The 55935-nt window shown below is 72.0% G+C and carries 52 protein-coding genes (1 of these 52 only partly in view); 24 read left to right on the top strand and 28 right to left on the bottom strand.

The features are described 5' to 3' along the window. Together G3I78_RS17160 and G3I78_RS17165 are read right to left on the bottom strand one after the other, a co-directional pair. Positions 1 to 1039: serine/threonine-protein kinase (locus G3I78_RS17160; protein WP_164425359.1), on the bottom strand; the 1039-nt coding region annotated here is incomplete at its 3' end. A gap of 95 nt (positions 1040 to 1134) precedes the next feature. After that, on the bottom strand, positions 1135 to 2445 hold the full coding sequence (locus tag G3I78_RS17165; protein ID WP_164425361.1) for an aldolase/citrate lyase family protein: 1311 nt from the start codon (positions 2443 to 2445) through the stop codon (positions 1135 to 1137). A gap of 189 nt (positions 2446 to 2634) precedes the next feature. On the opposite strand from G3I78_RS17165, the gene G3I78_RS17170 reads away from it, so the two are divergent. Further along, positions 2635 to 3528 carry an endonuclease/exonuclease/phosphatase family protein gene (locus G3I78_RS17170; protein WP_164425363.1) on the top strand — a complete coding sequence of 298 codons (894 nt, stop codon included), beginning with the start codon at positions 2635 to 2637 and terminating at the stop codon, positions 3526 to 3528. A gap of 54 nt (positions 3529 to 3582) precedes the next feature. Here G3I78_RS17170 and G3I78_RS17175 read toward each other — a convergent pair whose 3' ends face one another. The 4 genes from G3I78_RS17175 to G3I78_RS17190 all read right to left on the bottom strand — a co-directional run bounded on the left by G3I78_RS17175 (position 3583) and on the right by G3I78_RS17190 (position 6764). Then, entirely contained in the window at positions 3583 to 4545 is a 963-nt protein-coding gene (locus tag G3I78_RS17175) for an electron transfer flavoprotein subunit alpha/FixB family protein (protein WP_164425365.1), read from the bottom strand. 71 nt (positions 4546 to 4616) lie between these two features. Further along, positions 4617 to 5405, bottom strand: coding sequence for an electron transfer flavoprotein subunit beta/FixA family protein (locus G3I78_RS17180; protein WP_164425367.1), 789 nt, complete (start codon positions 5403 to 5405; stop codon positions 4617 to 4619). 227 nt (positions 5406 to 5632) lie between these two features. Further along, on the bottom strand, positions 5633 to 6142 hold the full coding sequence (locus tag G3I78_RS17185) for a flavin reductase family protein (protein WP_164425369.1): 510 nt from the start codon (positions 6140 to 6142) through the stop codon (positions 5633 to 5635). A 208-nt stretch (positions 6143 to 6350) separates the two neighbouring features. Beyond that, on the bottom strand, positions 6351 to 6764 hold the full coding sequence (locus G3I78_RS17190; RefSeq protein WP_164425371.1) for a thioredoxin family protein: 414 nt from the start codon (positions 6762 to 6764) through the stop codon (positions 6351 to 6353). Positions 6765 to 6839: 75 nt separating this feature from the next. Here G3I78_RS17190 and G3I78_RS17195 point away from each other — a divergent pair, with 75 nt between their 5' ends. Both G3I78_RS17195 and G3I78_RS17200 read left to right on the top strand, forming a co-directional pair. Beyond that, positions 6840 to 7256, top strand: coding sequence for a DUF4395 domain-containing protein (locus G3I78_RS17195; protein WP_164425373.1), 417 nt, complete (start codon positions 6840 to 6842; stop codon positions 7254 to 7256). A 187-nt stretch (positions 7257 to 7443) separates the two neighbouring features. Further along, a complete protein-coding gene (locus G3I78_RS17200) occupies positions 7444 to 8172 on the top strand; it encodes a lysophospholipid acyltransferase family protein (protein WP_164425375.1) in 729 nt (242 codons plus the stop codon). A 275-nt stretch (positions 8173 to 8447) separates the two neighbouring features. Here G3I78_RS17200 and G3I78_RS17205 read toward each other — a convergent pair whose 3' ends face one another. The 5 genes from G3I78_RS17205 to G3I78_RS17225 form a co-directional block, all read right to left on the bottom strand. Beyond that, a complete protein-coding gene (locus G3I78_RS17205) occupies positions 8448 to 9143 on the bottom strand; it encodes a phenylalanine--tRNA ligase beta subunit-related protein (protein WP_164425377.1) in 696 nt (231 codons plus the stop codon). A gap of 8 nt (positions 9144 to 9151) precedes the next feature. Continuing rightward, positions 9152 to 9724, bottom strand: a complete 573-nt coding sequence (locus G3I78_RS17210) for a transglutaminase domain-containing protein (RefSeq protein WP_164425379.1) — start codon at positions 9722 to 9724, stop codon at positions 9152 to 9154. Between the two features lie 72 nt (positions 9725 to 9796). Next, the gene (locus G3I78_RS17215; RefSeq protein ID WP_164425381.1) at positions 9797 to 10867 is read right to left on the bottom strand and encodes a low specificity L-threonine aldolase; all 1071 of its coding nucleotides are present in this window, start codon (positions 10865 to 10867) and stop codon (positions 9797 to 9799) included. Next, positions 10864 to 11613 (bottom strand): SDR family oxidoreductase, encoded by a 750-nt coding sequence (locus G3I78_RS17220; protein ID WP_164425383.1) that lies wholly within the window; start codon positions 11611 to 11613, stop codon positions 10864 to 10866. The genes G3I78_RS17215 and G3I78_RS17220 overlap by 4 nt, the downstream gene beginning before the upstream one ends. A gap of 83 nt (positions 11614 to 11696) precedes the next feature. Next, positions 11697 to 13094 carry a DUF6421 family protein gene (locus tag G3I78_RS17225; protein WP_164425385.1) on the bottom strand — a complete coding sequence of 466 codons (1398 nt, stop codon included), beginning with the start codon at positions 13092 to 13094 and terminating at the stop codon, positions 11697 to 11699. A gap of 272 nt (positions 13095 to 13366) precedes the next feature. Here G3I78_RS17225 and G3I78_RS17230 point away from each other — a divergent pair, with 272 nt between their 5' ends. Continuing rightward, complete coding sequence (locus G3I78_RS17230; RefSeq protein ID WP_164425387.1) at positions 13367 to 14050, top strand: glycerophosphodiester phosphodiesterase family protein; 684 nt, start codon at positions 13367 to 13369, stop codon at positions 14048 to 14050. Positions 14051 to 14065: 15 nt separating this feature from the next. On the opposite strand, the gene G3I78_RS17235 is transcribed toward G3I78_RS17230, so the two are convergent. Continuing rightward, positions 14066 to 14602 carry a GNAT family N-acetyltransferase gene (locus G3I78_RS17235; protein WP_164425389.1) on the bottom strand — a complete coding sequence of 179 codons (537 nt, stop codon included), beginning with the start codon at positions 14600 to 14602 and terminating at the stop codon, positions 14066 to 14068. Positions 14603 to 14673: 71 nt separating this feature from the next. Here G3I78_RS17235 and G3I78_RS17240 point away from each other — a divergent pair, with 71 nt between their 5' ends. After that, the gene (locus G3I78_RS17240; protein WP_164425391.1) at positions 14674 to 15066 is read left to right on the top strand and encodes a VOC family protein; all 393 of its coding nucleotides are present in this window, start codon (positions 14674 to 14676) and stop codon (positions 15064 to 15066) included. 84 nt (positions 15067 to 15150) lie between these two features. Here the strand turns inward: G3I78_RS17240 and G3I78_RS17245 are convergent, their stop codons facing one another. The 5 genes from G3I78_RS17245 to G3I78_RS52840 all read right to left on the bottom strand — a co-directional run bounded on the left by G3I78_RS17245 (position 15151) and on the right by G3I78_RS52840 (position 21991). Further along, complete coding sequence (locus G3I78_RS17245; RefSeq protein ID WP_203615114.1) at positions 15151 to 16593, bottom strand: condensation domain-containing protein; 1443 nt, start codon at positions 16591 to 16593, stop codon at positions 15151 to 15153. Between the two features lie 36 nt (positions 16594 to 16629). Further along, the gene (locus G3I78_RS17250; protein WP_203615115.1) at positions 16630 to 17928 is read right to left on the bottom strand and encodes an MFS transporter; all 1299 of its coding nucleotides are present in this window, start codon (positions 17926 to 17928) and stop codon (positions 16630 to 16632) included. Beyond that, positions 17925 to 18857 (bottom strand): sulfotransferase, encoded by a 933-nt coding sequence (locus G3I78_RS17255; protein WP_164425393.1) that lies wholly within the window; start codon positions 18855 to 18857, stop codon positions 17925 to 17927. Before G3I78_RS17255 ends, G3I78_RS17250 begins: the two co-directional genes overlap by 4 nt. Positions 18858 to 18887: 30 nt before the next feature. Next, positions 18888 to 20204: an aminotransferase class III-fold pyridoxal phosphate-dependent enzyme gene (locus G3I78_RS17260; protein ID WP_164425395.1), complete on the bottom strand. Its 1317-nt coding sequence runs from the start codon at positions 20202 to 20204 to the stop codon at positions 18888 to 18890. Between the two features lie 80 nt (positions 20205 to 20284). Further along, positions 20285 to 21991: a GMC family oxidoreductase gene (locus G3I78_RS52840; RefSeq protein WP_164425397.1), complete on the bottom strand. Its 1707-nt coding sequence runs from the start codon at positions 21989 to 21991 to the stop codon at positions 20285 to 20287. A 331-nt stretch (positions 21992 to 22322) separates the two neighbouring features. Here G3I78_RS52840 and G3I78_RS17270 point away from each other — a divergent pair, with 331 nt between their 5' ends. Then, complete coding sequence (locus G3I78_RS17270) at positions 22323 to 23717, top strand: condensation domain-containing protein (protein WP_164425399.1); 1395 nt, start codon at positions 22323 to 22325, stop codon at positions 23715 to 23717. Here G3I78_RS17270 and G3I78_RS17275 read toward each other — a convergent pair. From G3I78_RS17275 to G3I78_RS17285, 3 genes are all read right to left on the bottom strand, one after another. Beyond that, positions 23714 to 26308, bottom strand: a complete 2595-nt coding sequence (locus G3I78_RS17275) for a cellulosome protein (protein ID WP_164425401.1) — start codon at positions 26306 to 26308, stop codon at positions 23714 to 23716. The genes G3I78_RS17270 and G3I78_RS17275 overlap by 4 nt on opposite strands. A gap of 133 nt (positions 26309 to 26441) precedes the next feature. Next, positions 26442 to 26981, bottom strand: a complete 540-nt coding sequence (locus G3I78_RS17280) for a MarR family transcriptional regulator (protein ID WP_164425403.1) — start codon at positions 26979 to 26981, stop codon at positions 26442 to 26444. Beyond that, positions 26978 to 28591, bottom strand: a complete 1614-nt coding sequence (locus G3I78_RS17285; RefSeq protein WP_164425405.1) for an FUSC family protein — start codon at positions 28589 to 28591, stop codon at positions 26978 to 26980. The genes G3I78_RS17280 and G3I78_RS17285 overlap by 4 nt, the downstream gene beginning before the upstream one ends. A gap of 173 nt (positions 28592 to 28764) precedes the next feature. Here G3I78_RS17285 and G3I78_RS17290 point away from each other — a divergent pair, with 173 nt between their 5' ends. The 6 genes from G3I78_RS17290 (at position 28765) to G3I78_RS17315 (ending at position 33442) form a co-directional block, all read left to right on the top strand. Next, a complete protein-coding gene (locus tag G3I78_RS17290) occupies positions 28765 to 29295 on the top strand; it encodes a DUF5134 domain-containing protein (RefSeq protein WP_164425407.1) in 531 nt (176 codons plus the stop codon). Between the two features lie 112 nt (positions 29296 to 29407). Continuing rightward, entirely contained in the window at positions 29408 to 30340 is a 933-nt protein-coding gene (locus G3I78_RS17295; protein WP_164425409.1) for a M56 family metallopeptidase, read from the top strand. A gap of 277 nt (positions 30341 to 30617) precedes the next feature. After that, positions 30618 to 31289 (top strand): phosphatase PAP2 family protein, encoded by a 672-nt coding sequence (locus tag G3I78_RS17300; protein WP_164425411.1) that lies wholly within the window; start codon positions 30618 to 30620, stop codon positions 31287 to 31289. A gap of 14 nt (positions 31290 to 31303) precedes the next feature. Further along, positions 31304 to 31822 (top strand): hypothetical protein, encoded by a 519-nt coding sequence (locus G3I78_RS17305; protein ID WP_164425413.1) that lies wholly within the window; start codon positions 31304 to 31306, stop codon positions 31820 to 31822. A gap of 9 nt (positions 31823 to 31831) precedes the next feature. After that, positions 31832 to 32524, top strand: a complete 693-nt coding sequence (locus tag G3I78_RS17310) for an HAD-IA family hydrolase (RefSeq protein ID WP_164425415.1) — start codon at positions 31832 to 31834, stop codon at positions 32522 to 32524. 243 nt (positions 32525 to 32767) lie between these two features. Beyond that, positions 32768 to 33442: a TetR/AcrR family transcriptional regulator gene (locus G3I78_RS17315; protein ID WP_164425417.1), complete on the top strand. Its 675-nt coding sequence runs from the start codon at positions 32768 to 32770 to the stop codon at positions 33440 to 33442. On the opposite strand, the gene G3I78_RS17320 is transcribed toward G3I78_RS17315, so the two are convergent. Continuing rightward, positions 33430 to 34932: a hypothetical protein gene (locus G3I78_RS17320; RefSeq protein WP_164425419.1), complete on the bottom strand. Its 1503-nt coding sequence runs from the start codon at positions 34930 to 34932 to the stop codon at positions 33430 to 33432. The two genes, G3I78_RS17315 and G3I78_RS17320, sit on opposite strands and share 13 nt — an antisense overlap. Before the next feature lie 96 nt (positions 34933 to 35028). Between G3I78_RS17320 and G3I78_RS17325 the strand changes: the two genes are divergently transcribed. Then, positions 35029 to 35697 (top strand): DUF305 domain-containing protein, encoded by a 669-nt coding sequence (locus G3I78_RS17325; RefSeq protein ID WP_239157913.1) that lies wholly within the window; start codon positions 35029 to 35031, stop codon positions 35695 to 35697. Positions 35698 to 35734: 37 nt separating this feature from the next. On the opposite strand, the gene G3I78_RS17330 is transcribed toward G3I78_RS17325, so the two are convergent. Continuing rightward, positions 35735 to 36190 carry a DUF6214 family protein gene (locus G3I78_RS17330; protein ID WP_164425423.1) on the bottom strand — a complete coding sequence of 152 codons (456 nt, stop codon included), beginning with the start codon at positions 36188 to 36190 and terminating at the stop codon, positions 35735 to 35737. Between the two features lie 157 nt (positions 36191 to 36347). Here G3I78_RS17330 and G3I78_RS17335 point away from each other — a divergent pair, with 157 nt between their 5' ends. Next, positions 36348 to 37700: an FAD-dependent oxidoreductase gene (locus G3I78_RS17335; RefSeq protein ID WP_164425425.1), complete on the top strand. Its 1353-nt coding sequence runs from the start codon at positions 36348 to 36350 to the stop codon at positions 37698 to 37700. Between the two features lie 37 nt (positions 37701 to 37737). Further along, positions 37738 to 39126: a nucleobase:cation symporter-2 family protein gene (locus G3I78_RS17340; RefSeq protein WP_164425427.1), complete on the top strand. Its 1389-nt coding sequence runs from the start codon at positions 37738 to 37740 to the stop codon at positions 39124 to 39126. On the opposite strand, the gene G3I78_RS17345 is transcribed toward G3I78_RS17340, so the two are convergent. After that, positions 39049 to 39399 (bottom strand): helix-turn-helix domain-containing protein, encoded by a 351-nt coding sequence (locus G3I78_RS17345; RefSeq protein ID WP_164425429.1) that lies wholly within the window; start codon positions 39397 to 39399, stop codon positions 39049 to 39051. The two genes, G3I78_RS17340 and G3I78_RS17345, sit on opposite strands and share 78 nt — an antisense overlap. 137 nt (positions 39400 to 39536) lie before the next feature. On the opposite strand from G3I78_RS17345, the gene G3I78_RS17350 reads away from it, so the two are divergent. Beyond that, complete coding sequence (locus G3I78_RS17350; RefSeq protein WP_164425431.1) at positions 39537 to 40616, top strand: NADH:flavin oxidoreductase/NADH oxidase; 1080 nt, start codon at positions 39537 to 39539, stop codon at positions 40614 to 40616. A 119-nt stretch (positions 40617 to 40735) separates the two neighbouring features. Here the strand turns inward: G3I78_RS17350 and G3I78_RS17355 are convergent, their stop codons facing one another. Further along, positions 40736 to 42049, bottom strand: a complete 1314-nt coding sequence (locus G3I78_RS17355) for a PHB depolymerase family esterase (RefSeq protein WP_343243781.1) — start codon at positions 42047 to 42049, stop codon at positions 40736 to 40738. A 373-nt stretch (positions 42050 to 42422) separates the two neighbouring features. Between G3I78_RS17355 and G3I78_RS17360 the strand changes: the two genes are divergently transcribed. Further along, positions 42423 to 43400 carry a polysaccharide lyase family 1 protein gene (locus tag G3I78_RS17360; RefSeq protein WP_164425433.1) on the top strand — a complete coding sequence of 326 codons (978 nt, stop codon included), beginning with the start codon at positions 42423 to 42425 and terminating at the stop codon, positions 43398 to 43400. A gap of 32 nt (positions 43401 to 43432) precedes the next feature. After that, entirely contained in the window at positions 43433 to 44236 is an 804-nt protein-coding gene (locus G3I78_RS17365; protein WP_164425435.1) for a pectate lyase, read from the top strand. A 64-nt stretch (positions 44237 to 44300) separates the two neighbouring features. On the opposite strand, the gene G3I78_RS17370 is transcribed toward G3I78_RS17365, so the two are convergent. Further along, entirely contained in the window at positions 44301 to 45059 is a 759-nt protein-coding gene (locus tag G3I78_RS17370; RefSeq protein WP_164425437.1) for a PaaX family transcriptional regulator C-terminal domain-containing protein, read from the bottom strand. 72 nt (positions 45060 to 45131) lie between these two features. On the opposite strand from G3I78_RS17370, the gene G3I78_RS17375 reads away from it, so the two are divergent. Then, positions 45132 to 46784 (top strand): DNA alkylation response protein, encoded by a 1653-nt coding sequence (locus G3I78_RS17375; RefSeq protein WP_164425439.1) that lies wholly within the window; start codon positions 45132 to 45134, stop codon positions 46782 to 46784. Between the two features lie 137 nt (positions 46785 to 46921). Next, positions 46922 to 48940: a HEAT repeat domain-containing protein gene (locus G3I78_RS17380; protein ID WP_164425441.1), complete on the top strand. Its 2019-nt coding sequence runs from the start codon at positions 46922 to 46924 to the stop codon at positions 48938 to 48940. 93 nt (positions 48941 to 49033) lie between these two features. Here G3I78_RS17380 and G3I78_RS17385 read toward each other — a convergent pair whose 3' ends face one another. Next, a complete protein-coding gene (locus G3I78_RS17385; protein ID WP_164425443.1) occupies positions 49034 to 49621 on the bottom strand; it encodes a hypothetical protein in 588 nt (195 codons plus the stop codon). A 285-nt stretch (positions 49622 to 49906) separates the two neighbouring features. Here G3I78_RS17385 and G3I78_RS17390 point away from each other — a divergent pair, with 285 nt between their 5' ends. The 4 genes from G3I78_RS17390 (at position 49907) to G3I78_RS17405 (ending at position 53774) form a co-directional block, all read left to right on the top strand. Beyond that, positions 49907 to 50992: an exo-alpha-sialidase gene (locus G3I78_RS17390; protein ID WP_164425445.1), complete on the top strand. Its 1086-nt coding sequence runs from the start codon at positions 49907 to 49909 to the stop codon at positions 50990 to 50992. 93 nt (positions 50993 to 51085) lie between these two features. After that, a complete protein-coding gene (locus tag G3I78_RS17395) occupies positions 51086 to 51763 on the top strand; it encodes a uracil-DNA glycosylase (RefSeq protein ID WP_164425447.1) in 678 nt (225 codons plus the stop codon). Positions 51764 to 51804: 41 nt separating this feature from the next. Then, the gene (locus G3I78_RS17400) at positions 51805 to 52755 is read left to right on the top strand and encodes a BadF/BadG/BcrA/BcrD ATPase family protein (protein WP_343243782.1); all 951 of its coding nucleotides are present in this window, start codon (positions 51805 to 51807) and stop codon (positions 52753 to 52755) included. 95 nt (positions 52756 to 52850) lie between these two features. Then, positions 52851 to 53774, top strand: a complete 924-nt coding sequence (locus G3I78_RS17405) for a hypothetical protein (protein ID WP_203615119.1) — start codon at positions 52851 to 52853, stop codon at positions 53772 to 53774. A gap of 98 nt (positions 53775 to 53872) precedes the next feature. Here G3I78_RS17405 and G3I78_RS17410 read toward each other — a convergent pair whose 3' ends face one another. Together G3I78_RS17410 and G3I78_RS17415 are read right to left on the bottom strand one after the other, a co-directional pair. After that, positions 53873 to 54907, bottom strand: a complete 1035-nt coding sequence (locus G3I78_RS17410) for a lactonase family protein (protein ID WP_164425453.1) — start codon at positions 54905 to 54907, stop codon at positions 53873 to 53875. A gap of 191 nt (positions 54908 to 55098) precedes the next feature. Then, positions 55099 to 55935 carry the 3' portion of an FUSC family protein gene (locus G3I78_RS17415; RefSeq protein WP_164425455.1) on the bottom strand. The gene runs 651 nt beyond the window's last position, so only the last 837 of its 1488 coding nucleotides appear in the window; its start codon lies off the right edge, out of view; the stop codon is at positions 55099 to 55101.

Genomic DNA, 55935 nt, shown 5'->3' on the forward strand with positions numbered 1-55935 from the left:
CCTCGCTGCCCGGGGCCGCGCCCGCCGGGGCCGCGCCTCCCGAGGCCGCACCCGCACCTGCCGCGCTCGCCAGCCGGAACCCCGGCGGCAGGGCCGGGCCGTCCGGCTCGGTGGCCACTCGTGTCGGTGCCGGGGGTGCCGCAGCGCCCAGGGCGGTCGTGGCGTTGTCGGAACCGCCCGCGTCCGCCACGGCCCGGAGCAGTTCGCGGGCCTCGTCGGCCTCCGGGCGGGACCCGGGACGCTTGTCGAGCAGACGGGCGAGAACCGGGGCGAGGGCTCCGGCGCGGCGGGGTTCGGGGAGGGGTTCGCCGACGATCGCGGTGAGGGTGGAGAACGTCGACGTACGACGGAACGGCGAGGCGCCCTCGACGGCCGCGTACAGCGTGGCGCCCAGGGCCCACACGTCGGAGGCCGGGCCCGGATCGGCGCCCTGGGCCCGCTCGGGGGCCATGTAGTCCAGGGAGCCGACGAGGTGGCCGGTGCGGGTGAGGCTGGTGGCCGAGCCGTCGCCCGGGTCGTCCATGGTGGCGATGCCGAAGTCGGTCAGCAGGACCCGGCCGGAGCGGTCGAGCAGGATGTTGCCGGGCTTGACGTCCCGGTGCAGCACGCCGGCCTGGTGGGCGGCGGCCAGCGCGTCCATGATCTCGGCGCCGATCGCGGCCGCCTCGTGCGGGTCGAGCGGGCCGCGCTTGCGCAGCACGTGGTCGAGGGAGGGGCCGTCGACCAGCTCCATGACGATCAGCGGACGTCCGTCGGCCTCGGCGACGTCGTGCACCGCGACGACTCCGGGGTGGCGCACCCGGGCCGCGGCCCGGGCCTCGCGCTGCATCCGCAGCCGCAAATCGGCGAGTTCGGGGCCGTCCGCGTCGGTGTAGGTGCGCAGTTCCTTGACCGCGACCTCGCGGCCGAGCACCTCGTCGACGGCGCGCCAGACCACGCCCATGCCGCCACGCCCGAGCTGGGACACGACGCGGTAACGCCCGGCCAGCAGGCGACCGGTCTCGTCCTGGCCCTTTTCGTTGGTCTCCCCCGAAGACACCGCTGCCCCGTTCCTGTGACACGTCAATGCGTGCGGTACAGACTACGGGGCAGGAGTGACAACTCCAGCCGGAGGTTGCGACTGTGACAGGTCCGCTACTTCTCCGGCCGGTTCGTGGAGACCGTGAGGTCGCCGCGCCGGGGTGCCGCGTAGCCCTCCAGGTCGGCCCGGGTCAGTCCGGTCAGCCGGGCCACCTCGCCGATGTCGAGGGCGCCGCAGTCGAGACCGCGCAGCAGATAGCCGCTGAGGGCCTTGGCGGTGGCGGGCTCGTCCATGACGTCCCCGCCGACCCTTCCCGCGTACCGGGCGAGGCGTCCGGCGGCCTGCTCGAAGCCCTCGCGGTAGAAGGCGAACACGGCCGCGTACCGGGTGGGGATGTGGCCGGGGTGCATGTCCCAGCCCTGGTAGTAGGCGCGGGCCAGCGCCCGGCGGGTCAGGCCGTAGTGCAGCCGCCAGGCGTCGTGGACCTTGGCCGTGGGGCCGACGGGCAGGACGTTGGTGGAGCCGTCCGAGACCCGTACGCCGGTGCTCGCGGCGGCGACCTGCATGACCGCCTTGGCATGGTCGGCGGCGGGGTGGTCGCTTGCCTGGTAGGCGGCGGAGACGCCGAGGCAGGCGCTGTAGTCGAAGGTGCCGTAGTGCAGCCCGGTGGCGCGGCCCTCGGCGGCCTGGATCATGCGGGCGACGGTGGCGGTGCCGTCGGTGGCGAGGATGGACTGGCTGGTCTCGATCTGGATCTCGAAGCCGAGGCGGCCGGCGTCGAGGCCGTGCGCCTTCTCGAAGGCCTCCAGGAGCCGTACGAACGCGCTGACCTGCTCGGCGTACGTCACCTTCGGCAGGGTCAGCACCAGCCCCTCGGGCAGGCCGCCGGCCGCCATCAGGCCGGTGAGGAAGACGTCGAGGGTACGGATGCCCCGGTCGCGTACGGCCGCCTCCATGCACTTCATGCGGATGCCCATGTACGGCGCCGCGGTGCCGTTCTCGTACGCCTCGGCGATGAGCCGGGCCGCGCGGGCCGCCGCCTCGTCCTCCTCGGCGTCCGGGCGCGGGCCGTAGCCGTCCTCGAAGTCGACGCGCAGGTCCTCGATCGGCTCCTGCTCCAGTTTGGCGCGCACGCGCGTGTGCACGGGCTCGGCGAGTTCGTCGGACAGGCCGAGGACCGCGGCGAAGGAGGCGGCGTCCGGGGCGTGCTCGTCGAGGGCAGTGAGGGCCCGGTCGCCCCAGGAGCGGACGGTGTCGGCGGCGAAGACGTCACCGGGGACGTAGACGGTGTGCACGGGCTGGCGGGTGCCGGGGTCTCCGGGGTAGCGGCGCTCCAGTTCGGCGTCGACCGGTGCGAGGGAGGCGCTGATCTCCTCGCTGACGGCACCCGCGAGGCTCGTCGCCACCTGCTCCTGCTGCCCCATCCCGCATCCTCCTGTTTTCCGCTCTGCGGAATCAACAATCCGTAGAGCGAAGTTATCTGCGAAGCTTCCCGACGGTCAACACCCCGTCCACAGCGTGAGCCGCCCCGTTCATCCGGGATGTCGAGAACCCCTACGCCGTCTACCGCACTCGGGCTCTGACAATCATCCTGGCTCGTCGGGAGGGAACACATGACGGACACCAACAGAATGACGCGCCGTATGGGACTCAGAACCGCGGTGGCCGCCGCGATCACCGTGCCACTCATGGGCACGCTGCCGGCCTCCGCCGCCAAGCCGTCCGACCGCCGACTCGATGTCATGACGTTCAACCTGCGCTTCGCGAGCACCACCGAACCCAACAGCTGGGCCGTCCGCCGCCCGGTGATGCGCCGGCTGCTGCGGCAGCAGGCCCCCACCCTGATGGGCACCCAGGAAGGCCTCTACCAGCAACTGCGCGACATCCACGCCGACCTCGGACCGCACTACGACTGGATCGGCACCGGCCGCGAGGGCGGCAGCCACGACGAGTCCACGGCGGTCTTCTACGACACCCGGCGCCTGGCCCCCGTCGAGCACGACACCCTGTGGCTCTCCGACACGCCCAGGGTGATCGGCTCCAACACCTGGGGCGCCGCGCTCCCCCGGATCGTCACCTGGATCCGCTTCCGCGACCGGGCCGTGGCCGGCCGGGAGTTCTACGTCCTCAACACCCACTTCGACCATGTGAGCCAGTACGCGCGCGAGCGGGCCGCCGAGTACCTCACCGGGCTGATCGCCGGCTTCGACCCCGACCTGCCCGTCATCGTAGCCGGCGACTTCAACGCGGACGCCCACAAGAACCAGGCCTACGACATCCTGCTGGCCACGGGACTCGTCGACACCTGGGACACGGCCGCCGAGCGCAGCAGGCTGTACGGCACGTTCCACGGCTACGAACCGCTCACCCCGGACGGGGACCGCATCGACTGGATCCTCGCCACGCCCGGGATCACCGTCCACCGGGCGTCGATCGACACCTTCGCGGTGAACGGGCAGTTCCCGAGCGACCACCTGCCGGTGCAGGCCACGCTGACCCTGGGATGAGCGAGGCCCCCGCGACCGTGGTGCGGGGTCGCGGGGGCCTCGTGGCTCAGGGGATCAGCCCTTGCGGGTGTTGATCTCCTCGGTGAGGGCGGGGACGACGTCGAAGAGGTCGCCGACGACGCCGTAGTCGACGAGGTCGAAGATCGGGGCCTCGGCGTCCTTGTTGATCGCCACGATCGTCTTCGAGGTCTGCATGCCCGCGCGGTGCTGGATCGCGCCGGAGATACCGGAGGCGATGTACAGCTGCGGCGAGACGGACTTGCCGGTCTGGCCGACCTGGTTGGTGTGCGGGTACCAGCCCGCGTCCACCGCGGCACGCGAGGCGCCGACGGCGGCACCGAGCGAGTCGGCGAGCGCCTCGATGATCGCGAAGTTCTCCGCGCCGTTGACACCGCGGCCGCCGGAGACCACGATCGCGGCCTCGGTCAGCTCCGGACGCCCGGTCGACTCACGCGGGGTGCGGCCGGTCACCTTGGTGCCGGTGGCCTGCGCGGAGAACGACACCGACAGGGCCTCGACCGCGCCCGCGGCCGGGGCGGCCTCGACGGCGGCCGAGTTGGGCTTCACGGTGATGACCGGAACGCCCTTGGAGACACGGGACTTGGTGGTGAAGGAGGCGGCGAACACCGACTGGGTGGCCACCGGGCCCTCGGCGCCGGCCTCGATGTCGACGGCGTCGGTGATGATGCCGGAGCCGATGCGCAGCGCGAGGCGGGCGGCGATCTCCTTGCCCTCGGCGGAGGAGGGGACCAGGACGGCGGCCGGGGAGGCGGCCTCGACGGCGGCCTGGAGGGCGTCGACCTTCGGTACGACCAGGTAGTCGGCGTACTCGGAGGCGTCGTGGGTGAGGACCTTGACCGCGCCGTGCTCGGCGAGCGCGGCGGCGGTGTCGGCGGCGCCGCCTCCCAGCGCGAGGGCGACGGGCTCGCCGACGCGGCGGGCCAGGGTCAGCAGCTCCAGGGTGGGCTTGCGGACGGCACCGTCCACGTGATCGACGTAGACGAGAACTTCAGCCATGGGAATGCTCTCCTGCGGATTGCGAAGTCTGAGGGGCGGAAGGGGGGTTGAGCCTCAGCGGGCCAGGACCCTTAGATGAACTTCTGGCTCGCGAGGTACTCGGCGAGCTGCTTGCCGCCCTCGCCCTCGTCCTTGACGATCGTGCCCGCGGTACGGGCGGGACGCTCCGCGGCGGAGTCGACCTTGGTCCAGGAGCCCTCCAGGCCGACCTGCTCGGCCTCCAGGTCCAGGTCGGACAGGTCCCAGGACTGAACCGGCTTCTTCTTCGCCGCCATGATGCCCTTGAAGGACGGGTAACGCGCCTCGCCCGACTGGTCGGTGACAGAGACGACGGCCGGAAGCGAGGCCTCCAGCTGCTCGGAAGCGGCGTCGCCGTCGCGGCGGCCCTTCACGGTGCCGTCCTCGACGGAGACCTCGGACAGCAGCGTGACCTGCGGGACGCCCAGACGCTCGGCCAGCAGCGCGGGGACGACGCCCATGGTGCCGTCGGTGGAGGCCATGCCGGAGATCACCAGGTCGTAGCCGGCCTTCTCGACGGCCTTGGCCAGCACCAGGGAGGTGCCGAGGGCGTCGGTGCCGTGCAGGTCGTCGTCCTCGACGTGGATCGCCTTGTCGGCGCCCATCGACAGGGCCTTGCGCAGCGCGTCCTTGGCGTCCTCGGGGCCGACGGTCAGGACGGTGACCTCGACATCGTCGTCGGAGTTCTCGGAGATCTGCAGCGCCTGCTCGACCGCGTACTCGTCGAGCTCGGAGAGCAGACCGTCCACGTCGTCCCGGTCGACGGTCAGGTCATCGGCGAAGTGCCGGTCGCCAGTGGCGTCGGGCACGTACTTCACAGTGACAACGATCCTCAAGCTCACGCCGGCTCTCCTACTGCATCGTCATTTCTTCGGCTGCCTCTTGCAGGCAGCATAGGCGCCCCAAGCGGCCGATCCCGGTCGGGGCGGGCTGCGCTCCGACCGCAATATTACTCGCCAGTACATACAGTTCGTGCCCGCTAAGCAAGCGCTTTGAACTGTGACCTTCGCAACGCAGCGTAATCGGAACTCGACGTGCGCGCACACCACCGGAAGAGCCGACGATCCGATCAGTCGCGCAGGCCGTTGAACCGGCCCTGGTGGTAGAGGAGCGGCCGGCCGGGGCCCGCGGGATCGCCGAGCCGCACCTCGGCCAGCACGATCCGGTGGTCCCCCGCAGGCACGCGCGCGTGCACCCGGCACACCAGCCAGGCGAGGACGTCGTCGAGGACGGGTACGCCTTCGGGGCCCTCGCGCCACGCGGTGGGGGCACCGAAGCGGTCGGCGCCGCTGCGGGCGAAGGTGGCGGCCAGCTCCTCCTGGTGCTCGCCGAGTATGTGCACGCCGACATGGTCGGCCCGGGAGATCGCGGGCCAGCTGGAGGCGCCCGTGCCGATCCCGAAGGAGAGCATCGGGGGCTCGGCGGAGACCGAGGCGAGGGAGGTGGCGGTGAAGCCGACCGGTCCGGTGTCACCGGCGGCGGTGATCACGGCGACACCGGCGGCATGGCGCCGGAACACGGAGCGCAGCAGGTCGGGAGAGGCGAGCCGGGGAGTGCCGAGGTCGGGCGTGGCCGTCATGCGGAAGTCCTTCTGCGAGAGGTGGCGTGCTGAACCGTGGCTGCTCAACAGCTCGGACAGCGCGCGCTCGCGGTACGGGCCAGGTCGACGTGGACCCGCCCGAACAGAAGGAGTTCCGTAGGCATACGGTCAGGCTGACGATAGGTGCGGTGCACAGTCAAGTACGTTCCGGCATATGGGAGATGCCTCACCGTGGGCGCACCCGGTGTCAAACCGCCTCCCCCAGGGCCGCGATGACGTCCGCCTTCCGGGGCTGCCCCGCGGCCCGCCGTACGACCCGGCCGTCGGCGTCGAGGACCAGCACGGTCGGCGTCTTGAGGATGTCGAGCGCGCGGACCAGGTCGAGGTTCTTCTCGGCGTCGATCTCGATGTGGGTCACGCCCGGAACCATGCCGGCGACCTCGTCGAGCACGCGCCGGGTCGCCCGGCAGGGGGAGCAGAACGCGCTGGAGAACTGCACGAGCGTGGCCCGCTCCCCCAACTCCTCGCCCAACTCGGCCGCGCCGAGCCGCTTTCCGTCGTCACGCCCGCGCACCCGCACCCTCCCGTCGCGCCGCTGGTGCACCACTCCGTAGGCGCTCGCCAGCGCGAGCACCGCCACGCACACCACAAGACCGGTCATGACCTGCACAAGCGTTCACGAGACTGCAAAGATTCCCGGCTCCCGGAATCTTTTCCCATGCGGAATGCTCGGTTCATGGACATTGACGTGAGGGGGCCCCGCTTCGGGGCCGCCGTGACAGCCGTCGTGCTGGCGGCCGTTCTGATCTCGGGCAGCGCCTGGCTGCTGGCCTGGCAGACGCTGGCGTTCGCGCTCGGCGCGGCGGGCGGGGTGGGCCGGTCGCCGTACGGCTGGCTGTTCAGGAAGGCCGTACGGCCGCGGATCGGACCGCCGACCCGGTTCGAGGCGCCGGAGCCGCCGCGGTTCGCGCAGGCCGTGGGGCTCGCCTTCGCGAGCCTCGGGCTCGTCGGATACGGGATCGGACCGGAGTGGCTGGGTCTCGCCGCCACCGGGGCGGCGCTCGCGGCCGCCTTCCTCAACGCCACGTTCGGGTACTGCCTGGGATGCGAGATGTACCTGCTCGTGCGCCGGGTGACGGTACGCGCGGAGTAAAGGCGGCTTAAAAGCCCAAGGTGGATCACAGGGTGGACGTGACGAGAATCTCGCTTGCGTCGGGCACCAGGGCTGGCTCCCCGCCCGTTCTTCGGGCACGATCTGCGAGATGCCGTAAACCTACGGCTGCGTAACTTAATGCCGGGAACTCCCCTCCCCGGCAGAGCAGGAAGGGCTCACCCCGCCCATGGCAGAGCTTGTCTACCGTCCCGTCGTCGGATTCGCCCAGGCGCTGTTCAAGGCCTGGGACCTCAAGATCGACTGCAAGGGTTCGGAGAACATCCCGCGCTCGGGCGGCGCCGTGCTGGTGAGCAACCACATCAGCTACCTGGACTTCGTCTTCAACGGCCTGGCGGCGCTCCCGCAGAAACGTCTCGTGCGTTTCATGGCGAAGGAGTCCGTCTTCCGGCACAAGGTCTCCGGTCCGCTGATGCGCGGGATGAAGCACATCCCGGTCGACCGCAAGCAGGGCGAGGCGGCCTACGCGCACGCCCTGGAGTCGCTGCGCTCGGGCGAGATCGTCGGGGTGTTCCCGGAGGCGACGATCTCGCAGTCGTTCACGCTGAAGAGCTTCAAGTCGGGTGCGGCGCGCATGGCGCAGGAGGCGGGCGTTCCGCTGATCCCGATGGCCGTGTGGGGCACGCAGCGGCTGTGGACCAAGGGCCACCCGCGCAACTTCAAGCGCAGCCACACCCCGATCACCATCCGGGTCGGCGAGGCCATTGAGGCGTCCCGCGACAAGTACGCCGGGGCCATCACCCGGCAGGTCCGGGAGCGGGTCAACGAGCTGCTGGAAGCGGCTCAGCGGGCGTATCCGGTACGGCCGAAGGGTCCGGACGACACCTGGTGGATGCCGGCGCACCTCGGAGGCACCGCACCGACCCCGGAAGCGGTACGCGAGGCCGAGGCCCGCTAGGGGTGTCGTTCGGATCAAAGTTCGGCGTCGCGGGCCCTGGCACGCACTCCCCCACAGCCTCAAGGGCGCCGGGGGGACCCAGCCGCGTTGTCGTCGGTCGCCGACTCCCCCACGCTCGAAGCAACCTCGCGCGGGAGGGGCCCCCATCGCGCCGCCCGCCGCGGCAGCGGCTGATCAACACGGCTCCTCCGCCTCGCAGCCGCACGCACCAGACCCCGCTCGGCCTGCCCGATCTGCGCTGTCTCTCACAGCCGGCCTGATCCAGACAACACCCCCTAGCCGATCACCCGGGCCCGCTCGATCCGTACTCCTGGGCTGAACTTCTCCAGCAGCTCGGTGAGTTCGGTGGCCGCGCGCTCGGCGTCGGCCGCCGGCATCGGGGCCAGGTTCTCCAACAGGAAGACTCCCGAGACGGTCTCCTCCGTGAGCCTTGTCCGGGGGCCCTGGCGCCAGTTCCAGCGGCGGCAGGTCACGCCCTCGTCGTCGCGGCAGATCACCTCGCCCGCGTCGGGGTGCTCGACAGCCTCCTCCCCCGCGGCCACCGTCACGAACTCCTCGTCACCGGTGGCCCGTTCGAGGCGCATGCCGCCGCGGACGCGGTCGAGGTCCTCGCCCCCGACGGGCATCAGGTACGCGACGCTGACGGCGTTGTAGAGGTCGACCAGGAGGTTGATGCGGGGCAGCCCCCCATCCGACAGCGCCCTCTTGGCCAGCGCCTCCGCCGAATTGCGGGTGCGTGACGGCTTCGCGCCGAACGCCGTGTAGACCTCCCGCCAGGCCGTCATGTGCGGGTCCTGGTGCGGGGCGCGTCCGTCCAGCCGTACGGCGAGACGGCGGGCCGCGTCGTCGAGGAGCGCTGAACTGGCCTCGCTGCTGGGCCCGTTGACGAGTCCGTGGGCCTCGATGACGACGGGCGTGAAGCCGGGCGCGAGGGCGCGCACCTCGTCGGACACGGTCAGGGAGAAGGTCATCGGGCGCCTCAGAGTGCGGTGGGGAGCGTCTTCCAGAGGTACGGCCGGTCGGGCGCGGCTTTCAGCGCCTCAAGGACGGCCGGATGCGGTTCAGCGTACAGGTCCGGATAGTCCACCTCGTTGGACTCCGGGTCGGGCACGAAGGCGAGTTGCTCCCCGTCAAGGGAGAACCGCGCGTGCACTCCGGGCTTGTTGCCCCGCGGGTCCTGGCGGTGCCAGGCGCCGTTGAACCGTACGGCGACCAGGCCGTGGACCACGTCGAGCTTCTGGTAGCAGAGCGCGGTCGGGATGTCCTCGGCGCGCAGCAGGGCGGCCAGCGCGTGGGCCTTGGCGTAGCAGATGCCGGTGCCCTGCTCCAGGACGTCGGAGGCCCGCCAGGTGACGCGCGGGTCACCGGAGTCCTGGGAGTGCGGGATCATGTCGCGCACGAACTCGAACGCCAGCCGTGCATAGGCATACGAGTCCTCCGCCTCCCTGGCGAGCCGTGCGGCAGCCTCCAGGACAACGGGATGATGATGGTCGATGACCTCGTCAGCGGCCAGATAGGCAGAGAGGTCAGGGGTGTTCTGGATCAGCTCCATACCCGCAGAGCATAGAAAAGCGATCACCCGAGAGTCAATGACTTTTCAGGTGATCGCATATCTATGCAGACGTCAGCGGGCCATCTCCTCCTTGAGCGCCGCCAGGAACGCGTCCACGTCGTCCTCGGTCGTGTCGAAGCCGCACATCCAGCGGACGTCACCGGCGGCCTCGTCCCAGAAGTAGAAGCGGAACCGTTTCTGGAGCCGCTCGCTCACGTCGTGCGGGAGGCGGGCGAAGACACCGTTGGCCTGGACCGGGTAGAGGATCTCCACGCCGTGAACGGCACGGACGCCCTCGGCCAGGCGCTGCGCCATCTCGTTGGCGTGGCGGGCGTTGCGCAGCCACAGGTCCTTGGCGAGCAGGGCCTCCAACTGCACCGACACGAAGCGCATCTTGGAGGCGAGCTGCATGGACAGCTTACGCAGGTGCTTCATGTGGGAGACCGCGTCCTGGTTGATCACCACGACCGCCTCGCCGAACAGCGCGCCGTTCTTCGTCCCGCCCAGGGAGAGGATGTCGACGCCGACCGCGTTGGTGAACGTCCGCATCGGGACGTCCAGCGAGGCGGCCGCATTGGCTATCCGGGAGCCGTCCAGGTGGACCTTCATGCCGTGCCCGTGGGCGTGCTCGCAGATCGCGCGGATCTCGTCCGGCGTGTACAGGGTGCCCAGTTCGGTGCTCTGGGTGATCGAGACGACCTGCGGCATCGCACGGTGCTCGTCGTCCCAGCCGTACGCCTGCCGGTCGATCAGCTCCGGGGTGAGCTTGCCGTCCGGGGTCGGCACGGTGAGCAGCTTCAGGCCGCCCATCCGCTCCGGGGCGCCGCCCTCGTCGACGTTGATGTGCGCGCTCTCGGCGCAGATCACCGCGCCCCAGCGGTCGGTGACCGCCTGGAGCGCGACGACGTTGGCGCCGGTGCCGTTGAAGACCGGGAACGCCTCCGCCGTGGCACCGAAGTGGCTGCGGACGATCCCCTGGAGGTGCTCGGTGTAGTCGTCCTCGCCGTACGCGACCTGGTGCCCGCCGTTGGCCACGGCCAGGGCGGCGAGCACCTCCGGGTGGGCCCCGGCGTAGTTGTCGCTGGCGAAGCCGCGGACCTGCGGGTCGTGATGGCGACGAGCGTCGGTCTTCGGGGGGTTCACGGCTTCTCGGTCAGCCACAGACGGTTTCCGTTCACTTCTCCGGCGGGCTTGTCCCAGACCTCGGCGATGGCTCCGGCCAGATCCCTGACATCCGTGAAGCCCGCGAACTTGGCGTTGGGCCGCTCGGCGCGCATGGCGTCGTGCACCAGGGCCTTGACCACCAGGATCGTGGCGGCGGAGCTGAGGTCCGCGCCGGCCCCGGCCTTGTGGAAGAAGTCTGCCATGGCGAGGGTCCAGGCCTCGGCGGCGGCCTTGGCGGCGGCGTAGGCGGCGTTGCCCGCGGTGGGGTTGCTCGCGCCCGCCGCGCTGATCAGGACGTACCGGCCGCGGTCGCTGCGCTGGAGCGCCTCGGAGAAGGCCAGGGAGGTGTGCTGCACGGTGCGGATGAGCAGCAGCTCAAGGAAGTCCCAGTCGTCGAGGCTGGTCTTGATGAAGGTCTCGCTGCCGCGCCAGCCTCCGACGAGGTGGACCACGCCGTCGACCCGGCCGAACTCCTTCTCGATGCCGGCCGCCCAGTCCCGGGTGGAGTCCAGGTCGAGCAGGTCGACGGGCTCCCCGATGACGGTGGCGCCGCCGCCCGCGTCCCGGGCCGCGCCGACCGCCTCCGCGAGCCGCTCGGGGTCGTTGTCCGCGGCGACGACGGTCGCCCCGGCCTCGGCTAGCCGCACGAGTGTCGCGCGTCCGGCGGGTCCGCCCGCGCCGGCCACCGCGATCACCGCACCGCTGAGAGCTCCGTTCCCCACCATGTTCTTCGCCTCCTGTGCTGCCGCCGGAGCGGCCTGTGCAGCCGCTCGCGCGGCCTGTGCAGTGTTCCCGGTGCCGCGCTCGCTCACGCGGCGGCCCGCTCGGCGCTCCGCGCCGTGATGCCACGGGTCGAGGCGATCACATTGCGCAGCTTCTTGGAGAGGGCTTCATAGAACATGCTCAGCGGAAACTCGTCCGGAAGCACGTCATCGACGAGTTTCCGGGGCGGCTGGGACAGGTCGAGGGCGTCGGGGCCCTTGGCCCACTTGGAGCCGGGGTGCGGCGCGAGGTAGGTGGCGACGAGCTCGTACCCGGCGAACCAGTGCACGAGCTTGGGGCGGTCGATGCCGTCCCGGTAGAGCTGCTCGATGTCGGCGCACAGCTGGTTGGTGACCTGCGGGGCGCGCTGCCAGTCGATGAACAGCTTGTTGTCGGTCCAGCGCACCACGTCGTGCTTGTGCAGGTAGGCGAAGAGGAGCTGGCCGCCGAGGCCGTCGTAGTTGCGCACCCGCTCGCCGGTGACCGGGAAGCGGAACATGCGGTCGAAGAGGACCGCGTACTGCACGTCACGGGCCTGCGGGACACCGTCGTCCGCCAGCTTCACGGCCTCCTTGAAGGCGGTGAGGTCGCAGCGCAGCTCTTCGAGGCCGTACATCCAGAACGGCTGGCGCTGCTTGATCATGAACGGGTCGAAGGGCAGGTCGCCGTGGCTGTGGGTGCGGTCGTGGACCATGTCCCACAGGACGAAGGCCTCCTCGCAGCGCGTCTGGTCGTGGACCATCGCGGCGACGTCCTCGGGCAGCTCGACGCCCAGGATGCCCACGGCGGCCTCGGTGACCCGGCGGAAGCGGGCTGCCTCGCGGTCGCAGAAGATGCCGCCCCAGGAGAAGCGTTCCGGCGCCTCGCGCACCGCGATGGTCTCCGGGAAGAGCACGGCGGAGTTGGTGTCGTAACCGGCCGTGAAGTCCTCGAACTTGATGCCGCAGAACAGCGGGTTGTCGTAGCGGGTGCGCTCCAGCTCGGCCAGCCAGTCCGGCCACACCATGCGCAGCACGACCGCCTCGAGATTGCGGTCGGGGTTGCCGTTCTGCGTGTACATCGGGAAGACGACCAGGTGCTGGAGGCCGTCCGCGCGGTTGGCCGCGGGCTGGAAGGCCAGCAGGGAGTCGAGGAAGTCCGGCACCTCGAAGCCGCCCTCGGCCCAGCGCCGCAGGTCCTTCACGAGGGCCACGTGGTAGTCGGCGTCGTGCGGCAGCAGCGGGGAGAGCTCCTCGACGGTGTCGACGACCCGCCGTACGACCGCCTCGGCGTCCGCGCGCTCAGGGGCGCCCTCGGCGCCGAAGTCGATCGACCCGTCCTTGGACTGCCATGGCCGGATCCGCTCCACGGCATCCTTGAGCACAGGCCATGCCGGGTGCTCCACCACCCTGGTCACGGGAGGAACCTGGTCCCCCGAAGTCGCCTGCACAAGAATTTCCGTCATGTCCCATCCTCCACGGGAGAACCTCGCGTATGAAGACCGTATACATACGAGCTTCCTCCCAGCAAGAGCGGACACGGGAAGTTATCCTGCCGCACCCAATGGTCACCGAACTTTTTCCTGCCGCGTGCCATGAACACCGCGATTCCGGGTAGATGAGGACTCCGGCCCCGCGCGTCACCGCGATCCCTCGTGTACGCAAGGGTCCATCACACGGTGTAGCCGTTAGGCTGCGGCTCTGCACCGAGCCGCCGTCGACGGAAGCGAGTTGAACCTTGAACTTCCTTACCATCGGTCACCGCGGGATCATGGGTGTCGAACCCGAGAACACCCTTCGTTCCTTCACCGCCGCCCAGCAGGCCGGCCTCGACGTCATCGAACTCGATCTGCATCTGAGCAAGGACGGCGCCCTCGTCGTCATGCACGACACCGACGTGGACCGCACGACCGACGGCACCGGACCGATCGCCGAGAAGACCCTCGCCGAGCTGCGCGCCCTGGACGCGGGCCGCGGTGAGCGGGTGCCGGAGTTCGAGGAGGTCCTGGACGCCGTACGGTCGCCGCTCCAGGCCGAGATCAAGGACGTCGCCGCGGCCCGGGCGCTGGCCGAGGTCATGCACCGGCGGGATCTGGCCGCGCGCGTCGAGGTGTCCTCGTTCCACGACGAGGCCGTCGCCGAGATCGCCCGGCTGGTGCCCGGGGTGCGGACCGCGCTGATCGGCAGCCGGTTCGGCCCCGACATCGTGGACCGCGCCGTGGCGGCCGGTGCCGGGACCGTCTGCCTCAACATCCGCCGCGTCACCCTGGAGGTGGTGGAGGCGGCCCGCAAGGCGGATCTGCGGATCATCGGCTGGGTCGTCAACACCCAGGACCAGCTGCGGCTGGTCCGCGCCCTGGAGCTGGACGGCGCCACGACCGACTACCCGGAGATCAAGCGCACCGGCCGCTTCACCGCCTGATCCGGGGCAGGAACGTCACACCAGCGGCTTGACCAGCAGCTCGAACCGCAGGTCGGCGCGGAGCGGAACTCCGGCGCGCTCGTCGCCGTACGGGAAGGGGATCATCTTTCCCGTACGGCGGTAGCCACGCCGCTCGTACCAGGCGATGAGGTCGTCGCGTACGGAGATCACGGTCATGTGCATCTCGTCGACGCCCCAGGTCTCGACCGCGAGCCGCTCCGCCTCGGCGATGATCACCTTGCCGAGGCCGCCGCCCTGGAGCGTGGGGCTGACCGCGAACATCCCGAAGTAGGCGTGCGTGCCCCGGTGTTCGAGCTGGCAGCAGGCGACGACCCGCCCCTCGCGCTCCACCGTCAGCAGCCGGCTGTCGGGCGCCTTGATGACCGCGAGCACACCCTCCGGGTCGGTCCGCTGCCCCTCCAGGATGTCCGCCTCGGTGGTCCACCCGGCTCGGCTGTCGTCCCCGCGGTACGCCGACTCGATCAGCGCGACGAGCGCGTCCACATCGGCGTCGGTGGCATCACGGAAGGTGAGTCCGGCGGTGGTCTCCATGGGGCGCGTCTCCACTTCTCGATCACGGAACGGGCACGGACGAGCGTAACGCCCCCGATAGGCTCGCCCGCATGGTGCACGTACTGAGCGGCCGCGTCCTGCTGCGGCCCGGCGATCCGGAACGCTCCCGAGTCTTCTACGGCGAACAGCTGGGCCTCGCCGTCTACCGCGAGTTCGGCACCGGACCGGACCGGGGCACCGTCTACTTCCTCGGCGGCGGATTCCTGGAGCTGTCCGGCCGCTCGGACACCCCGCGCCCCGCCGACGTACGCCTGTGGCTCCAGGTCGCGGACGTCACCGCGGCCCACGAGGAGCTGCTGGCCAAGGGCGTCGAGATCGTACGGCCGCCGGTCCAGGAGCCGTGGGGGCTGGTCGAGATGTGGGTGGCGGACCCGGACGGTACGCCGATCGTGCTGGTGGAGGTACCGGCGGACCACCCGATCCGCTACCGGCCCGGCATCTGACCGGCCCCGGCACCGGCACCGGAGGGCCCCGGCATCCGACCGGCTCCGGCCCCAGAAGGCCCCGGCATCCGACCGGCCCAGGCCCTAAAGGGCACGCACGACCCGCTCCTCGTCCCCCTCTCCCCCGGCCGTGCTGTCGTCGGCGTCGGGCCACCTGCCCGTCGCGGCGACGGCCGCCAGGAGTTCCCGTACGCGGTCCACGTAGTGGGGTACGGCGATGCCGGCCGGGCCCGTGGCCGGGTGGCGGTAGCTGACGGAGAGGCCGTCGTGGGTGCGCATGATCCACAGGCAGACCTCGTCCGGGTCGGCGCTCCGGCCGCGGAGGGTGACGGTGCGCCGGTCGTTCCAGGCGCGGGCGCCGGGGGTGAGGCGCAGGTCCATGTACGAGATCATGAACGGGTCGCGCAGGGACTCACCGAGCAGTTCCATGGCCCGGGAGAAGGGCACCCGCGCGAGTTCCTTCACCCCTTCCAGACCGGCCGTCGCCGCGCGGACCGTGTCCTCGAAGTCATCGGGGTCGGACATCGCGAACCCGATCGGGGCCATGCCCACGTACCAGCCGAGGGCGGAGCGGTAGGCGTCGGTGCGGGTGTGGAAGGGGGCCATCGTGCGGAACTCCCGCTCGCCGGTGATCTCGTGGCCGACCCTGGCCAGACAGGCGAGGATCCCCGCGAAGACGTCCCCCTGCGCGGCGCGGCACACCTTGGTGAGGGCCTGGGTGGCGGAGGCGTCCAGAAGCACGGCGTAGCCGCCGGGCTGGTCGCCGGGGGTGCCGCTCACGTCGTTGACCACGACCGGGAACTCCGGCAGCCGGCCGCCGGTCCCGGTCAGGAACCCGCGCCAGGTGACGATCGCGTCGTCGTCGGCGGTGAGCGCGTCCCCGAAGGCCCGCTCCTCGGCGGCGAAGTCGAGATAGCTGGCCGTGGGCGGCAGCGGCGGTCCTTCCGGCTCCGGTGCGCGCAGGGCCGCTTCGTAGAGGGTGTGGAGTTCGTGCGCGACCATGAAGACGGAGTAGCCGTCCATCAGCGAGTGGTCGGCGGCGAGGAGGACGGTGGTGGCGTCGGGGCGGGACACGGTGGCGCACACGTATCCCGGCCAGCCCAGCGGCCCCGCCTCGACGTCGAACAACTCCTCGGTACGACGGGCGAGTTGCCCGCCGTCCGCGAAGTCCCCGTACTCGGAGGCGACGGCCTCCACGGCACCCGGCGGAAGGGTCTCGCGGCGCAACTCCCCGTCCGGCGTGGTGAGCAGGCGGCTGCGCAGGCTCTCGTGGCGGTCGGTCCATCCGCGCAGCGCGGCGGCGAAGGCGTCCCGGTCCAGGCCGGCGGGCAGGTCGAAGGCGATGCCGAGCCAGGAGGGGGCGAGCGGGCCCTCGCCGGCCGACTCCAGCGCGTACGTGAGGTGGGCCTCCTGGACGTGCGAGGCGGGCCGGGGGTCGGCCGCCCAGCCGGTGCCGGACGTGGTCACGCGCCAGACGGTCAGCCGGCCCGGTGCCATGTCGAGGGACGGGATGTCGGTGAACTTCACTGTGAGACCAGCCTTGTTCGAGGAGCGGGGGGAGATTCAGCGGGTCGTCAGCTGCGGGGTGCGGACCGCCCACAGCGGTGAGCGCACGATCCACACCGCGGCCAGGGCGATGACGGCTCCGCTCAGCAGCAGCGTGGTGCGGGTGCCGAACGCCGTGCCGCAGGCCCCGCCGAGGAGGGCGCCGAGCGGGGCGAGCCCCCAGACCACGGTGCGGATACTGGCGTTGACCCGGCCGTGCAGGGCGGGCGGGGTGAGGACGTAACGGATCGGCACCTGGTGGACGTTGTAGATCTGCTGGCCGGCCCAGAGCAGGAAGTGGGACAGCGCGACGCCGAGCAGGGCCGCCCAGCCGGTGACCGCGACCATCGGGGTGAGCACCGCACCGGCCGCGCTCAGCAGCAGGGCGGCGGCCAACACCCGTCCCAGGCCCAGGAGTCGGGCGAGCGGCCGGGCGACCAGGGCACCCGCGACACCGCCCGCGGCGGCGATGCCCACGGCCGCGCCGGTCGCGCCCGCGGAGAGGCCCAGTCGCTGGGTCAGATAGAGGAGGAACACGGCGGAGTAGGCGTTGTAGCAGAACACGAGGGTGGCGGTGGCGAGGGTGACGGCCCGCAGCCGCGCGGAACCCAGGACGAACCGCGCGCCCTCCGCCGCCTCCGCGAGGATGCCCGCACCGGCCCGACGGCCCCCGCTGCCATGGCCGTTGGGCTGCTTCTGGCCCCCGTCGTCGGTCTCCGGGTCGCGCATCGCCACGTACGGCAGCAGGGCCGTGGCCACGACGAAGGACGCGGAGTCCGCGAGCAGTGCGGTGGGTGCGGAGAAGGCGCCGATCAGCCAGCCCGCGAGGGGCGGCCCGAATGCCACCGCGAGGGACTGGCCCAGTTCCAACCTGCTCTGGGCCCGCACCAGTTGACCGGCCGGCACCACGCGCGGCACACAGGCGAGGTAGGCCACGTCGGCCAGCACGGTCGCCGTGCCCACCACGGTCGCGGCCGTGTACAGGTGAGCCAGGGCCAGGTGCCCGGTCAGGGCGGCGACCGGCACGGTGGCCAGCGCCGCCGCCATGACCAGGTTGGCGCCCATCAGCAGGGCCCGCTGCGACAGCCGGTCGACGAGGACCCCGGCGACCGGCCCGCACACCAGATAGGGGGCCCGGCCGCAGGCCAGCAGCACCCCGGTCTCGAACGGGCCCGCCCCGAGCAGGTCGATCGCGGTCAGGGGCAGCGCGAGCAGCGTCACCGCGGAACCGACGAGGGACACCGTCTGCCCGAGCAGCAGGAGCTGGAATCCCCGGGGCAGCCGCTGTCGTACGACGGACTCGGCGGCTGCCGTCACCCCGGGCTCCCCGCTCCCGCCGCCGACAACGGATAGCCCAGGCGCTCCAGTTCGGGGCCCGCGATCCGCTCGAACTCCGCGATCTCGCCGGGGGTGAGGTCCTGGAGGTAGCGTCCGTTGCGGCCGGTGTGGACGGGCTTGCCCGCGGCCTCGGCGGCGGGGTGTCCCCAGGGCCGGTTGAACAGGGCGTGTTCCTGCTCGGCGTGGCGCAGCACCGACTCGTCCCAGGCCAGGCCGAGATGGTCCAGCATCCGCTCGGCGGTCTCGCGGGGCCGGGTGACGAGATCCTCGTAGCGGACTTCGAGGTAGCGGTCCGCGGGGGCGGTGCCGCGGGCCCGGGTGACGACCTCCAGCCAGCCGTGCGCGGCCTCGGCGACGCTGCGGTAGCCCCAGTCGGGGACGGTCTTGAGGTGAGAGGCGGCCAGGTCCCGGCCGTCGCGGACGATGTGGATGAAGTGGGCGCGGGGCCAGATGCCGGCGTAGGTGCCGACGTCCTGGATCTTCCGCTGGAGCTTGAGGCCCCAGCGGGCGGCGCCGGTGTGCACGCGCCGCAGTTCGCCGATGGCGTCGATGAGCCGGCAGCGGTCTTCGAGGGCGGACAGGTCGGTGCCGCGGACGGCCGTCAACTCCCCCACCAGGGCGCGCAGATCGTCACGGCCCACTCCGGAGCGCTCGCACTGCACGACGAAGTGCACGCCGTCGTACCACTCGGGGTCGATGGTCTCCTTGCTGGTGCCGGAGACCCTCGGGTCCCCCCGGTCCATGAGGGTGCACACCTCAAGGATGTGCGGGCCGAGGTCGGGCGGTTCGGGGAAGTCGATCTCCGGGCCGACGACCAGGTCGGGGTGGGAGTCCAGCAGGACGCTGAGCAGGGTGGTGCCGGAACGGTTCTCCCCGCCGAGCAGGACGGGGTCAGAGGTGAGGGGCATGACTCTCCAGAGGGGATCGAAGGGGGACGTTCAGTGGAGGTCGACGCCGCCGAACCACTTCTCGACCGCGGCGGGCGTGGCCACGAACCGCTCCTCGGCGAACTGGGTCGCCGCGGCCAGGACGTCACCGTCCCGCCGATCCCGTACGGCGGTCTCCTCCAGCGCGGCCGTCAGCGCGCCGTCCGCCGTGGCCACCGCCGCCTCCACGTCCTCGTCGGTCGTGGCCGCCGACGGCATGAACCGGCCGCCGTACTGCATCAGGAAGCCGCGGCCCCACATCTGCTGGAAGAAGGCGTGGCCGAGGTCCTGGTCGGCGAAGAGGACGTCGAACATCGTGGGGTGGGCGAAGGCCCAGGCGGCCGTGGAGTGGCGGGCGAACACGGCGTTGAGCCCGCGCACGAGCCGTGTGCCGACCTCCTGCATGCGGGTCAGGGCGGTGCCGTCGGCGAGCGCGTCCAGGGTGGCCAGGGCGGCGGCGAACGGGGTGACCTCGCGCTGGTAGGTGTTGCCGAGGTAGGTGTGCTCGCAGGCGTTCATCACCTCGGCCCGGCCGCACACCGCGGACAGCGCGGTGCCGTTGGCAAGGCCCTTGCTGAGGGTGATGAGGTCGGGGGTCACTCCCGCGGCCGTGTGATAGCCGCCGGTCGCGTACCGGAAGCCGGTCATGACCTCGTCCAGGATCAGGAGGGCGCCGTGGCGGCGGACGGCGGCTTCCAGGGCGCGGGCGTACTCCTCGGGGAAGAAGTTGACCTCCGGGGTGACGACGACGGCGGCGATCGGGCCGTGGGCGGTGGCCAGTTCGTCGAGCAGGTCGAGGTCGTAGCGGAAGTCCACGCTGTGCGGGTCGCGGTCGGGCGGTCCCATGGGCGCCCGGTCCTGCAAGTGCCAGTCGTGCCAGCCGTGGTAGCCGCTGGTGAGGACGGTGCGGGCGCCGGTGTGCACTCGTGCGAGGCGGACCGCCGCGGTGGTCGCGCAGGAGCCGGTGCGCAGGAAGACGGAGCGTTCGGCGACGGGGAAGTGCGCGGCTAGGCGTTCGGCGAGTTCGACGCGCAGGGTGGAGAGTGGTCCGGGCAGGATGCCGCCGCCGCGCGCCAGTTCGGCGACCATGCGGTCCGTCACGGGCCGGTGGCCGGCGCCGAGCGGGGCGGCGCCGCTGCACGAAGTGAAGTCGACGTACCTGCGTCCGGCCGCGTCCCACACCTCGGCGCCGTCCGCGCGGTCGAGGACCAGCGGGAAGCGGCGGTCGAGGTCCCAGGTGTCCGAGGCGGTGAAGCGGCGGGCCCGGTCCAGGAGTTCGGTATGGAGACGGGTGTCCGGATCGGGGCTGCGGGGAGCGGTCGCGGGCATGCGGAAGGTCCTTTCCTGGGGACTGGAGAGGGGTGCCGAGTGGTGTCCGGGGCGTGAACAGGTACCGGGTGCCGGGGAGTTCAGCAGGCGGTCGGCGGGCCGGGCCGCTCGTCGACGAGCGGGAGCAGCGCCATCGCGCTGAGGTCTACGGCGATCCGCCGGGCGATGCGCAGGGCGTTCGCCTGGATGGTGAACGTCGGGTTGACGCCACCGGAGTAGGGGAAGTAACCGCCGTCCACGACATACACGTTGTCGAGGTCGTGCACCCGGCCGAAGGGGTCCACGACGGACTCGGCTGGGTCGGTCCCGGCCCGGCAGCCGCCGTGCAGATGTCTGCTGCCCAGCTGGTAGTTGGAGTCCTCGTAGCGGATGTCGTCGGCCCCGGCCTTCGCCAGCAGCTCCGAGGCCCGCCTGGACAGATATCCGAGGCGGCGCTTGTCCAGCGGATGCGTGGCGTAGTCGATGACGAGCCGGGGCAGGTTCAGCGGGCCGCGCTCGCGGGCCAGCCGGACCGCGTTGTCCCGCATCGGCTGGTCGGCGGCGAGGAAGTGGACCCGCAGCCGGATCCGTCCGTCCCTGAGCGCCCGGTCCTCGTCGCTCGCCTCGTAGAGGAGCCCGCCCAGGCCGGAGGGGGCGTCGGGGTCGAGGTAGTGGTCGCTGAAGGCGACGGTGGAGAAGGGGCCGCCGGGGATGTGGGGTCGCGGGCCGGCGTGATCCGAGGACGACCGGTCGGGGTGGCCGGGCGTCGGCGCATCGCCTTCACCCTGCCACGGGGACACCTCGGCGGCCTCTGCTGCCGACGCCCCCTCGGCCGGCTCCGGCGCCGGGACCGCCGTAGCGAATCCGCCCGCGTCCACCGTCCCCGACACATAGCCGCTGATCTTGAAGGAGAGACCGCGGCCCACCATGTCCGTGCTGTTCCCGAGGCCGTTCTCGGCGCCGGGCTGGGCGGAGCGGAGCAGCAGGGCGGCGGACTGTACGGCGTTGGCGGCGAGGACGACACAGCGGACCCGGGTCGTGCGCAAGGTGCGGGTGCGCAGGTCCAGCCATTCGACGCAGGCGGCCCGGTACCGGTCGCGCAGGACGATCCGCAGGGCCTTCGCGCCGTGGGCCACGGTGAGCGCGCCGGGCGGTACGGCGGCGTCCGTCAGCAGGGTGGCGGCGTTGGCGCGGGCCCCGGTGGGGCAGACGTGTTCGTTGCAGGGGCCGCACCGGACGCACGCCGGCCGGCCCGCGTAGGGCACGGAGTTGATGGCGAGCGGGGTCGGGAAGGGCCGCAGTCCGATGCGGCGGCCGGAGTCGGCGAGCAGTCGGCCCTGGGTGCTGTAGGGATGCGCGGGCATGACGGCCGGCGGGCCGGGAGGTTCCAGGGGGTCGGTGCCGGGTGCCCTGGACACCCCGATACATCGCTCGATGCGGTCGTAGTAGGGGCGCAGTTCCTCGTAGCCGATGGGCCAGGCGGGGTCCAGCGCGTCGGGGGCGACATGGGCGCGGGCGTCCATGTCGACGCCACGTAATCGGAAGGAGATCCCGGCGTACAGCGCTGTCCCGCCGCCGACCGCGGACGCGCTCCAGGGCCGTCCCAGCGGGCGCAGCGGGCCGCCGGGGGTCGGTACGAGCGCGGTCTCCCACGCGCTCTCGATCGCCGGAAGGGATTCACCGGGGTCCAGTGTGCGTCCCTCCTCCAGAACGAGGACGCGCAGCCCGTGGGCCGCGATCTCCTGTGCGGCGATGGCACCGCTCGCGCCGCTGCCGACGACACACACATCGAAACTTTCGACTTTCATATCTCCGCCATGAGGTGAATCCGGAATTTCAGCAGAACCTGGTGGATCAAGCTACAGAGCGGTTGGGCAAAGCTTCAAGAAACTCCTCGTGGAGGTTGAATGATGACGCAAAACGCATACCGGACACCGGGACAATCGAATACCAGCTAGCGGGAAATCAGCAGCTCACAGCCTTCACTCCAGGGATCGACCACGGTCGCCCCGGGGTGAGACCGGCCAACTCCGGCCGTGCGTGTTTCGGCGTACGCGACGAATACACATGCTGCTCGCCAAGGAATCCTTTCGGAATTCGACCGGGCGAACAGAGAGGGCAGGACATCACCTCATGCGGATGACCACGCTGACCGAATACACCCCCCTGCCGGGGGAACTCGTCGAGTTCCGGGCACCGGACGCGACCCTCGCGGCGGCGGCCTCGGCCCCCGTGCATCCGGCGCCGCCCAGCCATCTTCAGGAGAACCACTTACGCAGACGGCTGGCCAACACCGTCGCCGGGAATCCCCAAGCCCCTTGGCTGGGCGTCCACTTCGACCTGCCGGGCCGTCCGGACGTGAACGCTCTGGCCGGGGCGCTGGCGGCCTGGGTCCGACGGCATCCCACGCTGCTCACCTGGTTCGCCCCGCGCGACGGCGGCTTCCGCAGACACGCGCTCGCCCCGGAGACCGTCCGGTTCAAGCCGGTGCGTCTCGGCGCCGAGGTCTCCGGACAGGACGTCCGGGACCACCTGCGGGCCCGGGTCGTACCGGCCACCGACCCGACGGCCTGGCCCCCGCTGCTCGCCGCAGCGGTGCTCCGGCCGACGAGCAGCACCCTCGTCCTGGCCGTCGACCACGCGCACACCGACGGCCTGTCGCTCCAGTACTTCTACGACGAGCTGCGCTCCTGCTACGCCGCCGAACTCGCCGGGACCACCGCGGACCTGCCCGAGGCCGGCTCCTACGTCGACTTCTGCCGCCTGGACCGCGCACGCGCCGCCCGCATCGACGCCACCTCGCCGGAGGTCGCCCGCTGGGCGGACTTCCTGAGCGGCGGCCGGCCCGCCGACCCGGTGGACCTGGGCACGGAACCGGGCCGGATGTACCCGAGCGCCGCCTTCGACGTCGAGGTGCTGACGGCCGCCGAGGCGGACGCGTTCGCGCGCGGGTGCAGGGCGGCGGGGGCCGGTTTCTCCGCCGGGGTGCTGGCCGCGCTGGCCCTGTGCCACCACCGGCTCGGCGGCCAGGAGACCTACCGGGCGCTGACCGTGGTGCACACCCGGGACGAGCCGCGCTGGGAGCGTGCGCACGGCTGGTTCGTCAACGCGGTGCCGGTGCGATTCCCGGTCGGGGAAAGGCCGTTCACCGAGCTGGCCGCGACCGCCCAGGAGGCGTTCGGGCAGGCCCGGGAGCTGAGCGCGGTCACCCCGATGAGGCTGATGGAACTGCTTCCTCGACTGCCCGGACTACAGCTCGACGTGAGCCAGACCCTGCCTCTGGTGTCGTACATCGACTTCCGCCACGCCCCCGGCTCGCGCGAGTGGGCCGCACGCGACGCGGGCTTCCTCCTCGGCGAGGGCCGGGTCCAGGGCCTGCACCTCTGGGTGAACAGGCTCTGGGACCGCACCTACTTGCGGATCGAGCACCCCGGCACGCCCCTCGCCGCAGCGGGCGCCCGGCGCCTCGCCGACGGCGTCCGCGAGGTCATGCGCGAGGCCGCCGGTGTCGCCGCACAGGAGGCTCCCGTCTAGGCGGTGGCCTCGGGCGGCGCCAGCGGGGTCACCGTGACCTGGTCGATGACGGGGGCGTAGGCCGAGCGCTGACCGTGCTCGTTCCTGGAGTCGCCCGCGAAGTCGGGGAGTTCGTCGGCGGTGAAGGTGAGGGTGTTGAGGCCCGGGCGCAGGGTGACGGGCACGGACAGGTCCCAGAAGTTGTTGAAGTGGAAGGTGGTCGGGAACAGGGCACGGTGCGGCCCGGCGCCGTTGACGGAGATGTCGACGTGGCGGCAGACCGGGTCCGGGTTGTAGTGGGTGGAGGGCGGCTGCTCGCCGTTGGAGTAGCGGATCGTCAGCGCGTGGCGTCCGGCGTGCTCCGCGGTGACGGTCAGGGTGAGCGCGTTGGCGGGTCCGGCGCCGACGCCGTCGACTGCCTTGCCGCCCACGGCGTACGGGTACGCGGTCACCTTCGCCGCCCCGGTCAGCACGCCGTCCTCGGCGCCGTACACGGCCGTCGGCAGCAGTCCGCGTGAGGGCGCGACCCGCAGGCGGTCCACCATGAGCCGGTCCGAAGTGCCGGTGACCGTCACCTTGTTGACGCCGCCGGCCAGGAACAGCGGTACGGCGCCGCGCTCGACGCGTCCGACGTCCTCGCCGTTCACGCTGAGCACGCCCTCACCGGGGCCGAGGAGGTCGACGGTCACGGACGCCTCGCCGTCGTCGGCCGCGTGCGCCCAGAAGGTGACGGTGCCGCCGCGCGGGAGCACGGCGACTCCGGGCCCCGAGGCGCCGCGGTGGGCGTGGCTGACCCGGGCCCCGCCGCCGAGGTCCGCGAACTCGGCGTCGTACAGCGAGGTTTCGTCCTCGCCGCGCAGCACTAGGTCCAGCTTGTCGACAACGGCGTCGCCCTTGGTGACCCCGAGGTCGGGGTCCTGGGCGGCGAGGGTGATGCGGTGCGCTCCCGCGGTCAGCTGGACGCGGGTGTCGGTGTGCCCCCACACCGCCGGCTTGTAGCCGAGCGGCAGGCGCAGTTCGCGCGGATTCTCGCCGTCGACGCGCAGGAAGACGTTGGTGGGGCCCTGTTCGCGCACCAGGTCGGCGAGGTTGTGGGAGCCCGCGAAGACGACGACGTCGTACGTGCCGTCCAGCGGGACCTCGACGTCGAAGGCGAGGACTCCGTCGGAGCCGGTGCGCAGCCCGCCCACGTGGTAGCCGCCGGAGGTGGCGAACCGGTCGACGGCGGTCGGGGACCCCTCGGGCCCGTTCTTCGAGTAGCCGCCGCCGGTGTAGGTGGCGTCCTCGGCCTCGTAGGTGCCTCTCCAGCGCACCGCGGGCGGCAGGGAGGCGGCGCCGTTGCCGCCCGGCGAGAGGATCACCTGGTAGGCGGACATCGCGTCGAGGCCGGTCAAGGGGATCGTCACCGTCCCTTCGGAGACTGGCAGTTCCTCGTCCCGCAGCCGCAACGGCTGTTCACCGGAGCCGACTTGACCCGTCCAGGGGATCTCGACGAGCCGCATGTGGACCATGTCGCCGAACACGTCCGCGTCCACGCCCGCGAAGACCACGTCCGCGGCACCGACCGCACCGCCGAACAGGGCCCGCGCCTGCCGCTTCTCCCGGTCCAGCGTGGCCACGCCCTGAAGGGTGTACTGCACGTTGGGGTGCGGGGCGGCGACCCGCACGGTGTTCCCGGTCAGCCGGCCGTAGGCGTTGTACAGCCACCACTGGCCGTTGGCCTTGTTCGCCTCCACCGCCGAGTCGTTGAGGTTGCCGGCGATGTTCCAGTAGGCCAGGTCGGCGTCGACCTTCGACTCCTCGATCGCGGCGATCCACTGGATCATCTGGCCGGGCACGGAGACGTGGTAGTTGTGCGCGTACTCGTTGATGTTGACCGGCAGCGGGCCGATGCCCAACTCCCTTTCCAGTTCGCGGTACTCGGCGATGTTGGTGCGGACCTCGGCGGGCGAGGACAGCTCGTGCCAGGTGACGATGTCGGGCAGCACGTCGTGCGCCTTGGCGAACTCCAGGAAGTCCCGCACCTCGGGGTACAGGACGCAGGTGTTGGGTCCGGCCACGCGGGCGTCCGGGTCGAGGTCCTTGATGAGGCTGTACGCGGCTTCCCAGGCGGCGAAGTAGTGGTCGGGCTCGGTCCGCCAGGAGACCCGGTCGTAGCTCCACTCCCCCTCGCCGAACATGTTGCCCTCGGGCTCGTTGAACGGCACGTACACGACGTGGGACTTCAACTCGCCCAGGGTCAGGACGTGTTCGACCTGGCGGCGGATCAGGTCCAGGTGTCCGGCGAGCCGCTCCTCGCCGGTGGCGCCGGGCCACTCGTAGGGGAAGCCGCGGTAGAAGTCGGTCAGATAGACGTAGACGTCCTTGCCGCCGGCCGCGACGAAGGGCGGCAGGATCTCCAGGGCGTCGCCGCCGGGGTGCTGGGTGCCGTCCTGGGCCTTGGTGGTCACCGTGCGCGGATACATGCCCTCGACCACCACCCGGCTGGGCACGCCGTCGCCGTAGAGGCCGTAGAGCGTGCCGCTGGCTCCGCCATGGAAGGGGCCGGTCTCCGTGCCGAGGTCGATGATCAGCTGGTCGGGGGCGGGGCCTTCGACTGCCACGGCGTCCATCCTTCGTTCGACATTCCGTACGCCGGTCGGTGATCCGCACCGACCTGGACGAACGTAGAAAGCGCATACGCGCCGCGTCAACAGGCCGAGGGGTGCGAGATTTCCGTCACCGCAGGTCGGGGCGGTCCGACTGTCAGGCCCGGAGCGCTCCCAGGCCGCCCTCCAGCCGCCCGAGCAGCTCACCGAGCCGGGCGGCCAGCTCGTCCTGCGCCTCCGGGGGCAGCACGGACAGGACGGCCGTCTCGTACGCCAGCTGCTCGGGCAGGATGCCGTCGACCAGGTCGCGCCCCGCGTCGGTGAGCCGGAGGTGGGCGACCCGGCGGTCCCGGGTGTCGACCCGGCGCTCCACCAGGCCTCGCTCGGTCAGCAGCTTGAGGCGCTTGGTGACGGCGGCGCCCGAGGAGAAGGTCTCGCGGGCCAGGTCGCCGGGGGTGAGTTCGTGCCCGGTGCGGCGCAGGGCGCCGAGCAGGTCGAACTCGGGGCGGCTGAGCCCGGCCCGGCGCAGAGGTGCGTCCTCGGCCTGCTGGAGGAGGGCGGCACAGCGGTTGACGCGCCCGATGATCTCCATGGGACCGGTGTCGAGGCCCGGGTGGACGGTCTGCCACTGGCGGACGACCGCGGCGACCGTGTCGGTTCTCGTCGGGTCCGCCGGGCGTCCGTTCGGTGCCGTCATGGGCCTGAGCCCTCCGCTCTGTGGTGCCGGATCGTCGCGGCGAGCGTACGGTGTCCGGCCTGCTCGGCGTGCACGACCCTCTCCTCGGGCAGGGCCCGCTGCCACCATTCGCCGGACGCGGCCTCGACGGTGACGCGCAGGTCCGCAAGGGCGGCGGCGAGGGCGCGGCGGGCCGAGTCCAGGGCGCCGGGTTCCGGCCGCGGCTCCGCGAGGAGGCGGGCGGTGCGCTCGCGGGCACTCTCCACGGCGGCCAGCGCGTCCTCGACCCGGTCGCCCGCGCGCCGGTTGGTGACGGCCACGGCGGCGGCGAATCCGACCAGCGCGCCGACGAGGGTGTCGACGACCCGCTCGGTGATCAGCCGCCCGGGCTCCTGATATCCGGCGAACTCGGTGATGAGCAGTGCCATCGGGGTCACGCAGATGCTGCCGAGCCAGTAGTTGCGCCCGATGAGCGCCTCGGCACCGAAGTTGAGAGCCAGGCAGCACAGCACGAGGGCCGCCGGGCCGAGGTGGGCCAGCGGGACCACGGCGGCGAACACGAGGACACCGAGGAGGTTGCCCACGACCCGCTGGACGCCCCGGCTCCAGGTGAGCGTGACGTTGGCCTGGTACAGGGAGGCCGCGGTGACCAGGGCCCAGTAGGGGCGGCCGATGCCGAGCGCCAGGGAGGCGTAGCCGGCGAGCGCGCAGCCCAGGGCGGTGCGTACGGCGATCGGGGCGAGCGTGTGCCACAACGGGCGGGCGGACACGGCGAGTTCGAGGTCCACGCCGAGGAGTTCGTCGTCGTGGGCCACCTGTGGGACGGGCCCGGTGCCGCGCAGGTCACGGGCCCAGGCGCGCAGTCGGCGTGGGTCCGCGTCGGCGGGGGCGGCGAGGGCGACCTCGGCGCGGACGACGAGGCGTTCGAGGGCGCGCCGGGTCCCGGAGCGGGTGCCCGCGGAGAGGAGGGCCTGCCAGGCGGCGAGGACAGCGGAGTGGGCGGTGCCGCCGGTCCTGGGGTGCGGGTTCTCGGCGTACGCGGCGGTCGCGTCGAGCGCCTGGGCGGTGGCCCGGCGTTCCGGCCCGTGGGGACGCAGCAGTCCGGGCGCCATGCCGACCAGCCAGGCCCAGGCGCCCGCCGCGAGGGCCAGGGCCAGATGTCCTGGGACCTGGCCGAGGGTCTGCGGGGCGAACAGGGCGGCGGAGCTGATGAAGGTGAGCACCACATGGCCGGGCGGGCCGATCCGGGCCGCGTCGCACAGCGTCTTCTGCACGGCCGCCACCAGCGCGCCGACGGTGACCAGCACCACGGCGTCGGCCGTGAGCGAAGCGGCGACCAGGCCGACGGCGAGGCCCGCCACCATGCCGAGCACGACCCGGGCCAGGGCGCGGGCCCGGGCGGCGTAGGGCCGGTTGTGGGCGTACAGCGCGCACAGCGACCCGGCCATGGTGTACATCGCCAGGTCGAGGCGGCCGAGGGCGAGCAGGGTCAGGTTGGGCGGGGCGACCGCGACGACCACGCTCAGGGCGGGCTTGAACCAGATGTCGGAGGGCCTGCCGAGGCGCAGCACGCCGGCCAGCGGGAGACGACGGACGCGCGGGGTGTCGATGACGGGGGTCGCACTGCTCATGACCCAACACCTTAGCAGGTGTTTTACCAGTAAACGATATGGTGACAGTGGCCCTGACCTGCCGTGCTCCGTCGCACGCTCCCCGCGTACACCCTTGCGCTCGATTGCGCGCCGCGTGGCAGGGGCATCCCTTGACCGTTCGCCGGACCGACCGTCGAGCGGGGGAGGTGCGCGTGCACGGACCGTCTTCGCCCGGCTGGCTGCTGGTGGCGCTCTGCGCGGCGACCGGGGCGTACTGCCTGCTGCGGATGCGCAGCAGCGTCGAGGAACAGCGCCGGGCCGCGGGCGGCGAGGCGCTGATGGGCTTCGGGATGGCCGCGATGGCCGTACCGGCCGCCGTGTTCACCCCGCCGTCCTGGGCCTGGCCGCTGTACTCGGTGGTGTTCGGCGCCGCCGCGGTGCGCGCGCTGTGGGCGGCACGCGACAGCTCCCACCATCTGCACCACCTGGTCGGGGCCTCTGCCATGGTCTACATGGCGGTGGCGATGGCGGTCTCCCCCGGCCACCATGGCGGTGCGGGAGTGCCCGCCGTGACGGGCGTCCTGCTCCTCTACTTCACGGGATACGTCCTGCTGACCGGCGTCCGTCTCGTACCGGCGACCGCCGGTGGCGCGACCGTCGGCTGGAGCGACCGTCCCGAACTCGCGCGCGCGTGCCGGCTCTCGATGGGGATCGCGATGGTGGCCATGCTGCTCACGCTGTGAGGCGGGCCGCAGATGGATGAGGGGCTGCTCACGGCTCACGAAACCGTTGCCTGCGTCACTTTGGTCACGCGGACCGTACCCGTGAGCGGTGTCGCGCTCATAGGCTGCCTCCATGATGCTCCCCGCGGCACTGTTGCTGCTCGGCGCCCTGACCGCCGTCGTCGCCCCCAGGCTGCTGGCGCGGGCGGACTGGTCGGACCGAGAACCGGTGCTCGCGCTGTGGGTGTGGCAGTGCGCGGTGGCGGCGGTGCTGATGTGCTGCGTGCTGTCGATGACCCTGAGCGCGGCGGTGGCCTGGCAGGCGGTGCGCGGCCATGTGTTCGCCCCCGCGCCGCGCTCCGTGGTGGACGCCTACACGCTGGGCACGGCCGGTCCCTGGGCGGCCGCCCTGGCGACGGCGCTCGCGGCCGGTGGCGCGTGGACCGGCGCGATGCTGGTCCGAGAGGTCGTACGGTCCCGTAAGCGCCGTCGGCTGCGCCGGGCCGAACTCCTGCTCCGCGCGCCGGTGTTGCCCGGCGAGGAGACCGGGAGCCGGCTGGTGGTCCTGGAGGGCGAGCGGCCCGACGCGTGGTGGCTGCCGGGCCCGGAACCGAGGTTCGTCGTCACCACGGCCGCGCTCCGCCGCCTGAAGGGCAGGCAGTTGGACGCCCTGGTCGCCCACGAGGAGGGGCACGCGCAGGCCCGGCACGACTGGCTGCTGCACTGCTCGGCCGCGCTGGCGGGCGGGTTCCCGCAGGTGCCGGTCTTCGCGGGGTTCCGCGACGAGATGCACCGGCTGGTCGAGTTGGCGGCCGACGACATGGCCTCACGCCGGTTCGGCCGCCTGACGACCGCCCTCGCCCTGGTCGAACTCAACGAGGACCGGGGCGTGTTCGGCCCCTGCCCCACCCCGCACGGCCATGTCCCGCAGCGGGTGCACCGGTTGCTCACCCCGCCGGACCGGCTCACCGCGGGCCGCCGCCTGCGCCTAACCGCGACGGCGGCACTGGTGCCGGTGGTTCCAGTGCTGCTGGCGTTCGTGCCGGGGTTGCGGGCGCTGGGGTGACGGAGGGCGGCGGGGGTCCTTGTGGAGCGCTGAGGTAGCGGAGAGTGGCCGGGGTCCGTGTGGAACGCCGCCAGGGACGCGGGCGGACCGGCATCGCCCGCTGCGGCGGACCCACGTCAGCCGCTGCGGGCGGGGGCGGGCGGACCTGCATCAGCCGCTGCGGGCGGGGTTCCTGCTAGCCCCGGCCGCCCTCCCCGCGCCCGCGTGAATCACCGCGATCGGCATCTCCATGCCCCGGGATTCGCCTCACGCCGCACCGGTCGGCGAGGATCGCAGTATGCACACGCCGTCCGTCGACTCCCCGCCCCGCCCTCCGGAGCACCGGGCCGCCGCTCGCGCGACCGGTGTCCTGGCCCTGTGCTCGGTGCTGCTGCTCGTCCTGGTCGTGGCCGAGTGGGGGCCGCTGCTGACCGTGGACGGCGACATCGCCGACACCACGCACCGCTGGGCCGTCGACGATCCAGGGCTGACCCACGCCTTCCGCATCCTCACGGACTGGGTGTGGGACCCCTGGACGATGCGTGCCCTGTGCGCCGTGGCGGTGATCTGGCTGGTGTGGCGCCACAACGCCCGCTGGACCGCCGTATGGCTGGCGGCCACATGTGCGCTGGGCACACTGGTCCAGCAGGTCCTCAAGGCGGCGGTCGGCCGTGAACGCCCCGTCTGGCCCGACCCGGTGGACTCCGCCCACTTCGCCGCCTACCCCTCGGGCCACGCCCTGACGGCCACGGTGGTCTGCGGCCTCCTCCTGTGGCTCCTCCACCACTACGGCGCCGGCCCCGCCCTGCGCCGCACCGCCCTCTCCCTCACCGTGATCTCCGTCGTCGGCGTGGGCCTGACCCGCATCTGGCTGGGCGTCCACTGGCCCTCCGACGTCCTCGGCGGCTGGCTCCTGGGCGCGATGCTGGTGACCCTGGCGATCCTGGTCCACCAGCGCTACCGAGCGTGAGCGACGGGGCGAGCGTGAGCGACGGCCCGAGACGGGCCTACCGGTATGTGGGTCCGCCCGAACTGCGGTCGGCGGTACGGCCGGACAGCGCGGGCCGGCTCGTTCGCTCCGCCGCCGACCTGACCGCCTGGCTGTCCGTGCGCGGGCGGGCCGAGGCCGAGGAGCCGTTCACCTTCGTCGTCGCGCTCGACGGACTCCTGCGGCTCGCGCCCCGCAGGAGCGAGCACGTGGCGTGCGCCGGCGGTGCGGACGTCCTGGCCGCCGGCGAGATGGGTTTCCGCCGGGTGCCGGGCGGCTGGGCCGTTCATGAGGTCACCAACCACTCCACCGGCTACTGCCCGGACCTCGATTCATGGCAGGCGGTCGCTCGCGCTCTCGACCGGGCCGGTGTCGCACACCCCGGGCGCTTCACCCACGAGGTGGTGTTCCGGCGCTGCGAGGAGTGCGGGGAGCGGTCGATCGTGCGCGAGGGGGACTTCGTCTGCGTGTTCTGCGGGCGTGATCTTCCCGTCGCCTGGAACGCGGGACCGTAAGATCGTCGTATGACTGCCGTGCTGTTCGACTTCTCGGGGACCCTCTTCCGGATCGAGTCCACCGAGTCCTGGCTGCGGGCCGTTCTCGACGCGGCGGGACTCACCCTGGCCGAGGCTGAACTCACGCGGGCCGCAGGGGAGTTGGAGAGGGCGGGGGCACTGCCCGGTGGGGCCGCACCCGGAGTGGTGTTGCCGGACGAGGTCGCCGCCGTGTGGGGTGTGCGGGACGAGAGCGCCGAGTCGCACCGGGCCGCCTACACCGGGCTCTCGCGGCTGGTTCCGCTGCCGGACCCCGGCCTGCACGACGCGCTGTACGAACGGCACATGTCCCCCGCGGCCTGGCAGCCGTACCCCGATGCCGCCGAGGTGCTGCGCACGTTGCGCGAGCGTGGGATCGGGGTGGGCGTGGTCAGCAACATCGGCTGGGATCTGCGGCCGGTCTTCCGCGCGCACGGGCTCGACCCGTACGTCGACGCGTATGTGCTGTCGTACGAGCACGGCGTCCAGAAGCCGGACCCCCGGCTGTTCAAGACCGCCTGCACCGCGCTCGGCGTGGAGCCCGGGGACGTCCTGATGGTCGGCGACGACCGGCGGGCGGACGGCGGCGCGGCGGCCCTGGGCTGCGGGGTGCACTTCGTGGACCACCTGCCGGTGACGCGGCGACCCGACGGGCTTCGGCCGGTTCTCGACCTGGTGCGCTGAGCGCCAAGCCCTCACATCAGCGCCCCGGCCCCGGCCGCGGCCCCAAAAAATCATGGCCGAAAACCGGGTGGTCACCCCGTCCAGAAAGTCGCCTGAGGACACCACTGGGGCGTATGCTCGCCCACCCTGGACGATCCCCCGCGTCGCCCAGAGCAGGCGGCAGCCCCGACCAGGCCGTGAAAGGGCCGGTCCGGACGCGCTGAGTATAGTTGGCTGATAGCCAGTCAACGCAGGAGTTACAGCATGTCCCCGCGCAGCGCCTCGGTCAATGAAGAGTTGCGCCGCCGTTCCCGGGAGCGCCTTCTGCAGGCCGCGCTGGAGCTGGTCTCCGAGCGCGGTTACGAGGCCACGACCCTCGGCGACATCGCGGACCGGGCCGGTTCGGCGCGCGGACTGGTGTCGTACTACTTCCCCGGCAAGCGCCAGCTCGTCCAGTCCGCCGTGCACCGGCTCATGCACCGCACGCTGGCCGAGGCCCTGGAGCGCGAGCCGTGCACCGAGGACGGCCGGGAGCGGATGGCGCGGGCCATCGACGCGATCCTGGGCCTGACCCGGGACCGGACCGTGCTGATGCGCCAGCACATGGCCGGCCTGCTGGACACCGACGGCTTCGTGGAGTGCCCGGAGCAGCAGCGCCTGGCCGAACTGCTGCGGGACACCATGGAGCGGCACGGTTCGCAGGAGGTCGACGCCGACTACCCGATGCTGCGCTCACAGCTCATGGGCGCGGTCTACGCGATGGTCGTACCGAACGTCCCGATGCCGATCAGGACCCTGCGCGCCGAGCTGTTCTCGCGCTACCGGCTCGACTGGGAGCAGGGGGCCCCGCCGGGCACCGGGGCGCCCGACGGGACGTGCGACATGGATCTGTCGCGGTTCTTCGAGACGGGCGGGGAGCCCGGGGATCAGTCGAAGTAGTCCGGCTGCGTCTGGACGTTGAGCTCGTTCAGCCGCACCTTCCTGGCCGGATCCGTGCGCCGGTCGCTGAGCTTGAGGACGTCGAAGCCCTTGGCGATGTCGTTGGAGTAGATGTAGCCGTTGTAGTAATACGCCGACCACGCCCCGCCGGTCTGCATGGTGGTGGTGCTCAGCGGGCCGCGCTCGAAGTAGGCGATCTCCCTGGGCTTGGCGGAGTCGGTGAAGTCCCAGACGGAGACACCGCCCTGGTACCAGGCCTGGACCATGATGTCCTTGCCCCTGACCGGGATCAGCGAGCCGTTGTGCGCGACACAGTTCTCGGTGTCGGCCTGGTGGCGGGGGATCTTGAAATAGCTGCGGAAGACGAGCTTGCGCTTGTCGCCCTTGCCTGCGATGTCGTAGATGCCGTCGGCGCCGCGGTTCGGGCCGATCGCCGCGTTGCAGGTGGCCGCACCGCCGCCGCCCAACTCGTCGGTGAAGACGACCTTGTTCGCCTTCTGGTTGAAGGTCGCCGAGTGCCAGAACGCGAAGTTCACGTTGTCCTGCACGCGGTCGATGACCCTCGGGCGCTCCGGATCCTTGATGGAGAACAGGATGCCGTCACCCATGCACGCGCCCGCGGCCAGGTCCTTGTCCGGGAGCACCGTGATGTCGTGGCAGCCGGTGGTCTTGGAGACGCCCGGGTTGGTGGGCGAGCCGGGGTTGCCGCCGCCGTCGGGGCCCTCGCCCGGGAAGAGCACCGGGAAGCCGACGACCGCCGCCTTCTCGGGGGCGTTGCGCGGCACCTTGATGACCGAGATGCCGTCGTGCGGCGGCCGGCAGTCGGGGTAGGCGGCGTTCGGCGAGTACGAGGAGACGTAGACGTAGACGTTCCTGCGCTCGGGCACCAGCGTGTGGGTGTGCGAGCCGCAGGCGGTCTCGACGGCGGCGACGTACCTGGGGTTGCGCTTGTCGCTGATGTCGAACACCTTCATGCCCTCCCACGACGACTTCTCCGTCGCGGGCTGGGTGGTGCTGCTGCAACTGCTGTCGCTGCGCGAGGAGTCGGTGGACAGGAACAACAGGTTCCCGGAGACGGAGATGTCGTTCTGCGAGCCGGGGCAGAGGACCTGCGCGACGGTCCTCGGCGCCTTCGGGTTGCTGATGTCGAAGATGCGGAAGCCGTCGTAGTTGCCGGAGAAGGCGTATCTGCCCTGGAAGGCCAGGTCCGAATTGGTGCCGGGCAGCGCGTCCTTGGGGATGTTGACGAGGTGCTGGATGTTGCGGGAGTGGACGATCTCGTCCTGGCCGGGTATCTCGCCGTCGGCGATCGCGGCCTTCACCTCGGCCTCGGTGCTCCGGGACACCTCCTTGCCCGTGGCCGGCCGGTCCCCCGGGTCGGGGGTGGCGGCGGCCGGGCCCGCGGTCAGCAGTGCGGCCAGGAGACCCGCGGCGGCCGCGGCGACTCCCAGGTGTCTGTGCCGGGTTCTGGGATTGCTCAACAGGATCACTGTTTTCCTCCCTGTGGCGTTCCTGTGGGGCGGTTCACGCGTCCCCGCAGTATCGTCTTCGCCATGCACAGATCAACAGAGGGCAACGAATCCGTAATGCGCGGACCACGGCCGGCCGTTGCGCTGTTGCGCCGTGCTCCCCGGGTGGCCGTCACGCTGTCCGCCCTGGCAGCGCTGCTTCTGACGGGCTGTGACTCCGGCCCGGAACCCAAGTCGGCCTCGGCCGGCGGGCCTTCGGTCCTGGCCCCGGGCAAGCCCGGCGAGCCGAACCGCACCCTGTCCGCCCAGGACGCGGCGGAGCAGCGGGCCGACGACGACTCCCCCAACTCCGCGGACATCGCCTACGCGCGCATGATGATCAAACACCACGCCCAGGCCCTGAAGCTGACCGAACTGGCCCCGGACCGCGCCGAGTCGGCGAAGCTCAAGGCCCTCGCCGAGCGGATCGCGGCGGCCCAGGGACCGGAGATCGCCGCCATGCGGGCCTGGCTGGACGAACACGGCGAGCCCGGGACCAGCGAGGGGCACGACCACTCCGTGATGCCGGGCATGGCGACCGAGGCCCAGGTGAAGAAGCTGCGCGCGGCGAAGGGAACGGCCTTCGACCAGCTCTTCCTCACTCTGATGATCACTCACCACGAGGGGGCGATCGCCATGGCCACCGAGGTGAAGGGGCAGGGCAACAACATCCGGATCGAGGAGATGGCCGACGACGTGGTCGCCCAGCAGACGAGCGAGATCGACAGGATGCGCGGCATGCTCTGAACGAGCGCGCCGACTGCTCCGCGCCGAACGCCCTTGTTCAGCGCCGTGCGTGACGTGGCGTCAGATAGCCCGCGTCGCGCGCCTGGGAGATGAGCCGCAGCGACTTGCGGCGGCTGTGGCCGGTCGCGCACATCACTGCGAGGACCGGGTCGACGCCGTCCTCCTGGGCCGCCAGATACTCCTCGGCGATGAGCCGGCGTCCCTCCATGCCGCGCGGCCAGGCGGGGCGGGCCCGGCCGCCCGACTGCTCCTCGACCGCGGAAGGGGTTCCTCCGCAGGCCTCGAAGAGCGGCTCCTCGATCCAGTCCCCGAGTGCGGCCAGGTCGTCGAGCGAGAGTGCCGGCTGCGCCCGTACGTCCTCCAGCGAGGCGCAGCCGTCGGCGACCACGGCGAGCACGTCCACCCGGGCACCGTCACCGAAAGCCAGCCGGACGTGGAACCACGAGGTCGCCCCCTCGCCCTCCCGCACTTCCCACGCGGGCCACACGGACACGCTGCCGTCCGTCGGACAACGATCAGAAAGATTAAGAAACGATGCTTCTAGCACATACGCAACGTAACCGCATGATCACATTCCATACGAACGGACACGCGTACTCCTGGCGCGCAGCACCCTGTCAGCGCAGCGGCGATGGTGCGATCCTGAAGGCATGCGTGTCGCCGTCGTCGGCTCCGGGCCGAGCGGGTGCTACACCGCCCAGAGTCTCGTCCAGCGGGATCCCGACGTGCTCGTCGACGTCCTGGACCGGCTGCCCTGTCCGTACGGCCTGGTGCGCTACGGCGTGGCACCGGACCACGAGAAGATCAAGTCGCTCCAGAACAACCTGCGCACGGTCCTGGAGCACGAGCGAGTGCGGTTCCTCGGCGGCGTCGAGATCGGGCCGGGCGGAGTGCCGGCCACGCGGCTGCGCGAGCTGTACCACGCCGTCGTGTACTGCGTGGGCGCCGCGACCGACCGCCGTCTGGGCATCCCCGGCGAGGACCTGCCGGGCAGCTGGTCGGCCACCGAGTTCGTGTCCTGGTACAGCGCCCACCCCGACTCCACGGCCGACGGTTTCGTGGCCGGCGCCCGCTCCGCCGTGGTCATCGGAGTGGGCAACGTCGCGGTCGACGTGGCCCGGATGCTGGCCCGCGGAGTGACGGAGCTCAGCCCCACCGACATGCCCCAGCCCGCGCTCACCGCCCTCGCGGCCAGCCGGGTCACGGGCGTCCACATGGTGGGGCGCCGGGGTCCGTCGCAGGCCCGCTTCACCACCAAGGAGCTGCGCGAGCTGAGTTCCCTTCCCGACACCGAAACAGCCGTACGGCGCGAGGAGTTGGAGCTGGACCCCGCGTACCTCGACCCCGCTCCTCTGGCCGCGCCACAGCGCCGGAACGTGGAGGTGCTGCGGGGCTGGGCCGGAGCCTCTCCGCGGTCGGCGCCCCGCAGCATCTCGTTGCGGTTCTTCCTGCGCCCTGTCGAACTCCTCGCCGACGGCGGCCGGGTGGGCGCGGTGCGCTTCGAACGAACGGCGCCGGACGGACTCGGCGGAGTGACCGGCACGGGTCGGTTCGAGGACATCGAGGCCCAGTTGGTGCTGCGCTCGGTGGGCTACCTCGGAGTCCCGCTGGCGGGCCTGCCGTTCGACCCCGCCACAGGGACCGTGCCCCATCTGGCGGGCCGGGTGCTGCGCGAGGGCACGGTGTCACCGGGCGAGTACGTGGCCGGCTGGATCAAGCGGGGCCCGACCGGGGTGATCGGCACGAACCGGCCGTGCGCGAAGGAGACGGCAACGTCACTGGTCGAGGACGCCGGGATCCTCGTACACAAGGATCTGCGCGGCGATCCGCTGGCGGCGCTGCGGGCCGAGGGAGCGGAACCCGTCGAGTGGACCGGGTGGCAGGCGATCGAGCGGGCGGAGGCCGAACTCGGCGCCTCCCTGGGCAGGGGCGTGGTCAAGCTGCCGGACTGGCCGTCACTCCTGGACGCCGCTCGCCGGGCAACGCACCGGCAACACCCCTGAAATCAACAAACTGTTCAATACGCCTACGGTCTCGGACATGCCTGAAACCACCCTCACCGTGCACCCCGTGGACGAAGTCCCCCCGCCACGGCAACTCGCCGTCTTCGGCCTGCAACACGTCCTCGCGATGTACGCCGGCGCGGTCGCCGTCCCCCTGATCGTCGGCGGCGCGATGAAGCTCTCCCCCGCCGACCTGGCCTATCTGATCACCGCCGACCTCCTGGTGTGCGGCATCGCGACCCTCATCCAGTGCGTCGGCTTCTGGCGCTTCGGTGTGCGGCTCCCGATCATGCAGGGCTGCACCTTCGCGGCCGTGTCCCCCATGGTGCTGATCGGCACGACCGGCGGCGGACTCCCCGCGATCTACGGCTCGGTGATCGTCGCGGGACTGGCGATCATGCTGCTCGCACCGGTCTTCGGGAGACTTCTGCGCTTCTTCCCGCCGCTGGTGACCGGCACGGTGATCCTGATCATCGGCATCTCCCTGCTGCCGGTCGCGGGCAACTGGGCCGCCGGTGGCGTCGGTTCGGCCGACTTCGGGGCGCCGAGGAACATCGCGCTGGCCGTGTTCGTGCTGGCGGTGGTGCTGGGTGTGCAGCGGTTCGCGCCGGCTTTCCTGAGCCGGATCGCCGTACTGGTCGGCATCGCGGTGGGTCTCGCGGTGGCCGTCCCCCTCGGGTTCACGGACTTCGGCGGGGTCGGGGACGCCGACTGGCTCGGGATCAGCACGCCGTTCCACTTCGGGGCGCCCACCTTCGAGTTCTCGGCGATCGTGTCGATGCTGGTGGTGGCGCTGGTGACGATGACCGAGACGACCGGTGACCTGATCGCGGTGGGCGAGATGACGGACCGCAGGGTCGAACCGCGCTCCCTGTCGGACGGGCTGCGCGCCGACGGTCTGTCGACCGTGCTGGGCGGCGTCTTCAACACCTTCCCGTACACGGCGTACGCCCAGAACGTGGGCCTGGTCGGCATGACCCGGGTGCGCAGCCGCTGGGTCGTCGCCACGGCCGGCGGCATCCTGGTGCTGCTGGGGCTGCTGCCCAAGCTGGGCGCGGTGGTCGCGGCCGTACCGGCGCCGGTGCTGGGCGGGGCGGGTCTGGTGATGTTCGGGACGGTCGCCGCGAGCGGCCTCAGGACCCTGGCCCAGGTGGACTTCAAGGGCAACAACAACCTGACGGTGGTGGCCGTCTCGGTCGCGATGGGCGTGCTGCCGGTCGGCGTCCCGACGATCTACGCGAAGTTCCCCGACTGGTTCCAGACGGTGATGAACAGCGGCATCAGCGCGGGCTGTCTGACCGCGATCGTGCTGAACCTGCTCTTCAACCACCTTCCCGCGAGGGCCGGTTCAGGCGTCGAGGCGGACGGCCTGGCGCGCGGCGGCTTCAAGGAGGGCGTCGAGAAGTCCCGGGAAGAGACCGTCTAGGTCCTCGCGGCGTACGCCGTTCATCTTGGCCGTGCCCCGGTAGACCTGCCGGATCACCCCGCTCTCGCGCAGCACCCGGAAGTGGTGGGTGGTCGTCGACTTGGTGACGGGCAGATCGAAGCGCGAACAGGACAGCTCGTCGCCGGCGGCGGCGAGCTCCCGCACGATCCGCAGGCGCATCGGGTCGGAGAGCGCGTGCAGGACGGCCTCCAGGCGGATCTCCTCTCGACCCGGGTGCGGGAGGTCGCGGCTGCTGACGACGGGAGTGGTCACGGCGGCTCACTTCTTCCGGGGAGATCCTGCGGACGGATGTCCATAGTACGAGACCTCTCGTAGTTTGACATCCGACGTACTACGATGCCTATCGTACGAGTCGACCACCACCGGTCCCGTGACGAATGGAGCCCGCCGTGAGCGCACTCTTCGAGCCCTTCACCCTGCGTGACGTGACGATCCCGAACCGGGTGTGGATGCCGCCGATGTGCCAGTACTCGGCCGCCTCGGAGGGTCCCGACACCGGCGCCCCCAACGACTGGCACTTCGCGCACTACGCGGCCCGCGCGGCCGGCGGCACGGGCCTGGTCATCGTCGAGGCCACCGGCGTCAGCCCCGAGGGCCGGATCTCCCCCAACGACCTCGGCATCTGGAACGACACCCAGGTCGAGGCGTTCCGCCGCATCACCCGCTTCCTGGTCTCCCAGGGCACGGTCCCGGGCATCCAGCTCGCCCACGCCGGCCGCAAGGCCGCCACCGACCAGCCCTGGAAGGGCGGCGCGCCGCTCGCGCCGGGCACGGGCGGCTGGCAGCCGCTGGGCCCGAGCGCGGTGGCCTACGACGAGCGCCACCAGGTGCCCACCGAGCTGACGACCGATCAGATCGCCGAGGTGGTGGGCCAGTTCGCGGACGCCGCCCGGCACGCCCTCGCCGCCGGTTTCGAAGTCGCCGAGGTCCACGGTGCGCACGGCTATCTGATCGGCAACTTCCTCTCCCCGCACAGCAACCGGCGCACCGACGAGTACGGCGGCTCGTACGAGAACCGCACCCGCTTCGCCCTGGAGGTCGTCGACGCCGTACGCGCGGTGTGGCCGGAGGACAAGCCCCTGTTCTTCCGCGTCTCGGCGACCGACTGGCTGGAGGAGGGCGGCTGGACCCCGGACGACACCGTCCGCTTCGCCCGCGACCTCCAGGCCCACGGCGTCGACCTCCTGGACGTCTCCAGCGGCGGCAACGCCTCCGGCGTCCGGATCCCGACGGGTCCCGGCTACCAGGTCCCCTTCGCCGCCCGCGTGAAGAACGAGACCACGCTCCCGGTCGCCGCGGTCGGCCTCATCACGGACGCCGAGCAGGCCGAGAAGATCCTCTCCAACGGCGAGGCGGACGCGGTGCTCCTCGGCCGCGAGCTGCTGCGCAACCCCTCCTGGGCCCGGCACGCGGCACGGGAACTGGGCGGGGACGTGCATGTCCCGGACCAGTACCACCGGTCGGTCTGACCCGCGGCCCGAGCGCCGTCCACGCCCTCACCGGACCGTCGACCACGCACGCCGTCCGGTGGGACGCCCCCGCGGTCGCGGGGGCGTCCCACCTGAGAGCCCTGATGGCCGACCCGTCCTCAACTCGACGTGCAGGCCGTCCCGTTCAGCGTGAACGCGCCCGGGGCCGCGCTGTTGCCGCCGTGGTTCGCCTGATAGCCGATGGAGACGCTCGCGTTCGGGGCGATGGTCCCGTTGTACGTGGCGTTCGTCGCCGTCACCGAGCCGGAGGCCGGCGCGTACGTGGCGCCCCAGCCGTTGGTGATGGTCTGCCCGCCGGGGAGCGTGAAGGCGAGCTGCCAGCCGTTGATCGTGGTCGTGCCGGTGTTGGTGACGGTCAGGGAGGCCGTCAGGCCGGTGTTCCAGGCGTTCGTCGTCGCCGTCACCTTGCAGGCGCCGGGCTGGGGCTGGGGCGCCGGGCCCGAGCTGTCGAGGCCGAAGAAGGTGAGGGCGCGGGCGGCCATGCCGTTGGCGTAGAGGTTGTGGCCGACGCCCTGGAGGCTGACGGCCTCGACGGCAGCCCGGTCACCGGTCGCGCCGTAGCGGGTACGGGTCCAGCCGGAGACCGGTGAGTCGGTGGACGCGGGCGTCTGGCTCACCCCGAGGACGTTGGTCCACTGCTTGATCTCCTCCCCGAAGTTGGGATAGCGCAGCACGTCGTCCTCGGTGCCGTGCCACACCTGCATCCGGGGGCGGGTGCCGGTGTATCCGGGGTAGGCGGCGCGGACCAGGTCGCCCCACTCCTGCGGGGTGTGGGTGATGGTCCCGCCGGAGCACGCGCTGTTCCACTCGGAGCCGTCCGTGGTGGCGAAGCAGCCGAACGGCACACCGGAGAAGGCGGCGCCCGCGGCGAACACGTCCGGGTAGTCGCCGAGCAGGACGTTCGTCATCATCGCGCCGGAGGAGATCCCGGTCACGAAGATCTTTCCGGTGTCGGCGGAGTAGGCGTTCACCGTCCAGTCGATCATCGACTTGATGCCGACGGGGTCGCTGCCGCCGCCCCGCTTCAGCGCCTGCGGCGAGGAGACGTCGAAGCACTTGCTGGACCGGGTGACCGAGGGATAGATCACAACGAAGCCGTAGGTGTTGGCCAGTTGGGCCCACTCGGTGCCGTTGTACATGGCGGGGCCGGAGCCGGTGCAGTAGTGCACGGCCACGACCACCGCGGGGTGGGCGGTGACGCTGTCCGGGACGTACAGGTACATCTGGAGGTTGCTGGGGTTCGTGCCGAAGCCCGTGACCTCGGTGAGGGTCGCGGTGGGGACGGCCTCGGCACGGGCCGTGGCGGCCGACGCCGGTGGCGCGGCGAGAAGTGCCGCCGCGAGTAAGGACAGCAGGGCCACGAGCACCGGGCTCAGCGGTCTCCTCGTGGTGGTGCGGGGGGTGGCGGGCACGTCCTTGCCCCTTTCTTCCGAAGGGATCAGCAGGAGGAGTCGGTCCGGATCACCGTGCCTGGACGCCGGGGGTCACCTCTCGGAACGGATCGGAAGGGAGGCGTCCGGCGAGCATCGTGGCATGCACATGGCCTCCATGGAAGCGCTCCCACACGTCGAAAGAATTCGGTGACGCCCGCCACCTGGGCCGGTCGAACGTGTGCTGCGCAAAGCGTTGACCAGAAAGCGCTTACCCTCTACGTTCCGTTCAGCGATGTGACCGACCAAACGAACAGGGGTCGACACATCCAATGAATCACCCATGCGGCGTTCATGTTGAAGCACATCGTTCAGATACATGTACCGACTGGCACCCTGGAAGGGACGCACCCGCATGCGTACTCGCCCCCCACGTACACACGCGCAAAGATCCGCTGTGACCGCCGGCGCGGTCGCACTCGCGACGGCGGCCGTGCTGGCCGTCCCGCAGTCGGCCCGGGCCGCCGAGACCTCCCCCATCGGTTTCGGAGCCGGAACCACCGGCGGCGGCAGCGCTTCGGCGGTCACCGTCTCGACCCTGGACGCCTTCAAATCGGCCGTCACCGGCAGCACGGCGAAGGTCGTCAAGGTGAACGGCCTGATCCCGCTGAGCGGTTCGGTCGACATCGGCTCCAACACCACGGTCCTGGGCGTCGGTTCGTCGTCCGGGTTCACCGGTGGCGGACTGCGGCTGAAGAAGGTCACCAACGTCGTCGTCCGCAACCTCAACATCAGCAAGCCGCTCGCGCCCGCCGACGGCATCGAGGTGCAGGCCTCGACGAAGGTGTGGATCGACCACAACTCCTTCTCGGCGGACCGCGATCACGACAAGGACTACTACGACGGTCTGCTGGACATCAACCACGCCTCGGACAACGTCACGGTGTCCTGGAACACCTTCAAGAACCACTTCAAGGGCTCGCTCGTCGGCCACAGCGACAACAACGCGAGCGAGGACACCGGTCATCTGAAGGTGACGTACCACCACAACTGGTTCGACAACGTCTACTCGCGCATCCCCAGCCTGCGCTTCGGAACCGGCCACTTCTACGACAACTACGTCGTCGGTGCCGAGACCGCGGTGCACTCGCGCATGGGCGCCCAGATGCTCGTGGAGAACAACGTCTTCCGGAGCACCGGGGTCGCTGTCACCACGAACCGGAGCAGTGACGTCGACGGCTACGCCAACCTGCGCGGCAACGACCTCGGTGGAGCCGCCACCGAGATCTCGCGGGTCGGCACCTTCACCAGCGCTCCGTACGGCTACACCGCCGAGCCCGCCTCCACCGTCGTCGCCTCGGTGACCGGCGGCGCGGGCGCCGGAAAGCTCTGACCACCCCCTGACACGGAAGAGGAAACCGGGACATGACTTCTTCGCCCCCTCCCCGCGCGCGAAGGCGTGCGCTGACCGGCGCCGCGGCCGCACTCGGCCTTTCGGTTGACATGATCATGACAGTCAATGCGCCCACGGCGAGCGCCGCCACCTGGCCCACCGCGACGAGCAGCGAGGCCGTCTCCGCCACCATCCAGCTGTCCGGCACCAAGGACTACGGGATGCAGCGCCTCTACGGCACCGGCGACCTGGGCAGCGGCAGCCAGGACGAGGACCAGGGGCCCATCCTCAACCTCGCCGCCGGGACCGTCCTCAAGAACGTCATCATCGGCGCCCCCGCCGCCGACGGCATCCACTGCGCGGGCAGCTGCACGCTCCAGAACGTCTGGTGGGAGGACGTCGGCGAGGACGCGGCCACCTTCCGCGGCTCCTCGTCGTCGAACGTGTACACCGTCTCCGGCGGCGGCGCGCGGTCGGCCAGCGACAAGGTGTTCCAGTTCAACGGCGCCGGCACGCTCAACGTCTCGAACTTCGCGGTGCAGAACTTCGGGACCTTCGTGCGCTCCTGCGGCAACTGCTCGACGCAGTACAAGCGGACGATCAACCTCAACACCATCGAGGCGACCTACTCGGGCAACAAGCTCGTCGGCATCAACACCAACTACGGCGACAGCGCGACCCTGAAGAAGATCACGATCGTCGGCGACTCCGGCAAGAAGATCGTCCCGTGCCAGAAGTACATCGGGAACAACACGGGCAAGGAACCGACCACCAACGGCTCGGGACCCGACAGTACTTACTGCAAGTACGCGACCTCGGACGTCACCTACAGGTAGCCACCTCGCAGGTGAAGGCGGCCGTACGAAGCGTCCCCGCACGGCGCTTCGCACGGCCGCCGTGTCATGCGCCGAGGTGATCCTGGGGCACGGTGTCCGCCAGCTCCCGCTGGTAGTCCGCGTAGGCGGCGCGCAGTTCCGCTCCGGGCCAGTGCGGCGGCAGGAGTCCGGGCGGCAGCACCGGATCGGTCAGCAGATGGCGTACGACCGCCGCGAAGCCGGTGAGCCGGTCCGCGGGCCGGTCCGCGCCGGCCACATGGGCGAGCAGCGCCCGGGACTCGGCCGCCCAGCCCCCGAGCGGCCACAGCGCGGCGGCCAGTTCGGGGCCGGGGCGGTCGGGGCGGGCGGTGTAGCGCTGGGCGACCGTGTCGAGGTCGTCCGGGAGCGCTCTGAGGAGGTTGGCGGGGCGCAGCCAGACACCCTCACGGAGTTCGGCGAGCCGCAGGACGGTCAACCGGGCGCGCAGTTCGGCGCGTTCGGACGCGCCACGGCCGGTGGCGGTGATCACGACCATCTCCCAGTCGCCGCTCCACGCGCGCGTGCGGGGATGCACGGCGTCGTCCTGGCGTCGCTGCCGCGCCAGCAGGCGGTCGCTGAGGCCGTAGACGGCGTCGGCGCGCCGCAGGTCACCGGCGGTCACCATCCGGCTGAGCGCCGCCCGCAGCGTGGAGCCTCCGACGCCGAACGACTCCACCGCGCGGACCAGGTCCTTCACGGGCATCTCCGCCGGGTGCGCGCCGAGCAGCAGGCTCAGCACGACCGACCGGGCGGACAGCGGCCGCAGGTCGACCTCACCGGGCTGCACCGACACGTTCCTCCGCATGGTCACGTACTGTACGACTCCCTTCGTATTGCACTATTGCTACGACCGCAGCTTGTGTGCAACATGGAGGCCATGGTCTCCCTTCCCGCAGAGCGCTACGCCACCCACACGGTCACCAATCAGCCGCCTCCCCTCGACCCGTACGACGCCTCCGACGACCCCGTCCTCCTGGAGGGGCTCCGTCGCGAGGGCGCCGGCTGGGCCGAGGAGGGGCTGCGGCGGCTCGGTCTGCGCGCCGGGAGCGCCGAGGCCCAGGAGTGGGCGGACCAGGCCAACCGCCATGAGCCCGTGCTGCGCACGCACGACCGGTACGGCAACCGCGTCGACGAGGTCGACTTCCACCCGAGCTGGCACCACCTGATGCGCACCGCCGTCGCCGAGGGCCTGGCGGGCACTCCCTGGGCCGAGGACCGTCCCGGCGCCCATGTCGCCCGTACCGCGGGCGGGTTGGTGTGGGGGCACACGGACGCGGGCCACGGCTGTCCCACCTCGATGACGTACGCGGCGATACCGGCGCTGCGCAAGGAGCCGGAGCTGGCGAAGGTTTACGAACCCCTGCTGACCGGCCGCGCGTACGAGCCGGAGCTGAGCGTGCCGACCGGGAAGCGCGGGCTGCTCGCGGGCATGGGGATGACCGAGAAGCAGGGCGGCTCCGATGTCCGGACCAACACCACGGCGGCCACACCGAGCGCCGAGCCCGGTGTGTACACACTGCGCGGGCACAAGTGGTTCACGTCGGCGCCGATGTGCGACGTCTTCCTGGTGCTGGCGCAGGCCCCGGGCGGTCTGTCGTGCTTCCTCGTCCCGCGCGTCCTGCCCGACGGCAGCCGCAACACCTTCCGCATCCAGCGCCTCAAGGACAAGCTCGGCAACCGCTCCAACGCCTCCTCGGAGCCCGAGTTCGACGGCACCGTCGCCTGGCTGGTCGGCCCCGAGGGACAGGGCGTCAAGACGATCATCGAGATGGTCAACTGCACGCGTCTGGACTGCGTGATGATGTCGGCGACGCTGATGCGCAAGACGCTCGTCGAGGCGGGTCACCATGCCCGGCACCGCAGCGCGTTCGGCGCCCTGCTGATCGACCAGCCGCTGATGCGCAACGTCCTGGCCGACCTCGCGCTGGAGTCCGAGGCCGCCACCACGCTCACGCTCAGGCTCGCGGGCGCCGCCGACCGCGCGGTGCGCGGGGACACCGGGGAGCAGGCGTTCCGCCGTATCGCCACCGCCGTCGGCAAGTACTGGGTCACCAAGCGGGGACCGGCGTTCACCGCGGAGGCGCTGGAATGCCTCGGCGGCAACGGCTATGTCGAGGACTCGGGCATGCCCCGGCACTACCGGGAGGCGCCGCTGCTGTCGATCTGGGAGGGCTCGGGGAACGTCAACGCCCTTGATGTGCTGCGGGCGTTGCGGCGGGATCAGGACACCGCCCAGGCGCTCTTCGGTGAACTCGCCCTGGCACAGGGGGCGGACGCCCGGCTGGACGCGTCGGTCGCCCGGCTGAAGGATCTGCTGGCCACGGCGTCCGAGACGGGCGCGCGCCGGCTGGTGGAGCACATGGCGCTGACCCTCCAGGCCTCCCTCCTGGTCCGGCACGCCCCGGCAGCGGTCTCCGACGCCTTCTGCGCGAGCAGGCTCGGCGGCGACTGGGGGCACGCGTTCGGCACGCTGCCGGACGGCGCGGACATGGACGTGATCCTCCGCAGGGCGTTGCCGGGCGACAACTGACGCCCTTTCGAGGCGACTTGGCCCGATCCGGGCACCCTCCCCGTCCGGATCGCTCATTGTCACGTCCCGATTCCGCTTCGTTGTCAGTCCCGTGGTGCAGACTCCGAGAAGTTGGTACTTCGCCTGGGGAGGACAACGTGTTCACGGGGATCGACGAGGTCGACTGGGCCTCGCTGCGGCATGCGTACGGAAGCGCGGAGGACGTGCCCGGACTGCTGCGGGGGCTCGCCTCCGCGGACCCGGCCGAGCGGGAGACGGCGCTCGACGGGATGTACGGCGCCGTGCACCACCAGGGAGACGTGTACGACTCGACGCTGGCGTGCGTTCCGTTTCTGCTCGCGCTCGTCGCGGACCCGGACGTGGCCGACCGGGGCGGAATCGTCGAACTCCTGGTCAGCATCGGCTCGGAGAGCGAGGAGCGGCAGGACAGCGTCGAGGACGGCCCCCACCTCAGGGCCGGGGACGCGGTACGCGCGGGTGCCGAGGTGTTCGTCCGGCTCACGGGGGACGCCGACCCCTCCGTGCGCCGGGCGGCACCGGCGGCGCTGGTGCGGTTCGTGGACCGACCGGCCCTGGTGCTGGGCCTGTTGCGGGAGCGGTTCGCGGTGGAGCGGGACGACCGGGTCCTGCTCGCCCTCGCCGAGGGCCTCGGCCTGTTCGTACGGCGCCGTCCGGGGCGGGCGGCCGACGCGCTGGACCTGCTGACCGCCCAGAGTTCGGCCCGGTACGCGCCCGGGCTGCGGCTCGCCGCGCTCGGCCAGCTCGCAGACTGCGCTCCGGACCGGCTCCCACCCGATCTGGTGGCCGTCGCCGTCGGGCTGCTCAGGGAGCGCTCGCAGCGGCGGCCCGTCGGACGCGACGGCGCCGCGTGCCCGCACTCCGAGACACTCGTACGGCGGCTCAGGCGACTGCGGCCCTCGGACGAGGAGGGCTCGCAGTTGCTGCGGACCCTGCACCGCGGGCTGGGCGACCGGACCGACGACCGGATCGCCCTCATCGAGGGGCAGTTGAGCTGCCCTGACTCCGTCGACCGGTGCAACGCGGTGTGGATGGCCGCGGGGCTCTTCCGGGAGTGGCGCGCGGATGTCACCGGGCCGGTCGCCCTGATCGGGGATCAACTGGGCGGCGACGAGGACCGGTTGCGCGATGCCTCGGTGTCCGTCCTGGGGGACCTGTTCCATCTGGCCGCTCCCGCCGCCGACGGCCTGGCGACCCTGGTCTCGTCCAGACCCGACCTGTGGGTACGGCGCTGGGAGCGCGCGGCACCGACTCTGGGCGGGCCGCTCAAGGCCCTTGCCAGGGCCGGGGATTCACGGGCGACACCGGTACTGGCACAGGTGCTGGCCGGTCCCGTCGTACCCGACGACCTGGGGCATGTGATCAGCCACCTGGGCCCCGCCGCGGGGCCGCTCGCACCCGCGCTGCGGCACCGGCTGGGCGGGGTCCCGCCCGACTCCCCCGGGGTGTTCGAACGGGCCGTGCCGCTGCTGTCGGCGCTCACCGCGCTGGGCGACGAGGAGGCCGTACCGGAGGTGCTGCGGCTGTTGCGCGGGCTGCCGGAGGGGCTCAGGCTGCGGGAGGCGGTGGTGGAGTCGGCGGTCCGTGCGCTCGGTTCGTTCGGAAGTGCGGCTTCCCCGGCGATACCGGTGCTGCGGGCACTGCTCTCGACGGGGTACGCGGCCGTCGCAGCGGGGGCTCTGTGGTGCGTGGAGGGCGACGCGGCGGCCGTACTGCCCGTGCTGGCCGACGAGTTGGCGGCAGGGCGGCCCGGGCGACGGGCTGCGGCAGGGGCACTGGCGCGACTGGGGGCCTCGGCCGGTCCGGCGCTGCCGGGGCTGGTCCGGATGATCGGGAGCGGGGACCTGTGGGAGCGGGTGTCGGCCGCGTGCGCGGTGTGGCGGATCACGGGCGACGGGGACCAGTCCGCGCCGGTGCTGCGGGCGGCCTGGGCGGAGAACCCGTACACCCGCCGGACCATCACCACATGCCTTGCCGATCTCGGTCCCGCCGGAGCACCGCTCCATGATCTGCTTCGTGCCGAACTAGCCGCTCCGCGCAGGCATTTGGCGATGACCTCCGGGGGCTACGGCAGTCATGACGTGCTGGACGACGAGCGGTTGCTGCGCGGGTGCGAGGAGGCACTGGCAAGCGGCTAGGAGGAGGTGCTGGGGCGAGGGCCGCGCGCGTAGGAGGAGGTGCTGGGGGCGCGCGGTCGGTCGCCAGGCCCCCTACGCGCATGATCCCGCCCGCTATCTCCCGTCCGCCCGCCTCCCGCCCCACAGCGGGCCGAAGTGGGCCCAGTCCGTGTCCCACTGGTCCAGGCGGCGGCGCTCCATGCGGCCCCGGAAGAGCCGGGCGCCCACGAAGGGGACCGCGGCCGAACTGATGCCGACCAGGCCGCCGATCATCCCGGCGCGGATCTGGGCCTGCCCCTCGGTGGCGGGGCGGGTCATCAGGCGGCCCTGGGCGTCGGTCCAGACGGTGACCGGGGTGCCCTGGGTGCTGCCGGGGTCCACGCGGACCTGACCGGTGTGGGCGGAGCCGTCGGCGCCGGTCCAGGCGACCTTGCCCCAGACGCGCTCACCGCTCGACGTGCCCGGGTCGGCCGTGCCGGGTGACTGTTCGGTGAGACGGGCCACGACGGGCCGCCATTCGACGCGCTCCCGGGCCAGCTGGTGCTCGACGGACGCGCTCACCGCCAGACCCGCCAGCACGCCCGCTGCCACGGTGAGCAGCCAGGCACCGAGCACGACCCACGCCTCGACGGTGTCGGCGCGGCGCCGCAGCGGATTGCGCCGCCATCGCCACAGCCAGACCTTGGGACCACGGAACGCCATCGAAGGCTTCCTCCTCATGAGCGACGGGCGCACGAACATGCCGGACCGACCTCCCATACGGGAGAGCTCTCCTCGATGCTCACGGCACCCGGCGAGTTCTCCGTCACGACGGTCGCACCGGCCGCCCGCCCCCGCGGCCATCTTTCCGAAAGCCGCCCCGGAATCGCCGCAGCCGGTTACCATCCCCGCCCTGACCTGCGACGAAGCGGTCTCCAGAGGTGACTGTCAGTGCCGGGGTGCAGACTGGCCGGTGTCTGGGACAAAGACGTCACGGAGGTGATCGGCATGACCGGAAAACTGCTTGCCGTAGGGACACGCAAGGGTCTGTTCATCGGGCGCGAGCGCGGTGGCACCTGGGAGTTCGACGAGAGCCCGTACTTCAACGCGCAGGCCGTGTACTCGGTCGCGATCGACACCCGGGGCGAGCGCCCGCGGCTGCTGGCCGGCGGCGACAGCGCGCACTGGGGCCCGTCCGTGTTCCACTCCGACGACCTGGGCCGCAGCTGGACGGAGCCGGCCAGCCCCGCCGTGAAGTTCCCCAAGGACACCGAGGCCTCGCTGGAGCGGGTCTGGCAGCTGCACCCGGCGGCCGCGGAGCCGGACGTGGTGTACGCGGGCACGGAACCGGCCGCGCTGTACCGCTCGGAGGACCGCGGGGAGAGCTTCGAGCTGGTCCGGCCCCTGTGGGAGCACCCGACGCGCTCCAAGTGGGTGCCGGGCGGCGGCGGTGAGGGCCTGCACACCGTCCTCACCGACCAGCGGGACCCGCGCGCGGTGACGGTGGCCGTCTCCACGGCAGGCGTGTTCCGTACGCGGGACGGCGGGGCCAGCTGGGAGCCGTCCAACTCCGGTGTCGCGGCGGCGTTCCTGCCCGACCCGAACCCGGAGTTCGGCCAGTGCGTCCACAAGGTCGCCCGGGACGCGGCCGATCCGGACCGGCTGTACCTCCAGAACCACTGGGGTGTGTACAGAAGCGACGACGCGGGGGCGCACTGGACGGACATCGGCGAGGGCCTGCCGTCCACCTTCGGCTTCGCGGCGGCGACACACCCCCGGCGCGGTGACACGGCGTACGTCTTCCCGATCACCGCCGACGCGGACCGGGTCCCGGCCGACCACCGGTGCCGGGTCTTCCGTACGGCGGACGCGGGCCGCAGCTGGGAGCCGCTGACCGCCGGGCTGCCGCAGGAGGACCACTACGGCACGGTGCTGCGGGACGCGATGTGCACGGACGACGCGGACCCGGCCGGCGTCTACTTCGGCAACCGCAACGGCGAGTTGTACGCCTCGGCCGACGACGGCGACAGCTGGCGGCAGTTGGCCTCGCACCTGCCGGACGTGCTGTGTGTGCGGGCGGCGGTGGTCGCGTGAGGCAGACGGTGTGTCACGCGGCCCGGACGGTGTCGCGCCGGGGCCTTGGCCACCGGTTGATCTCCGCCGCCTGTACGGCAGTAGGGTGACGGCGTGGCACCACGACCCTTGCATGAAATCGTCGAAGCGGGCTGGGCGAAGGCCCTCGAACCGGTCGCCGGGCGGATCTCCCAGATGGGCGACTTCCTGCGCGCGGAGATCACCGCGGGACGCACCTACCTCCCGGCCGGGCCGAACGTCCTGCGGGCCTTCCAGCAGCCCTTCGACGACGTACGGGTACTGATCGTCGGTCAGGACCCGTACCCCACACCGGGACACGCGGTGGGGCTGTCGTTCTCGGTCGCGCCGGAGGTACGGCCGCTGCCCGGCAGCCTGATCAACATCTACCGGGAGCTCCACACCGACCTGGGGCTGCCGCAGCCGTCCAACGGCGATCTGACCCCGTGGACCCAGCAGGGTGTGCTGCTTCTCAACAGGGCGCTGACCACGGCCCCGCGCAAGCCCGGCGCGCATCGCGGGCAGGGCTGGGAGGAGGTCACCGAGCAGGCGATACGCGCCCTCGCGGCGCGGGGCAAGCCGCTCGTGTCGATCCTGTGGGGCCGTGACGCCCGCAACCTCCGTCCGCTCCTCGGCAGCCTGCCGTCGGTGGAGTCCGCGCACCCCTCCCCCATGTCGGCCGACCGCGGCTTCTTCGGCTCGCGCCCGTTCAGCCGGGCCAATGACCTGCTCGTCGGGCAGGGCGGACAGCCGGTGGACTGGCGCCTGCCGTGACCGGTGCGGCGGGGGCCGGTCGGGGGGAAGGGTTTCTCGCCGTGGACTCCGGCGGCTCCGGCCTGCGGGTCGTCGTCGGCACCCCGGACCGGGGCACCACGGCTCCTCGCGAGTCCCGGGAGCCGGTGCGCACCGGACCGCGCGGGATCGACCCCGGGCATCTGATGGCACAACTGGTGCCCCTGGTCAGGGAACTGACGGCCGAGGCGGGGGTGACAGGACTCGGCACCGCCGTAGTCGGGGCGGCCGGTCTCGCGACCCTGGGCGACGCGCTGCGGGCCGAGCTTCCCGGCGCCCTGGAGCGGGAGTTCGGGGTCCGGAGCGTCGCGCTCGTCGCCGACGCCGTGACCGCCTACGTGGGCGCTCTCGGGGCGCGGCCGGGTGCCGTGGTCGCCGCCGGGACCGGTCTCATCGCGATCGGCACCGACCTCAAGTCCTGGCGTCGCGCGGACGGCTGGGGGCATCTGCTGGGCGACTGCGGCAGCGGTGCCTGGATCGGGCGGGCCGGTCTGGAGGCCGCGCTGCGCGCCCACGACGGCCGGTCCGGGGGCTCGACGGCTCTGCTGGCCCGGGCCGAGGAACTGTTCGGGCCCGCGCGGGAGCTGCCCGGCAGGCTCTATCCGCGTGCCGACCGGCCCGCGGTGCTGGCCTCGTTCGCGCCCCAGGTCGCCGCGTGCGCCGGACTCGACCCGGTCGCCGACGGCATCCTGCGGGAGGCGGCCCGGCACATGGCCGATTCGGCGGCCGCCGTGTGTCCGGCGGAGGGCGAACCGCTGATCGGTCTCACCGGTGGCTTGTTCAGGACGGGTGCCGCCCTCCTCGTACCGCTGGAGGAGGAGCTGAGGCTCCGGCTGCCGCACGCGCGGCGGGTCACGGCGGCGGGCGGGCCCCTGGAGGGATCGGTACACATCGCCACAGAACTGGCGCGAGGTTCGTTCACCCTGCCGAGTGACGAGTCGATGTTGTACGTGGTGACCCCAAAGAGGGGCTGAAGCGGACGTAACTCATCAGACAAAACCGGACGGATACCGCTCACCTGCACCCTCCCCGAACAGGGAAGCCCAGGAAGCCAGTAACATGCGTCGCCATGAGCTCCCCCACTGGGCCCGCGTCCGGCCTGCCAGTACGAATGCCGCGACCTCGCCAGCCCGGGCGGCACCGCCGACCCGAGCCGCTGGCGGCTCCCGAGGGCGCGCCCGCGCTCGTCCTCGCGGTGCCCGGCACCCCCGCGGCCGCCACGCGCGGTCTCGCCGAGGAGGTCGTGAGCATCGCCCGCTCCGAGCTCCCCGGCCTCGACGCCCGGATCGGCTACCTGGACGGGGACGACGCGGAGTACCCCACGCTCCAGGCCGTGCTGGTGCACGCCGCCGAGGAGCGCACCGCCCGTTACGAGCAGGCCAAGGCCGCCGGGGTGGACGTCAAGGAGCCCGAGGGCCCCGTCGCCGTCGTCGTACCGCTGCTGGCCGGCCCGGACGGCGCGCTGCTGCGCGCGATCCGCCAGGCCGTGATGGACAGCCGGATCGCGGCCGACCTCACCGATGTGCTGGGCCCGCACCCGCTGCTCGCCGAGGCGCTGCACGTGCGGCTGTCGGAGGCCGGTCTCGCCCGCGCCGACCGCGCCCGGCTGTTCGCCGTGACGACCGCCGCGGACGGCATCATCCTGGGCGCGGTGGGCGGCGAGGAGGCCGTGCAGGCGGCCGGGATCACCGGCATGCTGCTCGCCGCGCGCCTCGCCGTGCCGGTGATGGCGGCGGCGCTCGACCAGGACGGCTCGATCGCGTCCATCGCCGAGCAGCTGCGTTCCTCGGGTTCGCAGCAGCTGGCGCTGGCGCCGTATCTGATAGGGCCCGAGATCGACCCGGCCGTCGTCGAGGAGGCCGCGAAGGAGGCCGGCTGCTCCGCGGCCCAGGCCCTCGGCCCCTACCCGGCGATCGGCAAGCTCGTCCTCGCCAAGTACACGACGGCGCTGGGCATCGCCCCGCCGCAGCAGCAGGGTGCCCCGGTGCGCTGAATCCCCGCGCACCCGCGGCCACGACGCCGAAAGGGCCCGCACCGGACGACGGAGCGGGCCCTTCGGCATGCGCGCGGCCCGCGTGCGGCGACCGGGGTTCAGTCGAAGACCACGCAGGACGCGGCGGGCACCTCGATCGAGCCCTCGTAGCGCGGCAGGCCGGTGGCCGGGTCCACGGCGAACCAGGTCACCTCGCCGGAGCGCTCGTTGGCGACGTACAGGAAGCCGCCGGACTCGGCGAGCGCGCGGGGCCAGCGGCCTGCGCAGGTGACCGTGCCGACCAGCCGCAGGTCGTCGCCCTCGACGGCGAACGTGGACAGGACGTCCTCGCCCCGGGTGGCGGTCCATACGAAGCGGCCGTCGGGGGACGCGACGACGCCCGACGGGTAGGAGTCGCCCGCCGGGGCGCCGGCCAGCACCCGGGTCTCGCCCAGGGGCCTCAGCAGGCCCTCCTCGGCGTCCCAGCGGCAGACGGTGACGGTCGGGGTGAGCTCGTTGACGACGTAGGCGCGGGTGCCGTCCGGGTGGAAGGCCAGGTGGCGGGGGCCGGAGCCGGGCCGCAGGGCGATCTCGCGGTGCACGTCGAGGCCGCCGCCGGTCAGGGCGCACACCCGCACGGAGTCCGTGCCGAGGTCGACGCTCACGACCCACCGTCCGCTGGGGTCGGGCTGCACCTGGTGGGCGTGCGGTCCCTGCTGGCGGCGCGCGTGCGGGCCCGAGCCGGTGTGCCGGAGCACTCCGGAGGGGGCGTCCGCGAGGGAGCCGTCGGCGCGCAGGGGTACGGCGGTGACGCTGCCGGAGCCGTAGTTGGCGGTCAGGACGTGTCCGGCGTGCACGGCGAGGTGCGTGGGCCCGTTCCCGTCCACCGGCACCGGCGGTCCGGCCGGCTCGGGCCTGTCGCCGGTCACCCGGTACGCGGCCACCGCGCCCTCGGCCGTCTCGCTGACCGCGTACAGCACGTCCCCGTCGGCCGCCAGGGCCAGATACGACGGGTCGGGTACGCCGTTCAGCGCGCCCAGCGCCCGCAGCGCGCCCGTGTCCGGGGACACGGAGGCCGTCACGATGCCGGGGCCCCCGGCCGCCGTGAACGACCCGATGTAGGCCCGTCGCCGCCGCTCGCCGCCGTCTGCCACCGTCGTCCCCTCTCGGTCCTGTGCCGTTGCGGGCGACGGTAGCAGTCGATCACCACCGGTCTAGACCAACCCCGGTTAATTTTGCGGGCCGTCGCGGGGGCCGGCGGGACGGCACGGAGAGCGCCAGGCGTGTCCGTGTGCCCGTGCACTCCCGAACCCCACCTCACGCCCCGCCACCAGGACCCGCCCGCTCAGGCCCCCACCAACGGCGACCCGGAAGGCGTCCGCAGCGGTGCCGCCAGCTCCGCCAGCGCTCGCTCCAGGCCGTGCAGATGGGCCAGCGCGGGCCCCTCGGCGCGCGGGCGGTCGGTGGGCGTGAGGTCGTGGCCGCCGGTGAGGGCCGCCACCGCGCTCTCCACCCGCCGGCACGCGGCGGCGAGGCGGGCGTCGTGCGAGGCCTCGGGGTCGGCGGCGACGGAGCCCAGGCCCCGGATCTCCCGGGCGCAGTCGTCGAGCAGGCCCAGCACCCGGCGGGCGCGGCGCTTGCGGCCCGCCATGGGGTTGAGCGGGTGGACCAGCGGGGCCACCGAGAGGCGGACCCTGCCGAGCAGTTGCTCCAGTTCGGCCACGCGGCCGGCCGGGTCGGCGTCCGGCACCCCGGCGAGCCGGGCGGCGGCCTCGGCGGTGCAGGCGTGGACGCAGCGCAGGGCGCGCCGGATCCACGCGTCGGTGACGGTGTGGGTGGTGATCGGCAGCACGAACAGCACTGCGAGGACGGCTCCGACCGCGCCGACCCCGGTCTCCGCGAACCGCAGGGCCAGCAGCCCTGGTTCCAGGACGCCGAGAAGGCCGTAGAGCAGCTCGGCGAGCAGGGTGACCCAGAGCATCATCCAGGTGTACGAGACGGCGGCCGTGTAGAAGATCCCGAAGACGCAGACGGCGACCAGGGCGGCCGTCGGGACCTCGTCGCCGTGCAGGGGTACGGCGACGAGCAGGCCGAGGCCGATGCCGATCACCGTGCCGAGGACCCGGCGGAAGCCGCGGACCAGGGTCTCGCCGCGCGAGGTGGTGTTGACGAAGATCCACCA

Origin of the sequence: Streptomyces sp. SID13726 (genome assembly GCF_010548375.1) — a bacterium.
GTDB lineage: Bacteria > Actinomycetota > Actinomycetes > Streptomycetales > Streptomycetaceae > Streptomyces.

Excerpts from the sequence above, each read along its gene's own strand:
- G3I78_RS17165 (WP_164425361.1), bottom strand. The coding sequence starts at position 2,445 with ATGGGGCAGCAGGAGCAGGTGGCGACGAGCCTCGCGGGTGCCGTCAGC.
- G3I78_RS17390 (WP_164425445.1), top strand. The coding sequence starts at position 49,907 with ATGACCGGAAAACTGCTTGCCGTAGGGACACGCAAGGGTCTGTTCATC.
- G3I78_RS17205 (WP_164425377.1), bottom strand. The coding sequence starts at position 9,143 with ATGACCTTCTCCCTGACCGTGTCCGACGAGGTGCGCGCCCTCGCGCCC.
- G3I78_RS17360 (WP_164425433.1), top strand. The coding sequence starts at position 42,423 with ATGCGTACTCGCCCCCCACGTACACACGCGCAAAGATCCGCTGTGACC.
- G3I78_RS17285 (WP_164425405.1), bottom strand. The coding sequence starts at position 28,591 with ATGAGCAGTGCGACCCCCGTCATCGACACCCCGCGCGTCCGTCGTCTC.
- G3I78_RS17325 (WP_239157913.1), top strand. The coding sequence starts at position 35,029 with ATGCGCGGACCACGGCCGGCCGTTGCGCTGTTGCGCCGTGCTCCCCGG.
- G3I78_RS17365 (WP_164425435.1), top strand. The coding sequence starts at position 43,433 with ATGACTTCTTCGCCCCCTCCCCGCGCGCGAAGGCGTGCGCTGACCGGC.
- G3I78_RS17310 (WP_164425415.1), top strand. The coding sequence starts at position 31,832 with ATGACTGCCGTGCTGTTCGACTTCTCGGGGACCCTCTTCCGGATCGAG.
- G3I78_RS17190 (WP_164425371.1), bottom strand. The coding sequence starts at position 6,764 with ATGACCGGTCTTGTGGTGTGCGTGGCGGTGCTCGCGCTGGCGAGCGCC.
- G3I78_RS17255 (WP_164425393.1), bottom strand. The coding sequence starts at position 18,857 with ATGCCCCTCACCTCTGACCCCGTCCTGCTCGGCGGGGAGAACCGTTCC.
- G3I78_RS17270 (WP_164425399.1), top strand. The coding sequence starts at position 22,323 with ATGACCACGCTGACCGAATACACCCCCCTGCCGGGGGAACTCGTCGAG.
- G3I78_RS17280 (WP_164425403.1), bottom strand. The coding sequence starts at position 26,981 with ATGACGGCACCGAACGGACGCCCGGCGGACCCGACGAGAACCGACACG.
- G3I78_RS17235 (WP_164425389.1), bottom strand. The coding sequence starts at position 14,602 with ATGGAGACCACCGCCGGACTCACCTTCCGTGATGCCACCGACGCCGAT.
- G3I78_RS17260 (WP_164425395.1), bottom strand. The coding sequence starts at position 20,204 with ATGCCCGCGACCGCTCCCCGCAGCCCCGATCCGGACACCCGTCTCCAT.
- G3I78_RS17300 (WP_164425411.1), top strand. The coding sequence starts at position 30,618 with ATGCACACGCCGTCCGTCGACTCCCCGCCCCGCCCTCCGGAGCACCGG.
- G3I78_RS52840 (WP_164425397.1), bottom strand. The coding sequence starts at position 21,991 with ATGAAAGTCGAAAGTTTCGATGTGTGTGTCGTCGGCAGCGGCGCGAGC.
- G3I78_RS17340 (WP_164425427.1), top strand. The coding sequence starts at position 37,738 with ATGCCTGAAACCACCCTCACCGTGCACCCCGTGGACGAAGTCCCCCCG.
- G3I78_RS17375 (WP_164425439.1), top strand. The coding sequence starts at position 45,132 with ATGGTCTCCCTTCCCGCAGAGCGCTACGCCACCCACACGGTCACCAAT.
- G3I78_RS17175 (WP_164425365.1), bottom strand. The coding sequence starts at position 4,545 with ATGGCTGAAGTTCTCGTCTACGTCGATCACGTGGACGGTGCCGTCCGC.
- G3I78_RS17185 (WP_164425369.1), bottom strand. The coding sequence starts at position 6,142 with ATGACGGCCACGCCCGACCTCGGCACTCCCCGGCTCGCCTCTCCCGAC.
- G3I78_RS17210 (WP_164425379.1), bottom strand. The coding sequence starts at position 9,724 with ATGGAGCTGATCCAGAACACCCCTGACCTCTCTGCCTATCTGGCCGCT.
- G3I78_RS17200 (WP_164425375.1), top strand. The coding sequence starts at position 7,444 with ATGGCAGAGCTTGTCTACCGTCCCGTCGTCGGATTCGCCCAGGCGCTG.
- G3I78_RS17335 (WP_164425425.1), top strand. The coding sequence starts at position 36,348 with ATGCGTGTCGCCGTCGTCGGCTCCGGGCCGAGCGGGTGCTACACCGCC.
- G3I78_RS17225 (WP_164425385.1), bottom strand. The coding sequence starts at position 13,094 with ATGACGGAAATTCTTGTGCAGGCGACTTCGGGGGACCAGGTTCCTCCC.
- G3I78_RS17385 (WP_164425443.1), bottom strand. The coding sequence starts at position 49,621 with ATGGCGTTCCGTGGTCCCAAGGTCTGGCTGTGGCGATGGCGGCGCAAT.
- G3I78_RS17275 (WP_164425401.1), bottom strand. The coding sequence starts at position 26,308 with ATGGACGCCGTGGCAGTCGAAGGCCCCGCCCCCGACCAGCTGATCATC.
- G3I78_RS17170 (WP_164425363.1), top strand. The coding sequence starts at position 2,635 with ATGACGGACACCAACAGAATGACGCGCCGTATGGGACTCAGAACCGCG.
- G3I78_RS17405 (WP_203615119.1), top strand. The coding sequence starts at position 52,851 with ATGAGCTCCCCCACTGGGCCCGCGTCCGGCCTGCCAGTACGAATGCCG.
- G3I78_RS17195 (WP_164425373.1), top strand. The coding sequence starts at position 6,840 with ATGGACATTGACGTGAGGGGGCCCCGCTTCGGGGCCGCCGTGACAGCC.
- G3I78_RS17315 (WP_164425417.1), top strand. The coding sequence starts at position 32,768 with ATGTCCCCGCGCAGCGCCTCGGTCAATGAAGAGTTGCGCCGCCGTTCC.
- G3I78_RS17220 (WP_164425383.1), bottom strand. The coding sequence starts at position 11,613 with ATGGTGGGGAACGGAGCTCTCAGCGGTGCGGTGATCGCGGTGGCCGGC.
- G3I78_RS17295 (WP_164425409.1), top strand. The coding sequence starts at position 29,408 with ATGATGCTCCCCGCGGCACTGTTGCTGCTCGGCGCCCTGACCGCCGTC.
- G3I78_RS17240 (WP_164425391.1), top strand. The coding sequence starts at position 14,674 with ATGGTGCACGTACTGAGCGGCCGCGTCCTGCTGCGGCCCGGCGATCCG.
- G3I78_RS17370 (WP_164425437.1), bottom strand. The coding sequence starts at position 45,059 with ATGCGGAGGAACGTGTCGGTGCAGCCCGGTGAGGTCGACCTGCGGCCG.